Source organism: Pseudomonas sp. W2Oct36 (assembly GCF_041060465.1).
Classification (GTDB): Bacteria; Pseudomonadota; Gammaproteobacteria; order Pseudomonadales; family Pseudomonadaceae; genus Aquipseudomonas; species Aquipseudomonas graminis_B.
Genome location: NZ_JAUERW010000028.1, coordinates 1 through 45,212, shown reverse-complemented (window position 1 = coordinate 45,212; position 45,212 = coordinate 1). Strand labels below are relative to the sequence as shown.

Sequence of the window (45,212 nt, the reverse complement as noted above, 5' to 3'; positions counted from 1 at the left end):
TGTACGCCATAAGAAAATGCCCCGCATCTTTCGATGCGGGGCATTTTCTTAGATCTGAGGCAGGTTGGCTAGGTTTTCACACAGTCTGTACCGGATACGCGATCCCACTTAATGGGTCATGCCGTGATCATGGTTCATGTCCATCGCGGCGCGGGCCGGGGCGCTTACGTTCAGCACTTCTGTCTCGCCTTTGGCGTTCTTCACGGTCAGGGTCAGCGGGACCTGATCGCCCTCTTTGATCTGGCCGTTCAGGCCCATGAGCATCACGTGGTAGCCATCCGGGTCCAGCGCCACGGTCTTGCCTGCCGGCAGCGGCACGGCGTCGACCGGGCCCATGCGCATGACATCGTTGGTCATGCTCATCTCGTGAATCTGCACGTCTTTGGCCACTGGCGAGGTGACGCTGAGCAGCGTGCTGTCGGTGTCCGCGGTGATGCGCATGAAGGCACCGGATGAAGGCTGCCCGGCCACCGTCGCACGCACCCACGGATCCTCCACCCGCGTCTGGGCAACCGCACTCAGACTGACCCCGGCCAACAGGGCGACCACCAACGTGCGCGAAACCAACGAGCGCGAGACAGCAGCAAACACAGTATTCATCAGCAGACTTCCATGACAGTGAGCAGGTCTTCCGCGCATTGCTTGGCGGAAAGCGAGGGTGACAGCCCCAGGCGCAGGTTGCCCCGGGAGTCGAAAACGAAGCTGGTGGCGGTGTGGGACATGGTGTAGGTGTTGCCCGCCGGGACCTTTTCGTAGAACACGCCGAATTCTTTGGCGACGTGGGCGGTTTCTTCCAGCGTGCCGCGCAGGGCGACGAACGTCGGATCGAACTGTTTGACGTAGGCGTCGAGGACCTGCGGCGTGTCGCGCTCGGGGTCGACGGTGATGAAGATCACCTGCAGCGTCTTGCCGTCCTCGCCCATCATCTTTCTGATCTGCGCAGCACGGGCCAGCGCGGTCGGGCACACCGCCGGGCATTGGGTGAAACCGAAAAATACCATCGGCATCAACCCGCGATAACTCGACAGGGTTTTGACCTCACCGTCGGTGTCGGTCAGCTTGAACGTGCGGCCCATGATCTTGTTGCTCAGATCTTTGCCGTACTTGAAATCCAGCGCAGTGGTCGAACCGTCACAACCGGCCAGCAGGCCCAGCCCCAACAGGCCCATGCCGGTGACCACCTGACGGCGGGTCAGAAACTCATTCATCTGGCGAACTCTCGAAAGCAGCGGCTGGCGCCAACGCCAACCCTTTTTTCGTCCACCTCGCGGCACCGCAGGCGTTATTGGCAGCCGCACTGCAGCGGCGAGGGACGAAGCGAAAAAAACAGGTGCCCGACAGTGTCGCGCAAAACCGGGCCGAATGCGTTACAAGCGGATTTTACCGACACCCCTCGACGGCGCTGCATGCCTTGACGCCCATGGGTTGAGAAACGCTCGCTGCGACAAAACCGCGCACCCGTTCACAAAACAGGGATCAGCGCGCTGGCGAAGCCGCCCGGCCGAACGCACGTGGCCCGGCTGGCCGAAGAAATGTTTGAACCCCTCCCCGCCTGCGCTGCCGAATTTCATCAGCAGGCCGCGCAACGGGCCAGGCAAACAGCCCGCGCAACTCGCGTCGGCGTCAACGGGACGGAGACAGTCATGCGGGACGATGCACAAGGACTTGAATCACTGCTGGCGGATTTCGCCCACCGTGACAATCCCCACGTGCCGGACGCTCCCTTGCGTCACGCCATGCAGCGCTGCCTCGGCAGCGGACTCGATCAACTGCCGTTGCCCGGCAGCGGTCGCACACTCGAGCGCTGGCGCCAGTTGGCAACGGTGGCCGGCATTGATCTGGCGCTGCTCAAACTCTACGAAGGCCATACCGACGCCCTCGCCATTTTGTATGAACTAAGGCCGCAGGAGCTCGGTGCCTCGCCCTTCGAAACGCCAGGCATCTGGGGCGTATGGGCCGCTGAGCCGCCCGACGCCAGGGTCGGCGTCAGTCAACGCCACGGCGACAAGGTTCGCCTGAACGGCCGCAAGGCCTGGTGCTCCGGCGCACAGCAACTGGATTACGCCCTGCTCACCGCCTGGGCCAGCGATGACGCGCCGCAACTGGTCGCCGTGGATCTGAAGCAGCCGGGCGTACGTTTCAGCAGCGAGACCTGGCAGGCCGTGGGCATGGCGGGCACCGCCAGCGGCGACGTGCACTTCGATGGCGCTGTCGGCATTTGCGTGGGCAACAGCGGGGACTATTTAACCCGGCCTGGGTTCTGGCAAGGCGGCGCCGGCATCGCTGCCGCCTGGTACGGCGCGGCAGCGGCGCTGGCGAAAAGCTTGCGCGCGCACCGACATCACGGACGGCCGGAACCCCACGCCGACGCTCATCTGGGCAGCGCGGATGCCGCGCTGTGCGGCGCGGCGGCTGCCTTGCGCGAGTGCGCCTCATGGATCGACGCGCATCCCCGGGACGACGCGAGCCTGCCGGTCCAGCGCTTACGTGCACAGGTCGAAATGGCGGTTGAGCAGGTGTGCCGGCATGTCGGCCGGGCGCTGGGCGCGACGCCTTTCTGCCGTGATCCGCACTTTGCGCGGCTGGCTGCCGACCTGCAGGTGTTTATCCGACAAAGCCATGCTGAGCGCGACCTGGCGCATCTGGGCCAGCGAATCGCTACGGGCGAAACCGAGGATTGGTCACTATGAACGAAGCGCAGCCTTTCGGCGTCACCGGCACCCCGTTGAGCGCCTGGCAGAACAGCGTGGCGTTGCGCAGTGTGCGCCCGATCACCCTGGAAGAACTGATTCCACCTGGCGCGCGCCTGATCGTGCTCGCGCCGCATCCCGACGACGAAGTACTGACCTGCGGCGGCGTGCTCGCGGCGATGGCCCAACGGCAGCACGATGTGCAACTGGTGGCTGTCACCGACGGCGAAGGCAGTCATCCGCACTCTCCGCTGTGGCCGGTACAGCGCCTGCGAACCGAGCGGCGCCGGGAAAGCGAACAGGCCGTCGCGCACCTAGGCCTCGACGTGTCGAGGCTGTCCTGGCAACGGCTCGGCATGGGCGATGGTCAAGTTGCCGGGCATGCCGAGTCGTTGATTGCCCTGCTCAGCGAAGACCTGCGTCCCTCGGATGTGTTGTTGACCACCTGGCGCCACGACGGCCACTGCGACCACGAAGCCGTCGGCCATTGCGCGGCCCAGGCGGTGGCCAACAGTGGCGCGACGCTGGTGGAGATGCCGGTGTGGGCCTGGCATTGGGCTGAACCGAACGACCCGCGCATCCCTTGGGAACAGGCCCGTAAATTCTGGCTCAGCGAGGAGCAACTGCGGCGCAAGCGCGAGGCCATCGGGGCGCATTTGAGCCAGCTGGAAAACGACCCGAGCACCGGCGCTCCTCCGGTGTTGACCCCTCAGACGCTTGAGCGTCTGCTGCAACCCTTCGAACTGGTGTTTCTGTGAGCATGACAGGTGAGTATTTTGAGACATTGTTCGCCAACAGCGACGACCCCTGGGCCTTCCGTACGCGCTGGTACGAACACCGCAAACGCGACCTGACCCTCGCCGCTCTGCCGCGCCAGCGCTATGGGCGCATCTTCGAGCCGGGATGCGCCAATGGCGAACTGAGCCTGCGCCTGGCCGAACGCTGCGACGCGCTGCTGTGCATGGACCTCAGCCCCCGGGCCGTCACTCTGGCCCGAGACCGCTTGAGCGAACATGCCCATGTTCAGGTGCTGGAAGGCTGTTTGCCCCAGGACTGGCCGGCGGGAGAATTCGATCTGGTGGTGATCAGCGAATGGGCCTATTACCTGACGCCGGATGCCTTCGGCGAGATCATCGAGCGCATTCGCGAAAGCCTGACGCCGGAGGGTGCGGTGCTGGCATGCCACTGGCTGCACCCCATCGAAGGCTGCCCGATGGAGGGCCGCGAGGTGCACCAGGTCCTGGCGCGGCACCTGGCCATGGAACGCACGCTGCATCACGCCGAGCGGGATTTCCTGCTGGAAATGTGGAGCAAGGACTCAGGCGGGATCGACCTCAACGAGGCCGTTCGCTGATCGCTGATCGCTGGATTAGACGAGCCGCGGGCCGATGAAGGCTTGCGCGCCTGACTCGCCCAACAGTCCGTTGACGAATAGCCGGGCCTGGCGGGTCAACTGATCGATGTGGCGATCGCGCTGTTTCTCCGCATCGGTCATGGCGCGCTTGCCGTGCTGCTTCAACAGATAGCTGTGGATCTGCCGCACTTCCAGCGAGTTGTAGATCGGCGCAATGTCCAGCACGGCCAACAAGCCCTCGGTCTGCCGCTCACGGGTGTTCATCACCACCTGCGGCCCGCGCGCACCCAACACCTGAAAACCCAGCGCCTCGAACACCGCAACTTTGGAGACGAAGCACGCCAGCTCCGCATGGGGATAGCGTTCGGTCATCTTTGTCAGCATGGCCCGCGCCACGCCCTGACGACGGCGTGCCGTTTGCACCGCCATGTACGCCACGGCGCACGCCTGCGGGTCCTGTTGAACCGGCAAATAGAGCAAAAAGCCGATGACGATCGACGGATCCTCGGCGTCCAGCGCCACGATCAATTCCACCGCAATCCCCCGCGAGCCATCCATCGCCTGCACGTACTGATGCACTTCATGGCCGACGCCGTATTGGTACAGCGGGTACAACGGATTGCTCGGGGCGATCGCCACCATGCTGAGGTCGGTGACGTAGTCGATCACCATTTGCATGATCTGGCTTTTGATCGATTCCGGGGGCGTGGCATCGAGACGCATGGCGGTAAACGTGGGGCTGGGCATTGTGATCCTGAATACGGTCTGGGACGGTAGCGTGCTGAGTGGTGACGTTCAGAGCGCTGCATCATACCCGGCCCACCTCGCAAATCCCTCCTTTTCTGCCCTCCGACGCTTCGTTGTAAAGGCCCGCAACCAGAGCGCGACCACGACCCAAAAGCGGTTAAAGCGCACGCTTACAACTGCATCTCCGCCAAGGCCCGGCGAAGCGGCTCATCAGAAATCTGGATGGGGCCGTGAAAGGGAATGTCCATGTCCAGGACCAGGTAGACCGACGCGGCAATCAGCAGTGCTGATACGGTGAACATGCCAATGACCATCGGATTGCGCGGCGCCCGGTAGCCGAAGGTGGCGAAAATCAGCGTCATCCACGCGATCAGCATGCCGATCAGCGGGCCGGGTATCGCCCCTTCGGACTGCTCGACGATTCGCCAGCGCTGTTCGATCAGGCCGTGGTACTGCTGGCGAATGTCCAGCATCAAGGTTTCATGGAAGCGATCCGCCGGGCGCACCCCGGCGAGGGATTTGCCAATGTCGTCCAGGTACTGCGCGGCCTGGCTTTTGCGATGCTGCAGCGCTTCATCACCGCGATACGGATTGGCAATGGCCCGCTCAAGGTACGTCACCAGCAGCCCGCGTGTCTGTTGCGCGGACTCGCCGTAAGTGCGCAGCGTTCGGTCGAAGATGATCAGATCAGTGGCGTAGGCATGAAAGCTCGCGTCGATGGATTCATAGGTATTCTTGGCTGAATTGATCATCAGCCCGAACACGAGCGAGGTCATCACCACGAAGATGTTGGCCACCAGGCGGATGACCGTGTTGGTGTCCTCGTCTCGATGACGGCTCGAAAGCCTTGGATACCAGTGCATCATCAGCAACGATGCCGCCAGCAGGCAGGCGAAGGTAGCGGCTGCGATCCACACCGACTGCATTAACGCACCCCGCCGCTACTGCGCAGCCCAGTGGGAAAGTTTGCGCTGGACGTCATCGGCGCCTCCCTGGCACTCGCTGGCGGAGAGACTTGGCGCACCGCGTTCCAGCGTGGTCACCGGCCTTCCTGGAGGCGAATAAATAGTGATGCGCTGCGCACCCGCCGGCTGAAATTCAATACGGGTGCCGTCTTCCAGATACAACGCCTCGTCGGCATATTTTCCGTCCATCGCCCGGTAATAAGGCGGAGCGCTCAGGCAGGTGCGCAGGTCGCCGTCCTCGAAAATTTCCACGTAAAAAGTGCCGCCGGCGTGGGGACCGGCCCAAAGGCCGGTGAGTTTGTGTGGCGGTGAAGATGCGCTGACTGAGGTGTAATCGACCAATGACGCACCGGTCGTGGCCTGGGTCGTGCACCCGGATACACACACAAAAACCGCCGCTGTGATCAGCAGCGTCGTGGCTCGCGTCCTGCTTAACCGATTGTGCATAGAAAACTTACACTTCCAGCGCGTTATGAGAGCGCAGACCAGAGGGAATCGATGGACTCCGTCTCATGCGCCTGCCGTAAGTTGAATGGCCTGTTGACGACTCTAGTCTGCGCCCACACCCCCCCGCAACTTTGAGCGATGGGATGCACCACAGCGGGCATTACCTTGCCGCCCCTGTAGCGCCATCTCGCCGGTCCTTTCAGCCCCTCTTCAGGCCCCGAACTCGCGTAAGGCCGGGCCGATTGCCCTCTGAATGCTTTTCCCCCGGGATCAGTTCGTGAACACGGCCTATGCTTGGAAAGAGCGTGTGGTCAGTGATGCCGAAAAAATTCATCCAACCGGCTGATCGGGGAGTTGAACCCCCTATGAGGCGCACAGTCCATGCACTACATCCCAAGGGGGAACATCGATGAATGACTTATCTAAAGCTTCAGGGCTGAGGCGTTTCACTTCCATCATTGCAGGCATCTTTGCCTTGTTTCTGCTGGTAGGCGGTATCTGGCTGCTCACATTGGGCGGCTCTTTTTATTATCTGTTCCTGGGCGTCGCGCTGCTGGTGTTCGCCGTCCTGTTGTGGCGACGTTCCGCGGCATCGCTCTGGCTGTATGGCGCGCTGATGCTGATCACCGTGGTCTGGGGTCTGTGGGAAGCAGGCACGGACTTCTGGGCGCTGGTGCCGCGATTCGACATCCTCGGGGTGTTGGGTCTGTGGCTGCTCATTCCGGCGGTGACCCGGGATATTCCGGAGCGCATCAAGCCCGGCAAAACCTTTTTATCCGCGACATTGGCGCTGGCCATCGTGGTGATGGTGTATGCCATCTTCAACGACCCGCAGGAAATCAACGGCAGCATGGCCACCGCGCAACCCGCGCAGCATGAGCCTGTCGAGGGCATCGCCAATGGCGACTGGCCTGCTTATGGGCGCACCCAGTCGGGCACGCGCTATTCCCCGCTGACCCAGATCAACGAAGGCAACGTCAAAGACCTGCAGGTGGCGTGGACCTTCAACAGCGGCGAATCGAAAACCGCGAGTGACTCCGGCGAGACCACCAACGAGCTGACGCCGATCAAAGTCGGCGACAACATGTACATCTGCACCACCCACCAGATTCTGGTGGCGCTGGACCCGGCGACCGGCAAAGAGAAGTGGAGATTCGATCCCAAGCTCAAATCCGACCCGTCCTTCCAGCACTTGACCTGCCGTGGCGTCGCCTACTTCGATCAGGCTGACACCACGCAGTTTGCGAAAAGCCTGGAAGGCACGCAGCCGGTCGCCACCAGTTGCCCGCGCAAGGTATTCCTGCCGGTCAACGACGGTCGTCTGTTCGCCATCAACGCTGACACCGGCGCACCGTGTGCCGACTTCGCCAAAAACGGCGAGCTCGATCTGCTGCACTTGCAGCCCTACCCGTATCCGGGCGGCCTCGAACCCACCTCCCCGCCCGTGGTGACCGGCACCACCGTGATCATCGGCGGTTCGGTGACCGATAACCTGTCGGTGCACGAGCCTTCCGGCGCGATCCGTGGCTACGACGTCAACACCGGCGCGCTGAAGTGGATCTTCGACACCGGTGCCGAAGACCCGAACGCGATTCCGGGTGACGGCAAGACCCTGGTCAACAACTCGCCGAACGCCTGGGCACCGCTGGCGTACGACGCGAAAACCGACTTGGTCTACGTGCCAACCGGCAATCCGACGCCCGACATCTGGGGCGGCAACCGCACCCCGGTGATGGAGCGTTATGCCAGCTCGATCGTCGCCATGAACGGCTCCACCGGCAAACTGGTGTGGAGCTTTCAGACCACCCACCACGACCTGTGGGACATGGACGTACCAGCTCAGCCAACCCTGGCTGACGTGAAAACCGGCAGCGGCGAAGCTGTCCCTGCGGTGTACGTGCCGACCAAGGCAGGCAACCTGTTCGTGCTCGACCGTCGCGACGGCAAGCCAATCGTGCCGGTCCATGAAATGCCGGTGCCTGCGGGTGAAGCGGCGCCAGGCGATCGGGTCAGCCCGACCCAGCCGCGCTCGAACCTGAACCTGACGTCGATTCAAACCCTGTCCGACAAGGAGATGTGGGGCGCGACCATGTTCGACCAACTGGTCTGCCGTGTGATCTTCAAGCAGCTGTCGTACAACGGCCAATACACGCCGCCGTCCGAGCAAGGCACGCTGGTGTTCCCGGGCAACCTGGGCGTTTTCGAATGGGGTGGCATCTCGGTCAACGCCGACCGTCAGGTTGCGCTGATGAACCCGATGGCGCTGCCGTTCGTGTCCAAGCTGATCCCCCGAGGCCCGAACAACCCGTTGTGGCCTAAAGAAGGTGCCACCGGCAGCGGTACCGAAATGGGCATTCAGCCTCAGTACGGCGTGCCTTATGGCGTCGAAATCAACGCCTTCCTGTCGCCCTTGGGCCTGCCATGTAAAGAGCCGGCTTGGGGTTATGTGGCGGGTGTCGACATGAAGACCCACGACGTGGTGTGGCGCAAGCGTATCGGCACCATCCGCGACAGCCTGAAAGGCATTCAACTGCCACCGCTGAAAATCGGTGTGCCGATGCTCGGTGGTCCCATCTCCACGGCCGGCAACCTGATGTTCATCGCCGGCACCCAGGACAACTACCTGCGTGCCTTCAACGTCACCAACGGCGATCTGCTCTGGGAAGCGCGGTTGCCGGCTGGCGGTCAAGCCACACCAATGACCTACGAGAGCAATGGCAAGCAGTACATCGTGATCATGGCCGGCGGGCATGGCTCGTTCGGTACCAAAATGGGCGATTCCCTGATTGCCTACGCTCTGCCGTCGAAGTAATCGGCGGATGAGCGACAACAAAAAGCCCGAGTGATCGGGCTTTTTGTTGTGTGCGGTTTCAGTACAGCAACCGCCAGTGAAGGTCGGACGCCGACCGCTCACTCAGTCTCGATAACACCCGTCATCGCCGTAAAGCGACTCTGCGGGTTCTTGAGCTTGTCGAGCACCTCATCGGGTGTGGACTCACGGAACACCACCATGTGCCCCACCTCCTCGCCGCCTTCGGTGACCCGCTCGATGTCGTTGATCATCCAGGTTTTCAGCTCTTCCACGCTGATGCCCAACTGCTCGGCGACCTGACCGTGGAAGCGCTCTGCGTCATATTGATTGAATTCGTCGTTGTTCATGGCCTTGGCCTCCTTTAGCGGGTGTAAGTCTGAGGCCGCAGGAGGCCGGCACAGTTCAGTCGGTTATGACCCACGGCGTCCAGCGCCAGGATCAATCACTTTTTTATCGCGCCCGTGGCCCGGCCATCCAGGGGCTGTATTCGAACGCTACCGCGCCTCTGGACACGCCGGTTTCATCCACGGAGAAACCGGGCATCTGCGCGATGTCGAGATGTTTGCACTGCTCGGTGAGTCGGCTTTGCAAGACGTTGTCGTAGGTGAAGGCCTCCGGGCGTTCGCGGTGGCGTTCGAGGTTGACGACGCATTCCTTGACCTTGCCCTGCTTGTTCGCCAGATACTCGAAAGTGACCACGCCGATGCTGCCGTGCGGTGATTTCATCAGTGTCCGCTCGGCGAAATACCGCCCCTGCGCGTATTGCTGATAACGGGGCTCCATGGACAAGCGCTGGATATCGCTCATTGGCACGTAGATCAAGGGGGCGACGACTTCCACGTTGCCGTCCTTGTTGAACCGGTCCCCGGGTACGATCGGGAACACCGCGCTCCAGCACACCTTTTTTGAAAGATCGGCCACCGGTGCATTTGCCGTGGCAATGCCTGTGGCCTGGGTTTCACAGCTGAATACCTCATTGTTGCGATTGATCTTGATGCGCAAGCGGACCTCACCCGTCAGGCCTTCGCTGTTGGCCTCAAGCGCTCTGTTTCCGAGAATGGACTGGAAACGGCTGACGAAGGTCTTGAATTGCTGCTTTTTGATTTCTTCCGGGCTCGGGACGGCTGGAGCGGAGGCGATGGCAGGAGACGCCACCTGACGGGACTGACAGGCCATCAGGGCACAGGCGATGCCTGCGATCGCGGTCAATCGGAGCCATGGGGCAACCGGGCGCAGCGATGACAAGCGGGAATAGGGACGGAGGAGCAACATTGATCATCCTTGAACGACAGAAAATAAAGCGCGCGAAGATACCGCTGCCCGGCGGAGTACGTCTACGGCACTCGGCAAAACTGGCGGCGTTTGAACCGGCCCCTTCCCGGCTAAAGCCGGTCCCACTAAAAGCAACGCGCTTGGCCCGTAGGACCGGCTTCAGCCGGGAAAGCGTCGTGCGTCACGCTACAAAATGAAGGTGTTCATGCCGGCCTATTCCCGGCTAAAGCCAGTCCCACAAAAAGCAATGCGCTCGGCCCGTAGGACCGGCTTCAGCCGGCAAAGCGTCGTGCTTCACGCTACAGAAATGAGGGCGTTCACACTGGCCCCTTCCCGGCTAGAGCCGGTCCCACGAACAGCAGTGCAGTCCCACTGGCACACCGCGTACTCATAGTGGGACCGGCTTCAGCCGGGAAGGCGTCATGGGTCACGCCACACCAATCCGAACCTTCACACCGCAAATCGGCAACTGACAAACCGATCTCCGCCTTCAGCCACCGGCATGCGACAATCACGCACCGAACAGCGTCGGCCTTTTCACGGTCTGACGTTGAGACACTTGCGCGGATGAACCCGATGATCAATGCCCTCGTCTTTTTCGCAACCGTGATCGGCATGGAGGGCTTCGCCGTGTTTGCGCACAAGTACATCATGCACGGTTGGGGCTGGGGCTGGCATAAGTCGCACCACGAGCCGAGAACCGGCTGGTTCGAGAAGAACGATCTGTATGCCGTGGTGTTCGCCGGGTTCGCCATCGTGCTGATCGCGCTGGGCACTGCGGGGGCGCATCCGCTGGAGTGGATCGGCGCAGGGATGACCGCTTACGGCTTTCTGTATTTCGTCGCCCACGACGGCCTGGTGCACAAGCGCTGGCCGTTCAAGTACGTGCCGCGCAATGGCTACCTCAAACGCCTGTATCAGGCGCATCTGATGCACCACGCGGTGTCGGGCAAGGAGCGCTGCGTGTCGTTCGGCTTTCTCTACGCGCCGAGCGTTACTCGGTTACGCGCTCAGCTCCGACGCTTGCATGACGGCCCGTTGCACAAATCCGACCCGGACGTTGCCAAAGGTTCGCAGGCCGCGCCGGCCACTGCCGACCACGAGTCACGCTAGCCTTCCACGCCCCCACCAACACCAGTCGCAGCTTGTCCAGCTTGCTGGTCGAGACCCGCGCATCCCACGCCCGCGCGCCGCGCTCCCTGACCTTCACCCCGATCTCGCGGTAGACGCACCCCGCCGTCGCCACTGCCCAGGCCGATCGCCATGGCAGTGCGGTCAAGCCGGCATTGGCACTCTCGTAGTACGGCTCGGCCATGTCCACCAGCCGCTTTGCCAATACGGCTACCGCTGGACGGTATTCCGGAGATGCAAGGCGATCGTGGGGAATGCCCAACTCATCCAGCCATTCCCCCGGCAGGTAGCAACGTCCTACCGAGGCGTCTTCGACGATGTCCCGGGCGATGTTGGTCAGCTGAAACGCCAGCCCCAAATCACAGGCGCGGTCGAGGGTCGCCTCGTCGCTGACGCCCATGATCTGCGCCATCATCAGGCCGACAACGCCGGCCACGTGATAGCAGTACTCCAGCGTGTCGTCGACGCGCCGGTATTCGCGCTGGCTGACGTCCATCGCGAAGCCATCCAGATGCTGCAGGGCGTAGCGCTGCTCGATGCCATGGCGCAGCACAACTTCCCGGAACGCTTCGAACGCCGGACTGTGGGTCGGCGTGCCCGCGTACACAGCGTGGGTCTGTGCGATCAGCCGTTGCAGTCGCTCGGTGACTTCCTGCTGACTGACCACCGTCGCCGAGTGCCCCGCTTCCTGGCCGTCAATGACGTCGTCGCAGTGCCGACACCACGCATAGAGCATCACCGCGCTGCGACGGGTCACGGGATCGAAGAGTCGCGACGCGGCGGCGAAGCTTTTCGAGCCGACTTCAATGCTCTGGGTGGCGTGGTCGAGCAGCGCCTGATCGGCGACGCTCATGAGTGCAGGTCCTCCAGCATCAGCCCGGCCGTGGCCTTGGCGGAACCGATGACACCCGGCACACCGGCGCCCGGGTGCGTGCCGGCGCCGACCAGGTACAGATTGCTCAGGCTTGCGTCGCGGTTGTGGGGGCGGAACCAGGCGCTTTGTCGCAGGATCGGCTCAAGGGAAAACGCCGAACCGAGGTGCGCGTTGAGTTCGCCCTTGAAATCCTGGGGCGTGAAGATGCGGCTGGTGACCAGATCCTCGCGCAGGCCCGGCATGTAGTACTTCTCCAGGTACGCGAAGATGCGGTCGCGGTAGCGCGGCCCTTCCACTTCCCAGTCGATATCGGCGTTGCCCAGGTGCGGCACCGGTGACAGCACGTAATGGCTCGAACACCCCGGCGGCGCCAGGCTCGGGTCGGTGATGCACGGCGCGTGCAGGTACAGCGAGAAATCCTCGGCCAGCGCCGCGCCCTTGAAAATCTCCTGAATCAGCGCCTTGTAGCGCGGGCCGAAACACACGGTGTGGTGCTGCAACTGTGGCTGCGGACGCTTGAGCCCGAAATGGATGACAAACAGTGAGTTGCTGAAGCGCTTGCCCTTCAGCCGTGCGCCTTCCTTGACCCCGCGCGGGTGGCCGCCGAGCAGTTCGGCGTAGGTGTGCATCACGTCGGCGTTGGAGGCCACGCAATCGGCGCTGATCTGCCGGCCGTCCTTGAGGCGCACGCCGGTCACTCTCTGGCCACTGGTGTCAATGCTGGCGACATCGGCGTTGAGCTCGAAACGCCCGCCGATGTCTTCGAACAGCTTGACCATGCCCTGCACCAGCGCGCCGGTCCCGCCCTTGGGAAACCACACGCCCCACTGGCGTTCGAGGGCATGAATCAGCGTGTAAATGGAGGACGTTGCAAACGGATTGCCCCCCACCAGCAGCGAGTGAAACGAAAACGCCTGACGCAGTTTGTCGTCTTCGATGAACTCCGACACCATGGAATACACGCTGCGCCATGCCTGCAACTTCGCCAGCTGCGGCCCGGCCTGAACCATGTCGCGGAACGACAGGAACGGCACGGCGCCGAGCTTCAGATAGCCTTCCTGAAACACCGCTTTGGAATACGCCAGAAAGCGCTGATAACCGGCGACGTCCTTGGGGTTCAGTGCCGCGATCTGGGTGTCGAGGGACTGCTGATCGTTGGCGTAATCGAACTTCGTGCCGTCTTCCCAGCACAGGCGATAGAACGGCGACACCGGCAGCAACTCGACGTAATCCTTGATGGATTTGCCGGCGGCGGTGAACAGCTCTTCGATGGCCGTCGGGTCGGTGATCACCGTCGGCCCCGCGTCGAAGGTAAAACCCTGATCTTCGTAGACGTAGGCGCGGCCACCGGGCTTGTCGCGTTTTTCCAGCAGCGTCGTCTGCACGCCCGCTGCCTGAAGCCGGATGGCCAACGCCAGGCCGCCGAAACCGGCACCAATCACAATTGCGGTTTTTGCTTGGGTCATTTCAATTCTCGTTGTGCTGAGGCGGGTGATGCCTGGCCTGGTAGTGCTTGGGCAGGTAACGAACAGCGGCCTTGACCGCCTCGTCGATCGGTACGGGCGGTTTGCCGGTGAGCACGCGCAGCTTGTCGACCAGGCTACTGCGCCCTGCGTAGAAACGGCTGATCAGCCCTTCGGACAGTCCGTAAAACCGCTGCATCACCTGCCAGCGATTGGACGGACGTCCGGCCAGGAACAGCATGCGATTAAGCAGCCGATAGAAACCCTGGGAGTGCCACGCGTGCCGCGCGATAGCGCGAATGCCGGCGTCCAGCGACTCGGCATCCAGCCTGGACTGAACGGCGATCCACTCCGCCAGCCGCACGGCATGGGGCAGCGAATAGCCGGTGGTGCAATGAAACAGCCCGGCCCGCAAACCGGATCGTGGCTGGCCCGCCGCTTCGCGCCAGAACCCGGCGAAATCCCCGGCCAGGGTGATCGGCAACACGCCCTGCTCTTCGCGCAGGCACTCGGCAATCTCCCAGCCCTGGGCGGCGGCGTAGTCGGCGATGTGCTGACGAAGCTGGTCAGATGAAAACGAATGCTGGTCGACGTAATGGGTGTCCTCGATCAGCAACGTGTCGGCTGAAAAAGGCAGCACGTAAATGAAGCGGTAGCCCTCCCCCTGCGCGACGCGGGCATCCATGATGATCGGCGCGGTCAGGCCATGGGGCGCCTTCAAACGCAGCAACTGACCCAGAAACGCCTGCTGCCCCAGCACCATGTGCGCCGTGGCCTGCACGCCACGGCCATCGATCACCGCGCGGGCGTGAAGCCGCTCGCCGCCTTCCAGCACCACGGCGTTGGGAGTGAGGTCGGTGATGCGTCGGCCGGTCAGGAGCGCATCGCCCAAAGCGGGCTCGATGACCTCGGCAAAGCGTTCCGACGTGATGCTGGCATAGCCACTGTTCAACCGTCGCGAGCGTTGCGGGAAGTGCACGTCATAGGTGGCCCAGCGCTGCACCACCAAGGGCTGCAGCCATTGATGCTGCTCGGCCGTGAGGTCGCCTTCGTGGTAGGACCAGGTGTGATTGCCGCCCAGGTGCGTCTGCTCTTCGATGCACAGCACCCGCAGCTCCGGCCGCAGCTGTTTGAGGCGCCAGGCGATCAGCCCGTTGGCCAAGCCGCCGCCGGCAAGAATCAAATCGTACGTCATGGCATCAACCCCGCCAGCACTGGCTCACCCGTGCGCACCACGGCTTCGACAATGTCGGCGGCACGGGAGGTGCCGCCAGCGTTCGCCAGTTCGGTCGCCAGGCGCTCAAAAGGCTCTGCGGACAGCCCGCGCAGTTGCGTAAGGCGCTCGCGAATCTGCCCTGCCCCGGCGCCGCGACGCAGTTGCAGGCCAATCCCGGCGTGGGTAACGCGCGAAGCAACGCCCGGCTGATCAAACGCGATGGGCATCACCAGCATCGGCGTGCGCGCCACGATAGCGTCCATCACGGTGTTCAAGCCGCCGTGGGTCACCACCGCATCGGCGTGTTGCAGCGCCCATTGTTGCGGTGCGAAATCGGTCACCCAGGTCGCGCCGGTCTTGATCAGCCGCTGCTCTTGCCGGGCATCGAGCCCGCCACAATGGGCTACCAGCAACTGCGCATCCAATTGCCGGCTGGCCGTGGCGATGCGCTTGAACATGTCATAGCGACTGCCCTGCAGCGTGCCGAGGCTGGCGAAGATAAATGGCCGGGCGGGGTCAATCGGCCATTCGCCCGGCTGTTCGGTCTGAGGCGCCCGCAGTGGCCCGACCGCGTGAAAATTGGCCGGTGGATGCTGACGGGGGAAATCGAATCCGGGAAGCGTCTGGCTGATCTGCGCGTACGGCGAGAGGCATTCATGCAGCCCGTCGCGGGGCTCGATGGCCAGACGCCGTGACGCATCACGCAGCACCTTGCTCAACGGACTCATCAGCCAGTCGTACACCTTGCGGCTGCCTTCGAACACATGCTGACTGCGTTCATCGGTGGCGTAGGCAAAGGGCATCACCGGCAGCGGCAACTGCGGCTCGCGGTTGACCGGCAAGGCGCAGGCCACCGAGACATACGGCAAGCCCAGCCCTTCGGCGACCATGCCGCCCGCCGCTTCCATCTGATCGCACAGCAGGGCCTCGATCTGCCGCACCGCCAGTGCAGAGGGCAGCTCGGCACACAGCATGCGCGTGGTGTCGCACAGGTCGCGGATCACCCGGCGCAGGCGCAACGGATTGTTCGAGCAGGCCGCACGGCGCAGCGCTGCTTCAAGACTGCCCGGCGGATGACTGAGGGCACCGAGGGCGTGAAAGCCGATGCGCGGATCGGTCAGCCAGCGGCGGGCATCGGCCTGCTGGAAAAAGGTCACCTGATGACCCCGGTCGATCAGCGTCCCGGCCAAGGCCTGAAACGCCTGAAAGTGGCTGTAGAATGCCGGTGCCACCACCGCAAAATGGGTCATGACAGCAACGACTGCAGGGTGTTGGGCGCCACTAGGCGAGCACTGCGCAACGCGCGCAGGTCCTCTGAACCGGTGCAGAAACAGGCGATACGCAGCTGGCGGATAACGATGTCGAAGTGTTCGATGACGGCGGCGGTGGACAGGGTCGCGTTACGCAGCACGCCTGCGGCCTGGCCGACGACATCCGCGCCCAGACGAATCGCCTTGGCCACGTCGATGCCATTGTGGATGCCGCCGGAGGCAATCAGTGGCGTGTCCGGCAAGGCCTGGCGAACCATGGCCAGGCTGACGGCGGTCGGGATGCCCCACTGCGCGAATGCCATGGCGACCTCGCGATCGGCGGGGCTCTGGGCGCGCTCGGCTTCCACCGCAGCCCAACTGGTGCCACCGAGCCCGGCAATGTCCAGCACCTGCACGCCGGCATTCACCAGCGCCAGTGCAACATCGGCAGACAGGCCAGCGCCCACTTCCTTGACCACCACCGGCACGCCGACATCGAGCACCACGCGGTGGATGGCGTCGAGAATGCCCTGCCAGCGCCGGTCGCCACCGACCTGCACCGCTTCCTGCAAGGGGTTCAGATGAATAATCAACGCGTTGGCCTGAAGCATGTCGACCGCACGGCGGGCCATGTCCAGGCCGTCAGGCTCGATCAGCTGCGCGGCGCCGATGTTGCCCAGCAGCGCGATGTCCGGCGCCAGACGCCGCAGTTCGCGGGTCAGACCCTGATCTCCGCCGTTCTGCAAGGCCACCCGCTGCGAGCCGACGCCCATGGCGATGCCCAGTTCCTGAGCGGCTTCGGCCAGATGACGGTTGATCGCGGTGGCCCGCTCGGCCCCGCCGGTCATGGAGCTGATAAGCAACGGCGCGCGCAATGCGATGCCCAGCAGGGAGCCGCTCACGTCAATGTCGTCCAGATTCAATTCCGGCAGCGCACAGTGTTCGAAGCGGATGTCATCCAATCCGGAAAAGGAGGTACGCACGCTGGCGCGCCTGTCCAGCACGATATCGAGGTGATCGTCTTTGCGACGACCCATATCGCTGTGAGTCATACTCGCTCCATGCAGCTGAATTATTGAACGGGCCCTATGGTCTTCTGCAGATGCAATCTTGTACAAAACCGATTTTCCTGTACAACTTTGCCGTATCTTGAGGCATTTAGAAACAGCAGTCGTTCCGTGATGACCGGTCTCGCACGCCGAACCGCTCCGCGACGAACAGTTTTACCGCTAAAGCATAGGGAAAGACCGATGGCAGGTAACGTCGACACAACAATCAAATCGGGCTTTGCCGGGCGACTGGGAGACGTCCGGGCGGCAATCGAAACGCGCCTCTCCGAGCTGCTGCCCGAATCCGGCAACGAGCGCGATCTGGTGGCGCTGGCCATGCGTGAATCGACGTTGGCGCCGGGCAAGCGGATGCGCCCGGTGCTGTTGGTGCTGGCGGCCGAAGGGCTGGTCGAGGCCAGCCATGAGAACAGTCGCACGATCAGGCGACAGGCCGTGGACCTGGGCTGCGCCGTCGAGATGATTCACGCCGCATCCCTGGTGCTCGACGACATGCCGTGCATGGACAACGCGTCGCTGCGACGCGGCCAGCCCACGGTTCACCTGAAGTTCGGTGAAGACGTGGCCATTCTGACCGCCATCGCCCTGCTCAGCCGCGCCTTCGGCGTCGTCGCCAGCATCAGCGATCTGGCCGCCACCATCCGCACTGAACTGGTCGACGTGCTGGCCAATACGGTAGGCATGCAAGGCTTGGTGCGCGGGCAGTTTCAGGATTTGCGCGACGGTCAGCGCAGCCGTGACGCGGACGAGATCGCGTTGACCAACAACCTGAAAACCGGCGTGTTGTTCGGCGCGATCATGGACATGGTCTGGCTCATCAGCGGCGCGCGGGACGATCAGCGGCCGCTGTTGCAGAACTTCGCCATGGAGCTGGGCCAGGCGTTCCAGATGTACGACGATTTGCGCGACCGCTGCGCCGACAGCGACAAGGATCAAGGCAAGGACGACGGCAAATCGACCTTCGTTTCGCTGTACGGCGAGGACAAGGTCAAGCGGCAACTGGCGCTGCACTTGTCCAGCGCCGAGCAGGCGCTGCGCGAGGTTTACGGCGATGCGTCGACCATCGCCGGCTACCTGCGGCTGATCTTCGAGAAGGCTGGGCTCAACGGCTAGCCGACTGCGAACCCAGCTTGGCAATGGCTTGCTTGAGTTGTTCGCCGTCCGAGAACCGTTCCTGACGGACGACCGCGCCGTTTTTCAGGGTCAGCCACTGCACGGTGTCGCGGTCGCCGTCGTAGGCCGAAGCGACCCGGGCTTCGCGGTCCAGCAGAATGCGGTACTTGGCCGAACGCATGGCAGGCACAGCCACCATCTTTACCAGGGACGGCATCTTCTCGATGTCCGCCACGTACACAACGTGACGCTGCTCCAGGTAACCCTCGGGATTGTCTTCCAGTGCGGCGTTGACCATCTTCGCCGCCGCCATGCTGCGGGCGATCAACAGCACCTGGGCCTGATCGTCCAGGGTATAGGCCTTGTCGAACTGGTCGAGCAGCGTCCATTTGGCGATCGGCTGGGGCGCGTCCTGGGCGAATGCATTGAGACTGAGAAACAGAGCGAGGGCCGCAAATTGCCGCATGGTTTAAATCCCTTCAGCAGGAAAGATTGAATAAAGATAAGCGTCGAGGACAAGGGCTGACACACCAGCGCGAATCACCCTCTCTGAAACCAATAATGGCTCAACACATGACGCGTGCGCCAATTTACCAGCAAGCGGTCCGCCCGGTTCGCCTGTTATGGGTTTTGCAGGTGATTTCCCGGCTGAAGCCGGTTCCACTAATCGACCGCGTACCCCCAGTGGGATTGGCAAACCTTGACTGTGGGACTGGCTTTAGCCGGGAAGGCGTTGGCGGTCACGCTGCAATAGTAATGGTGCTCACACTGGCCCCTTCCCGGCTGAAGCCGGTCCCACTAAAAACCAGTCAGTCTCTGGGCCTAAGCGCCGCCACTGCTTCGATCTCGATCAGCATGCCGTCCAGCGCCAGGCGTGGGACGGGGATGAGTGTGCACACCGGCTTCATGTTGTCCGCCCATGCGAGATCCGCCTGCTCGACCCACAAGCGCAACCGGTCTTCGGAGTGATCAACCATCAGGAGCGTCAGTTTGAAGATATGCCGAAGGTCGGCCCCACGCGATTGCAGGGCGATGCGGACGTTAGCTATGGCGTGGGCCGCCTGATCGGCAAAATCCGGGGACAGCTGGCCTTGAGCGTCCTCCCCGCCCTGGCCGGCGACGAACAGCCACTCGGCGCCCGGGCCAACGACGGCAAGGTGGGAATAGGCGTTGGGGGCGGGATCGTACAAGCCTTCCGGGTTGTACAAGGTGAACGGAGCAGCAGCGGGGGTTGGCGTCATGGCAGTGATCCTGAACATAAGGGCCCCCAGTCTCGAACCTCCACCTAAGTAGAGGTCAAGTGGGCCTCAACGTCCGAATCGAATCCTGAGCCGGTATCAATTCTCCAGCGCATACCGCCGGCAATGCTCGAGATAGCCCTGCTCATGGCTCCCCACCAGATGCACGACGTTGCTCCACAGCCACGATGGCGCATCCAGGGTGTGCGAACGGTTGAGTTGCAGTTCTCGCATCCACGACGAGCGCGTGGAGAGGTCCATCTGCCGGGCGTGGGCCAGTCCGACGACGCGGGCCAGATAACCGGCGGCTTTCATGGCTTCGCGTTCGCTCAGCTGATCGAGTTCAAGCTTCATGTCCTGGGGCAGCAGCTCGCGGACGAAGAAGCCATGATCCAGCATGCGCGTCGCGATCATCCGGTTGCCGAGCCCCGGCGAAAGATGCCGGGCCCCTTCCACCACGCGCTTGCCGTTGTCCCGGGGCATGCCCGCGCGCGGAGTGCGCGGCGCGGCGGCAGCGACCGCTTCCTTGACGTCGAGCAGGCAATATTCCTGATCCTCATCGTCGCCCACGCTCAGCAGGACCGCATAACGCAGCAGGCCCAGGGAGCTGCAACCCTTGACCCAGTAGGCACAATCGAGCATCTCGACGCGGTCATCCTTGGATCGGCCTTTCAACGAGGTGACCAGCGCATGAATCTCCGGCGTCGAGCACAGGTCTTTCAGGCCATGACGCTCATCCCGGGACAACGACCAGAAATGCTTGCCCAGCGGAATGGTCGGCCGGGTGTCTTCGATGCGCTCTTGAGCCAGGTGCTTCCAGGTCCTCTGAACCGCGCTGCGCATCCCCGCCTTGACCTGTGCCGGACGTGCGGGCTCCTCGTCGGCGCCGTCTTCGAACGCCAGCTCATAACCCTGCATCATCTCTTCGAGCATTCTGGCGGTGGCGACGCCGGGCAGATCGGAACCCCGGGCAGCGGTGGCCAGTGAAAGCGCCAGCCGCACCAGATCGTGGGCCGGGTTGCCGATCACGGTCTGATCCAGGTCGCGGATGTGGATGTCGATGCGCCCTTTCGAATCGCCGGTCGGGCCGAGGTTACCCGCGTGGCAGTCGCCGCAGATCCACACCGGCGGGCCACTGGGCAAACGTCGGCCAGACTGGCTGTGCAGCCATTCGTAAAACTGCACCGTGCTGCCGCGCACATAGGCGTGGGCAGAACGGGCCATCTTCAGATTACGTAATTCGTTGAGCGGCTTGAGACGTGCGGAGGGTCGAGGCGTTTTCATGAACAATTCTTTGCAGGGAGATGTAGCGTTGACTCGCCCTGAAGAGAAATGTTGCGGAATGTTTCACGATATCGCGACGGCCGACCTGAGTCATCTCTCCAGACCGGCCGCCCTGTGTTACAGCAACGCGCTCAAATCCAGCTTGTCCTGGGGCACCGGCATCGAGAAGTAGTAACCCTGCGCCTGACCCGCGCCCATTTCCCGCAGCAGATCCAGGGTCGCGGCGTCTTCCACTCCCTCCGCCACCACCGTCAGCCCGAGGGATTCGGCCATCCGCACAATGGCGCGAACGATGGCCCGGCTGCGGGAGCTGGTGGTCAGTTCCAGGGTGAACGACTTGTCGATCTTGAGCCCGCTGAAGTGGTACTGATGCACGTAACTGAGGGAGGAGAACCCGGCGCCGAAGTCATCAAGGACCACCGACACGCCGTTGTCCGCCAGGTGTTTCATGGCCTGGCGTGCCAGCTCAGGCTCGGCCACCAGCGCGCCTTCGGTGAGTTCCAGGCAGATACGCGATGCCGCCACGCCATGCTGGTTGAGCAAACCCAGCACTTCGCTGGAAAATTCCGGCCGGGTGATGCTGTAGCTGGAGCAGTTGACGTGCACCGTCGGCCAGTGCGTATGGTCGGGATGGGCAAGGATCGCCACCACTTGCTGCAGCATGTACAGGTCCAGCCGGCCGATCAGGCGCAGGCCTTCCAGCGCCGGCAGAAACTGACCCGGTGCGACGATCCGGCCATCGGCCTGACGCCAGCGAATAAGGGCTTCGAGGGCCAGAATCCGGCCGCTGGCGACATCGATGATTGGCTGGAAGTACGGCACCAGTTCGTCGGTGCGCTTGAGGGCATTGCGCAGCGCGGTCTCCTGCTCCATCTGGTCGGACACCTCGCGGCGCACTTCCTGGTTGAACACGGCGTAGCTGTCGCGCCCGGCATTTTTCACCCGGTACATGGCCGTGTCGGCGTCGCGGAGCAAATCCGCCGGCTCGCTGTGAAACTGCAGGTCAGCGCCGACCACGCCGATGCTGCACGACGAAAACACCGCATGGCCGTCGATGTAGAACGGCACGTCGAACGCCAGCAGAATGCGCTCGGCAATCGCCACGGTGATGTCCGGCGGCGCGGCGTAGGCCAGTACGGCGAATTCATCACCGCCCAGCCGGGCGAGCAAATCACTGTCGCGCATGCACTGGCGCAGCCGGTCAGCTGCCTGGATCAGCAGCAAGTCACCTGAATGATGGCCGAGGCTGTCGTTGACCATTTTGAAGCGGTCGAGGTCGATAAACATCACCGCCAGTTCCTCGCCCTTCTCACAGAATTTCTCCCACGCGTCCCTCAGGCGCTGCTGCAAATGGCTGCGGTTGGGCAGGCCGGTCAGCGCGTCGTGGGCGTTTTCGTGTTGCAGCTTGGCGTTGGCGTAGTCCAGCTCCCGGGTGCGGTCCTGAACCCGCGCTTCCAGACGCAGATTGGCGGTATGAATGGCCTCGGCAGCGCTGCGTCGGGACAAGGCCGTGTCGATGTGGCGTGACACGAAGGTCAGCAGCTCCTGATCGCGCAACGAGTAGCTGACATGGGAGGTGTAGCTCTGCACTGCCAGCACGCCACGCACCACGTCGCCGTCGAACAACGGAATGCCCAGCCACGAGCTCGACCGGTTGACCTCGTTCTGCAGGGTGATCTCGCCGATGCTTTCCAGCCATCGCGCCTCGGCACCGTCGATCAGGCACGGCCGGCGCTGGCGGATGACGTATTCGGTAAAGCCCCGCTCGCCACGGCGCGGATCGGGGCGGCGGGTCAGGCGTTCGTCCACGTAGTAGGGAAACGTCACCTCGCCGGTGGCGTCGTCGAACAGCGCGATATAGAAGTTAAGGGCAAACAGCAGTTCGCCAACGATGCCGTGCAGGCTTTTGAACAGGTCGGTCATGTCGCCGGGTTGGCTGGACAGCTCTGTGATCTGGAACAGCGCGCTCTGCAAGTGCTCGGCGCGTTCGCGGTCGGCCACTTCGTTGCGCAGGGCGTCGTTCAGGCGCGACAGCTCGAGGGTCCGGCGGGCGACGGTTTCTTCCAGTTGCGCGCGGTGCAGGATGCGGTCCAAGGCCATCGCGACGTGGCGCGCCACCACCAGAAACAGCTCCTGATCCTCGACGCTGTAGACCCGGGCCACATCGTAGACCTGCATCGCCAGCATGCCGAACACGTCGTCGGAAGCGTTTTTCAGCGGCGCGCCCATCCAGAATTCGGGGCGATGGCCCACGCAGTGAAACCGATCCAGCACGCGTGCCCGCTCGATGGCGGCGGCGTCAACGAACAGCGCCTGCTCGGTGGTCAGCACATAACCGGTCATGGACAGCCGCTCGGGATCGAGAAACTCGTAGGTTTCCGCTTCGAGGGCGTCGAGGTCAGTGATGTCGATGTAATAAGGGTAGGTGATCTTGCCGCTGTGGCTTTCGTAGAGCGCGAGGTAAAAGTTTTCTGCGTCGATCAGGGTCGAGAGCTGCTGGTGCACGCCCTGCAAAAACGCCGAGCGGTCACGGGTGGAGCTGGCCAGGTAAGTGATTTCATAGAGCACCCGCTGGGTGGCCTGGGCCCGGGCCAGCGCATCGGTTTGCAGGCGCAGGCCGAGGCGGCCGGCCAGCTCGGCGAAGTACGGATCGTCGGAGTGCGCCTCCGGCATCAGCAGCCAGCCCAACGCGGACTCGCCATGGCCGGTCACCCAACGCTGCAGATGGTGCTGGCGGCAGTAGCCGTCGAATTCCTCCCGGGGGATCAACGTTGGCCAGTCCGTGGCGGAACAGCCCTGCCCCAGCAGGTGCATTTGCTGGCCGGCACGATAAGCGGCCCAGGTCAAGGTGGGTGCAGTCTGCCGGGCGGCGCGCAGCAAGGCGTCCAACGAACTTTCCCCGGACAACCCGACCGCGGTCAGGGCGTCGTTATCGACGGGCGCAGGCATACAATCGTCGGCAATGGACGTGTACCCGCAGGGGGTCGAAAGTGGGAAATTCATAGGCGCTCCATTGCCAGCGTCGGACTGCGCTATCTTCATGGGGTGTGACAGAAGGTTGCAAGCGGCATATTCGGATTTGCAGTCTATTCGCGACGAAAAAACCGGTTTCCACGACATTTATTGCAATTACCCGCCGCACGGCACGGTAGCGCCCTGCAAATTGAAAGATTTGACCCGGCACCCTGTTGACTCAGTGCGCTTCATACAGCTCGCCAAACAGCCCGGCGGCGACGGTTTCATGTTTCGGCATTGACCTTTGAGCGCCCTCGCCTGTCACTGATTGCTGTTACCTGTCTTTTTGCCTCACTGGAGATGATCACCCAATGATCAAGACTTACAGCTACGCCGCGCAAAAACCCACTGACAAACTGGCCCCGCTGCAGATCGAGCGCCGCGAGCCGGGCGCCGATGACGTGCAGATCGACATCCTGTTCTGCGGCGTCTGCCACTCGGACCTCCACACCGCACGCAACGAATGGAACAACACCCTGTATCCGTCGGTGCCGGGCCACGAGATTGTCGGCAAGGTCACGGCCGTCGGCGCCAACGTCACCCACTTCAAGGTCGGCGACCTCGCCGGCGTCGGCTGCATGGTCGACAGCTGCCAGCACTGCGCGTCCTGCGCGGAAGGCGAAGAGCAATACTGCGAGAACGGCTTCACCGGCACATACAACGGCCCGGTGTTTGGCGGCGAGAACACCTTTGGCGGTTACTCCGACAAGATCGTGGTGAAAGAGAAGTTCGTCCTGAAGATTTCCCACAGCGACAATCTGGCCGCCGTCGCCCCGCTGCTCTGCGCCGGGATCACCACTTACTCGCCGCTGCACCACTGGAAAGTCGGCCCGGGCAAGAAGGTCGGCGTCGTCGGGCTGGGCGGTCTCGGTCACATGGCGGTGAAGATCGCCCATGCCATGGGCGCTCACGTGGTGCTGTTCACCACGTCGCCGAACAAGCGCGAAGACGGCCTGCGCCTGGGCGCCGATGAAGTCATCGTGTCGAAAAACGCCGATGAAATGGCGACCCAGGCCAATCAGCTCGACTTCATCCTCAACACCGTGGCGGCGCCACACAACCTTGATCCGTTCCTGAACCTGCTCAAGCGTGACGGCACCATGACCCTGGTGGGCGCGCCGGATCAGCCGCACCCGTCGCCAGGGGTGTTCAACCTGATCTTCAAACGCCGCAGCATCGCCGGCTCGCTCATCGGCGGGATTCAGGAAACCCAGGACATGCTGGACTTCTGTGCGAAACACGGCATCGTCTCCGACATCGAGATGATCCACATGAAGGACATCAACGAAGCCTACGAACGCATGATCAAGGGTGACGTGAAGTACCGCTTTGTCATCGACATGGCGACATTGAAAGAAGAAGCGTCGGCCGCCTGACGCTGAACGTCCCCGGGCCGGATTCCGCGGCCCGGGCACTTGTAACATCCTGTGATTTTTCCGCTCGAGAAATATCCGCAACCATCCCCCGGTGCCTCGGTCACAACCCTTGAGCCATGGCCAGCACTGCCTGCTTTAACTGAGTCCGACAAGGCGCCAGCCCTCGTTGCTGACACAAACGCCACGGATTAGAAAGCACAGCTCACAAGTGCATGCACGGATTCAACGAAATGCCATGCCTGCGCATTGGTTATCGTTAACGCCTGCCGTCACTTTGAAAACTGCCGTTGCCCCAGCCCTACTGCATGCCGCTCCACCTGCCGTCCCTGCCCGCGCGTCCGCCCACCGTCGGCCGCCAGGTCTGACCCAACGCTGACGAGGAACCCTTTCATGACCGATCAGCCTGATCGCCCCAATAAAGAAGAACTGGCTTGTGACCTCAAGGCCTTCACTGTCCCTTCTCGCCGCAATTTCCTGAAATCCATCGGCGTGTCCAGCCTTGCTGCCGCGACGGCGCCGATCTGGACCCAGGCACTGGAAGCCCAGGCCGCCGTCGCCGATGACCTCGACCCGCCCGCGGCCGACGAGCGGCGCATGACTTTGAAGGTCAACGGCCAGGCCCACACCCTGAACCTGCCAGCCAACGCCGCGCTGCTGGATGTACTGCGCGATCGCCTGCAACTCACCGGCACCAAGAAGGGCTGCGACCACGGCCAGTGCGGCGCCTGCACGGTTCACGTGAATGGCGTGGCGATCAATTCGTGCCTGTCCCTCGCAGCCATGCACGAAGGCGACGACATCACCACCATCGAAGGCCTGGCGAAAAACGGCACGCTGCACCCGGTGCAGGAAGCTTTCTGGGAACACGATGCCTACCAGTGCGGCTATTGCACTTCCGGGCAGATCATGAGCGCCGCGGCCTTGCTCAAAGACAAGAACATCGGCACCGACGACCACAGCGTGCGCGAAGCCATGAGCGGCAACATTTGCCGCTGCGGCGCGTACAAGAACATCCTCGCGGCGATCCAGTCGGCGCGCATCAAAGTCCAGGAGGTGAGCTGATGAGAGCCTTTGATTACGTACGCGCCAGCAGCGTCGAACAGGCCGTGACGACCCACGCAAAAAGCCCGACGACCTTCTTCCTCGCCGGTGGCACGACGCTCCTTGACCTGGTCAAGCTCGACATCATGCCGGCCGATCAGGTGATCGACGTCAACCACCTGTCCCTCAAGCAGATCGAGGTGCAGAAGGACGGCAGCGTGCGCATCGGTGCGCTGGTCAGCAATACCGAACTGGCCCATCACTCGCACATCGTCGAGCACTACGCCGTGCTGTCCCAGGCGCTGCTCTCCGGCGCCACGACTCAGTTGCGCAACAAGGCCACCACGGCTGGCAACGTGATGCAGCGGGTGCGCTGCAACTATTTCCGCGACGGCTATTCGCCCTGCAACAAGCGCGAACCGGGCTCGGGTTGCGCCGCTATCGACGGGCATAATCGCAGCGTGCACGCGGTGCTCGGCACCAGCGACCAGTGCATTGCCTCCCATCCTTCAGACATGTGCGTGGCGATGGTCGCCATTGGTGCGACGGTCGAGGTGCAGGGTCCGAAAGGCAAGCGCAGCGTTGACTTCGCTGACTTCCACCTGCTGCCCGGCTCGACGCCGTGGAAAGAACACGCGCTGCTGGACGATGAGTTGATCACCCACGTGGTCCTGGCCGCGCCGCTGGCCGGTAATAAGTCCGCTTACCTGAAACTGCGCGATCGCGCCTCCTACCAGTTCGCCCTGGCGTCCAGCGCGGTGATTGTCGTCATGGACGGCCAGACCGTGCGCGAAGCGCGGGTGGCACTGGGCGGCGTCGGCACCAAACCCTGGCGTTCGATCGAAGCCGAGCAGGCGTTGAAGGGCCAGACCCTGACGCCGCAGACCCTCGAGAAAGTCGCCGCCATCGCCCTCAAGGGCGCCAAAGCCTATCGCCATAACGCCTACAAGATCGCGTTGGGGCAACAGGCCATCGTGCGCAATCTCGGCACCTTGAACGCCTGACCGGAGGATTCACCATGACTGATGCAATGATTGGCTCGGCACCCCGCCGCATCGATGGCCAGCGTAAGGTCACCGGCAGCGCGATGTACGCGTCCGACCATCACCTGAACAATATGGCTTACGGCTACGGTGTATTCAGCACCGTCGCCAGCGGCAAGATCACCGGCCTGGAACTGGACGCGGCGCGTAAATCGCCGGGCGTGCTGGAGATTCTGCATCACGGCAACTTCCCGCCGCTCTATCACAACTCGACGCTGCCGATGTCCTTCGCGCAGATCCTCAAGGCAGCCAAGTCCGACGAAAGCCGCCTGCCGTTCGAGGACGACACCGTGCACTACGCCGGGCAGTTCGTCGCCCTGGTGGTGGCCGATACCTTCGAGCACGCGCGGGCCGCGGCCTACAAGATCAAAGTCAGCTACAGCAAGACCGACGCGGTCGCCAACCTCGAACAAGGCTTGAAAGCCGGCGCCTTGCAGGACGGCAGCCCGAACCACACCCGGGGTGACGCCGCCGCTGCGTTCGACAGCGCGGCCCACAGCATCGACGCCACCTACTCGACCCCCGTCGAAACCCACAACCCGATGGAAATGCACGCCACGGTCGCCAGTTGGGAAGACGGGCGCCTGATCGTCTACGAAGCCACCCAGGGCGTGGTCGCCCACCGCAATTCCCTGGCGAAGATCTTCGGCCTGATCCCGGAGAAGGTCGAGGTGCGTGCGCCGTTCATTGGCTCGGGTTTCGGCAGCAAGCTGTGGATCTGGCCGCACTCGGTCGCCGCCTGCGCCGCCGCCAAGGTGCTCAAGCGCCCCGTGCAGCTGGTCGTGCCGCGTCAGCAGATGTTCACCACCACCGGGCATCGCCCGGAAACCCGTCAGCGCATGCGGCTGGCCACCGACGACAAAGGCAAGCTGGTATCGGTGAACCACGAGTCCATCAACACCACGTCGTTTACCGACCCGTACAAGGAAAACTGCGGCACCTCGACCAAGAGCCTCTACAGCTGCGCGAACGTGCTGGTCACCCACAAGATCATCGAGGTCAATCGCGGCACGCCGACCTCCATGCGTGCGCCAGGTGCTGCGCCGGGGCTGTTCGCCCTGGAGTCGGCCATGGACGAGATGGCGGAAAAGATCGGCATGGATCCGCTGGCATTCCGCAAGCTCAACGTCTCCGAGCGCGATGAAAGCCAGAACCTGCCGTGGTCGAGCAATCATTTGCAGGAGTGCATCGACAAGGCCGCCGAGCGCTTCGGCTGGAACAAACGCAACCCGGCGCCGGGTTCGATGAAGGACGGCACCGAGATCATCGGGTATGGCATGGCCGCCTGTAACTGGGACGCCTACCGCACGCCGGCAGAGGCGCAGGTTGCGCTGCGCGCCGACGGCACGGCCTGGGCCATTTGCGGGGTGCAGGACATCGGCACCGGCACATACACCATCGTGGCTCAAGTGGTCAGCAGCATCACCGGCATCCCGCTGGACAAGATCGAGGTCGAGCTGGGTAATTCGTCGTTCCCGCCGGCGCCGGTGTCGGGCGGATCATGGGCAACCGCCAGCGTGCTGCCGGCCATTGCTGAGGCCACCCGCCAGGCCGTTGACCAGTTGAAGGCGTTCGCGACTGCGCCCAAGGGCGTGTTTGCCGGGGTCAAGGCTGATCAGGTGAGTTTCGAGCAGGGTCAGTTGAAAAGCGGCGACAAGACCTTTGCCATCGCCGACGTGCTCAAGGCGCAGAAGCAGTCCAGCGCGTTCGGTGAAGCCAAGACCGGCATGAACGACACCAGCAAGCATTCGTTCCGCTCGTTCGGCGTGCATTTCGTCGAAGTGCGCTGGGACCCGGGCATCTCGCGGCTGCGGGTTTCGCGGGTGGTGAGTGCGATTGATGTGGGCAAGGTGATCAATCAGAAAACCGCGCTTAACCAGGTCGAGGGCGCCATCGTCATGGGCGTCGGCATGGCGCTCTTTGAAGCGACGGACTTCGACGAGCGCAACGGCATGCCGGTGAACAATAACTACGCCGAATACGTGGTGCCGGTGCACGCCGACCAGCCGGAGATCGATGTGATCCTGCTGGACTACCCGGACTTCGAGCTCAACGAGTTCGGCGCTCGCGGTATTGGTGAAATCGGCATCACCGGCCTGGCTGCGGCGGTGGCGAATGCGGTTTCACACGCCACCGGCAAACGCATTAGGGATTTGCCGATTACGCTGGACAAGCTGATGGAGTTGCCGCCGACGATGAAGGTCTGAGCCAGAAATTCCAGCGCCCTGACCGTCCTCTTCCCAGCTGTAGGACCGGCTTTAGCCGGGAAGCCTTTTGATCGTTCCCACGCTCCGCGTGGGAATGCAGGACTGGACGCTCCGCGTCCCAAAGCTGACGCGGAGCGTCATGGTATGAATTCCCACGCGGAGCGTGGGAACGATCATTACTCACTGCATGCAGTCAGTGGGACCGGCTTTAGCCGGGAAGCTTTTGATTTGATGATCATCGATCATCATGTTGTCAGGCACGTAATCCCTGCGCAGCACCGAGCAAGCCTTTGAATTTCGCATAGCGGGCCTTCAACGCCCCCTGCACCGCCGGCATCGGCTGATACCGCGCCTTCACCGCCATCCCCCGCTTCAGCCACTCGGCCCCCTCCCCGATCGACAGAAACCCCAGCTTCGCCGCGCCAATGCAGGCGCTGAGTTCGCTGCCGTGCAACGTGTACACCTCGCGATCAAGGATGTTGGCGAGTAACTGCGCCCAGTATTCGCTGCGTGCACCGCCGCCCACCAGGGCGCAGGCGTTGACCGTCGCGCCGGCGGACAGCGTGGCGTTCATCGCGTCCAGCAGCCCGAAACCGACGCCCTCCAGTACCGCATAACCCAGCATCGCTGGCGTGCAGTCATGGGCCAGGTTCATGAATCCACCGCGCAACAGCGGGTCGTTGTGGGGCGTGCGCTCGCCCGCGAGGTAGGGCAGAAACAGTGGACTGGAAACCGCCACCGGCCGATCGACCGGCAACTCAGCATGAACCTGATTGAGCAACGCCTGCTCACCGGGCTGACCCAGCAACCGAGTGACCCAGCGCAGGCAACTCGCCCCGGCCAGCATCGCGCCCATTGTGTACCAGCGCTGCGGCAGCGCGTGGCAGAAGCTGTGCACGGCGCTGCCCGGATTGCCCGCCGGATGGTCGGTGATCGCGACGATGGCCGCACTGGTGCCGAGGGTAACGAACGCATCACCGGCGTTGATAGCTCCGATGCCCATCGCCGAAACCGGGTTGTCACCCCCGCCTGCGGCCACCGGCAGACCCAGCGGCAGCCCCAGGGCATCCGCCGCCTCGGCGCTCAGCCCGGCCGACGGTTGATCGGCCTCCAGCAACCGGGGCATCTGCTCGATGGTCAGCCCGGTGGCGTGGAGCATCGGCGCGTACCATTCGCGCTTGGCCACATCCAGCCACAACGTGCCAGCGGCGTCGGACATGTCACTCACCTGCTCGCCGGTCAGCAGCAAGCGCAGGTAATCCTTCGGCGACAACACGCTGGCGATGCGCGCGAACACCTGGGGTTCGTGCTGCTGCATCCACAGAAGCTTCGGCGCGGTGAGCCCGGCCATGGCCAGGCTGCCAGTGACGTTGGCGTAATCCGGGAAGTCTTCGTTCAACTGCGACGCCTGAAGCACAGCGCGGGAGTCGTCCCAGAGAATCGCCGGGTACAGCACCTGCTCCGCCGCACCCAACAGAACCGCACCGTGCATCTGCCCCGACAAGCCGATGCAGCCGACCCGCGCCCATGCCTGGGGATCGCTTGCCCGCAACTGCCCGAGCGCTGACAGGCAGGCCTGCCACCAATCGGCGGGGTTCTGCTCCGACCAGCCCGACTGCCGGCGGCTGACTTCCACCCGCGCACCGGCCTGGGCCAGCACCACGCCTTCGCCGTCCAGCAGCACGGCCTTGAGCTCGGACGTGCCAAGGTCGATGCCCAGGGAAACAAGGTGATTCATGAAAATTCGGTTCCTGAAAGTTCGGTGCTTAAGAGTTCAGTGCTTGAGAGTTCAGTGCCTGAAAACCCGGTGACTGGCAGCGGACGCTCAAGGGCAACCGCACGAGTTGCGAATCCGTAAGGTCGGCGCCAGTCGCTCCGACACTCGTTTGCCCTCGGGCTTATCGATGCGCTGCAACAGCAACTGCACCGCCCGCGCGCCCAGGGCCTGCACCGGCTGAGCAATCACGCTCAAGCGCGGCAGGAAAAAATCCGCCCAGTCGAAATCATCAAAACCCACCAGCGCCATTTGCTCGGGCACGTCGATGTGGGCGTCACGCAAGGCGTGCATCGCGCCAATGGTCATCAGGTTATTCGCCGCCAGAATCGCCGTGGGCGGCGGGTTCAGGCGCAACAACTGAGCAGTGGCGACCCGTGCGGATTCGCTGTTCGACTCGCCGTCGATCAGCAACTGCGGATCCCACGGTACGTCAGCGTCCAACAGCGCCTGCCGGTAGCCCTCGATCCGCTCCTCCGTCGTGCTCAGGCCGCGATGCCCGGCAATCATGCCGATGCGCCGGTGACCGTGGCCGATCAGATGAGCGACCAACTCGCGGGTGGCCTGGCGATTCTCGACGCCGACCTGATCGAAACCCTCGACCGCCATCCGGTCCACCAGCACGCTGGGAATGGCGTTGCTGCGCAGGTAGGCCAACGCAGCCTGCTGCGGGTCGCTGGACGGCGCGAGCAGAATCCCGTCGACGCGACGATGGTGCAGCGCCTGAACCACGCGCAGTTCCTGGGCGGGATCGTCGTGGGTGTCGACGAACAACATCATGATGCCGTGGCGCGCGCATTCGGTTTCGATGGCGTGCACGGTCTCGCTGAAATAGTGGTTCGACAGCGCCGAGATCGCCACGCCGATGGTGTTGGTGCGCGAACGGGCCAGCGAGCGCGCCAGGGTGTTGGGGACGTAGCCCAACTCCTGAACCGCCCGCTGCACCGCTTCCACCGTCTTGGCGCTGACCTTGCGCGTGCCGTTGAGCACGTGTGAAACGGTCGACGTCGACACCCGCGCCCGCTTCGCCACGTCTTCCATTTTGATCACGGCGCTGACTCCTTCAGGCCTGCGTCTCAGTGCTTGCTGGACCAGCCGCTGTAGGAACCGACGTTGTCGCGAGTGATCAGTTTCGGCGTGAGTTGGGTGACCGCTTCAGCCGGCTTTTTGTCGTTGAGCAGATCGTTACCAATGACCACTGCTTGCTGCGCCATGGCCCAAGGGTCCTGGCTGGCAGAGGCCTGAATCGAGGTGTCGGCCTTGAGGGCCTGCTCGATGTCTGGCGCGCCGTCCACCGATGTGATGACGATGCCGCTGCGTTTCAGTTGCTTGGCGGCCAGGTCACTGCCGATCGCCTGGGGGTCGTTGATCGCGAACAGGCCGTCGATTTTCGGGAAGCGCGTCAGGTAACCCTGCATCGCGTTCAGGCCACCTTCGCGGGAGCCTTTGGCGTCCTGATCGTCGGAGAGAATCTTGATGTCCGGCGCGGCGGCGAAGGCCGATTTGCAACCGGTGACGCGATCGGTGACGGCGGTCACCTGCGGGCCGTTCTGGATGATCACGTTACCCTTGCCCGACAGCTTGTCGACGATGAACTGGCAGGCCAGCTTGCCCGCTTCGACGTTGTCGGTCTGCACGGTGGCATCGACGCCGGCAGCGCTGACGTCGACGGCCACGACCTTGATGCCGGCGGCCTGTGCCTTTTTGACGGCCGAAGCAATGGCCTTCGGGTCCACCGCGTTGATCAGGATCAGGTCGACGCCCGAGGCAATAAAGTTGTCGATCTGCGAGAACTGCTTGCTCAGGTCGTAATCGGCGGAGACGGAGGTCACTTTGACAGCGGGGTTGAGCTCCATGGCCTTGGCCTTGGCGCCGTCGGCCAGGGTGACGAAATACGGGTTGCCCAGGGAACCGAGGGTGATGCCGACGGATTTCAGCTCGCGGGCTTCAACGCCCTGGGACAGCAACGCGGCCAGGCACAGGGACACGACAGCGGGGAATTTGCGTTTGACGTTCATGGGTTCTCTCTTGTGATTATTGTCGGAGTCTTCGTTGAAACGCGTGCAGCCATACAAGGTTGGATCAGGTCCGCGCACCGGATTGGCGATAGCGGTCCAGGGCCACCGCGCCGATGATGACGATGCCTTTGATGATGTATTGCCAGATATCGGAAACGCCCAGCAGCACCAGACCGTTGGTCAACACGGCGATGATCAGCGCGCCAATCAGGGTGCCGCCGATGGTGCCGACGCCGCCGGTGAAACTGGTGCCGCCGAGGATCACCGCCGCGATGGCGTCCAGCTCGTAGGACTGGCCCAGCTGCAGGCCGTTGGCAGCGAACAGGCGGGAAGCGCTCATCACCGCGCCGAGCCCGGCCAGCGCGCCGGAGACCGCGTAGACGAACAGCAACACCTTCCACACCTTGATCCCGGACAGGCGCGCCGCTTCGGGATTGCCGCCCACCGAGTAGATCTGCACGCCCATCACCGTGCGGCGCAGGATGAACCACGACGCCGCGATGACCGCCACGGCGATGATCACCAGCCACGGCACGCCGAGCACCGAGTCGTTGCCGATGAAGGCGAACGGCAGGTCGGGGTTGAACACGGTTTTGTCGTCGGCCAGCAGACGCGCCAGGCCGCGCATGGCGGTGAGTGCGCCGAGGGTGACGATGAACGGCGGCAGGCGCATGAACGCGATCAGGCCACCGTTGACCAGCCCCAGCAGCAGGCCGAAACCGACACCGGCGGCGATGCCGAGCATGCCGAACTGCGGTGACATCGACGCTTGCAGGGCGACCACTGCAGAGGCCGCGAGAATCGCCCCCACGGACAGGTCGATGCCGGCGGTCAGAATGACGAAGGTCATGCCCGCCGCCAACACCACGTTGACCGAGGCCTGCTGGGTGATGATCGACAGGTTCTGCCAGCTCATGAAGGTGTCGGTCATCAGCGAAAAGCCGATCAGCAACAGGATCAGCACCGGCAGCATGCCGACGGTGCGCATCAGTTCGCGGACCCGTTCACGCTTGCTGATGGCGGCAACGGTGGGTGAGTTTTCCAGGGGCAGACTCATGGCCTGGGTTCCTTTTTATTGTTGTTGAATGGGGTGGTCGAAAGTATCGCGGGCGCCGTGGGCCGCGGCGGCTGCGGCGTTCTCGCTCCCCGTTGCCAGATCGATGATCCGTTCCTGGGAAATCTCTTGCCCCGACGCCCCGCCGACTTCGGCCACCAGCTCGCCTTCGCGCATGATCAACACACGGTCGCAGGTGCCGATGATTTCCGGCAGCTCGCTGGAGATCACCACAATGCCGACGCCGGCCTTGGCCAGCTCGTTGATGATCCGGTAGATCTCGGACTTCGAGCCGATGTCCACGCCGCGGGTGGGCTCATCGAGAATCAGCACGTGGGGCTTGACCTCCAGCAGCCGCGCCAGCAGCACTTTCTGCTGATTGCCGCCGGACAGCGCGCCGACATTGACCTTGCCCGACGCCACGCGGATCGACAGCGAACGGATCGCCTCGATTGCCCGCTGTGCGCCACGGCCGCGATCCAGCACGCCACCGGCATGGGCGTCGGGCACGCAGGCGCAGACGTTGATGTTGTCGCGCACGCTCATGTCCAGAAACAGGCCCTGGGCCTTGCGATCTTCAGTCAGGTAAACCACCCCCGCACGGATGGCGTCGGTGGGGTTGCGCAGATCGGTGATCGCCTTGCCGGCCACTTCAAGGCTGCCGGAGGTGCGCGGATCGGCCGCGAAAATCAGTCGCGCCAGTTCCGTGCGCCCTGCCCCGACCAGCCCGGCGATGCCCAGCACTTCGCCCGCATGGAGATCGAAGCTGCACGGTTTGACGCGCTTGCCGTCGGCCATGTCGCGCACGCGCATCACCACCGCGCCGGGGTCGTAGGCGGCATGTTCTTTCTTGTAGAAACCGGAGAGGTCGCGGCCGACCATCATCTTCACCAGCGCCTCGGCCGACAGCGCGTCGCGCTCCAGCATGCCGACGTACTCGCCGTCGCGCAGCACTGAGACCCGGTCGGACAGCTCGTAGATTTCGGCCATGCGATGGCTGATGTAAATGATCGCCAGGCCCTGGTCACGCAGCTGCTTGATCAGCGCAAACAGGCGGTCGGTCTCCCGGGACGACAGCGGCGTGGTCGGCTCGTCCATCACCAGGATTTTCGCGTTGGCGTGCAGCGCCCGGGCAATCTCCACCAGTTGCCGCTCGGCAATGGACAGCACGCTGACCTTGGTGGAGGGTTTGAAATCGGCGCCCAGTCGCACCAGGACGTCGACGCAACCGGCCTCCATCGCTTTGCGATCGATGCTCCAGCCACGGCGCAATTCGCGGCCAAGGTAAATGTTCTCGGCGACGCTGAGGTTGGGGCAGAGACTCAGCTCCTGATAGATCACCGCGATGCCACGCGCTTTGGCAGACAAGGGGTCGAATGCGCTCAGGGCCTGGCCGTCGATGCGGATCTCGCCACCGGCGTCGGCCTGGTAAGCGCCGGACAGGATCTTCATCAGCGTCGACTTGCCCGCGCCGTTCTCGCCCATCAGGGCATGAACTTCACCGGCGTACACCTTGAGGGCGACATTTTTCAGCACACGCAGGCCGTTGAAGGTCTTGGAAATGGCGGTCATTTCCAGCACGGGCTGGGGAGACATAGCGGGGACGGCGCTCATGGCCGGGCGGCCGATGAAGCAGCAATGACGAGCGCGGACAGCACACGCGGCAATCGAGCAGACGAGCTGATCATGTGAATCTCCGAGGTTTCTTGTTTTTATGCCTGGGCCACCTCTTTGCGGGTGACACTCGGGAATTGCTTTGAAATATTTCGGAACAGCTGAATCCTAGAACAGCTGAATCGATTCACGCAAGCGCTTGCTTTGTTATTTGGAGTTGAGGTCGTGTGGTGTGAGGTCTGGCGCCTTCCCGGCTGAAGCCAGTCCTACTGCGCGGTGTTTCAGTAGGACCGGCTTCAGCCGGGAAGATGCCGGGGTGATCACCCTCGATTCTGCGGTATGAGGTCTGGCGCCTTCCCGGCTGAAGCCGGTCCTACTGGGCGCGGTGGAGGTCAGTCCCGTCGGGGTGCAATGGCAATTCAATGCACGTCGCTCATCGAGGTGAGACGTTTCAGCCTGAATTTGGGGTAGCATTGCTGGCATTTCGATGACGGCCTGAATCAGGAAGCCTTATGTCCAGAATTTCCCACTCCGCTTTGCGTCGCAAATTCCGTGAGCAGCTGGCTTCGCAGCACTGCGTCGAGACGGCTTCAGTGTTCGATCCCATGTCGGCGCGCATTGCGGCGGATCTGGGGTTTGAGGTCGGTATTCTGGGCGGATCGGTGGCGTCGCTGCAGGTGTTGGCAGCGCCGGATTTTGCACTGATTACCCTGAGCGAGTTCGTCGAGCAGGCCACCCGGATCGGTCGTGTCGCGCAACTGCCGTTCATTGCCGACGCCGACCACGGCTACGGCAACGCCCTGAACGTCATGCGCACCGTGGAAGAACTGGAGCGCGCCGGTGTGGCGGCGCTGACCATCGAAGACACCTTGCTGCCCGCGCAATTCGGCCGTAAATCCACGGACCTGGTCTCGATCGAAGAAGGCATCGGCAAGGTCAAGGCCGCCCTTGAAGCCCGGGTCGACCCGGAACTGACGATCGTCGCCCGGACCAACGCCGGGGTCTTGCCGGTCCAGGACATCATCGAACGCACCCTGGCCTACGAAAAGGCCGGTGCCGACGGCATCTGTATTGTTGGCATCAAGGACTTCGAGCACCTGGAGCAGATTTCGGAAAAGCTCACCGTCCCGCTGATGCTGGTGACCTACGGCAATCCCGAGCTGAATGACCGGCAGCGCCTGGCTGATCTGGGGGTGCGGGTGGTGGTCGCCGGTCACGCGGCGTACTTTGCCGCGATCAAGGCCACCTACGACAGCCTCCGTGCCCAGCGTCAGGTCACCCACAGCACCTCGAACCACAGCGCCACCGAACTGACCCACACCTACACCTTCCCGGAAAATTACGTGGCCTGGGCCAAGGATTTCATGGATGTGAAGGAATGAGGCTGTGGCGTGACGCCAATGTGCGTCACGCCACGTAAACCCCTGATCTACCCCTTCGATCCGTCGACACCCCGCCGGATCAAGCGGCTTGAAACAGCCTGGGGGTTACTTCAGGTGGGTCTGAAAGAACGCCGTCAGCCTGTCGAAAGGGATCAGATTCACCCGGTCATACAGGTCCACGTGCCCGGCACCCGGAATGATCACCAGCTCTTTGGGCTGACCGGCCAGGCGATACGCCTCCTCGCTGAACTCACGGGAATGGGCATTCTCGCCAGCGATGAACAGCATCGGCCGCGGTGAAATCGTCTCAATGTCAGCGAACGGATAGAAGTTCATGAACTTCACGTTGCTGCTCAGCGTGGGATGCGTGGTCAATTCAGGCGACTGGCCCTTGGGGGTGAACTCGCCCCGTGGGGTCCGGTAGAAGTCGTAAAACTCACGTTCGATCGGGTTGGACTGCTCGGTGAGTGTGTCCACGGTGCCGCTGGTGTACCGGTTTTTGCCGCCGGCGAATTCGACGTCGCGTTGTGCAGCGGCGGCCGCGATGGCTTCTTTGCGTTGCTCGACACTGACCGAATGATGCAGGCCGTTGCGATTGACGCCGCCCATGTCATACATGCTCACCGTGGCGACGGCCTTCATGCGCGGATCGATCTTCGCGGCGCTGATGGCGAAACTGCCGCTGCCACAGATGCCCAGCACGCCGATGCGGTCGCGGTCGACGAAACCCTGGCTGCCGAGGTAATCAACGGCGGCACTGAAGTCTTCGGCGTAGATCTCAGGGGACACCAGATTACGCGGCCGGCCTTCACTTTCGCCCCAGAAGGACAGATCGATCGCCAGCGTAATGAACCCCTGCTCAGCGAGTTTCTGCGCGTACAGGTTCGAGCTCTGTTCTTTCACGGCGCCCATGGGGTGACCGACGATGATCGCCGGGTACTTGCGGCCGCTGATCATGTCCTTGGGCACGAACAGGTTGCCCACTGTTTTCATCTGGTACTGATTGTTGAACGTCACCTTCTGCCGGGGGACCTGTTCACTGGTGTAGAAATTGTCAGCTCCGCTGGACATATCGGCTCCCATTGTGGCGAATGAGCTGGCCAGCAAGGCCAGCCCCATCATCAGCTGTTTCATGAATGTCTCCGGCGCCGGGGCGCGGCGCGAATGAAGTGTGCGATGCACATATTCATGGGGCAGCCCGGGCAGGCAGTAGAGCGATCCGGTGGCTTTCTTGCCCGATCCGATCAATCCGCAGGGGTGAGGCTGGACGGCTGTTTTACCGGGCCCGTACAGTTCCGGCTCGGCACGACAGCAAAACCACGGCAACGCCGCGGCAAAACCAGGGGGGGGAACATGGGCGACACCGCGATTTCAATGCAGGCAACAGGCAGCGACACCCGAGCCCAGTTGCAATCGCTGACGCGCATCATCGGCAGCCTGACGCCGGCCTCCGGTGATTTCCCCACCGTCATCACCGGCCTCGGCCTGTTTCGCCGCGAAGCGCCCTCGCCGCCGGTCACCTGCATCCTGGCCCCGAGCATCGTGCTGGTGGTTCAGGGCGCCAAGGAAATGGTCATCGGCAGCGATGTCTATCCCTACGACACGACGCGCTTTCTGATCACCTCGCTGGACGTACCGGCCAACTCCGCCGTGACCCTCGCCAGCGCGGACGTGCCCTGTCTGGGACTGGTCTTCAAGCTGGACCTGCGCACCTTGACCGAGCTGATCGCCCAAGGGGACATCCCGGCACCGAAGGAGCGCACCGTGCGCAAAAGCGCGGGCATTGCCAGCCTGACCGCAGCGCTGCTCGATCCCCTCGCCCGACTGGTCAATCTGTTGCAGGAGCCCGACGCCATTCCGGTGCTCTGGCCCCTTTTGCAGCGCGAGATTCACTTCCGGCTGCTCCAGGGCGATCGGGCGCCGCTGCTGAGGCATATTGCTTCGGTCGACAGTCAGGGTTACCGGATTGCCAAAGCCATCGACTGGCTGAAGCTCAATTACGCGAGTGCCTTGCGCGTCGAAGAGCTGGCCGCGCGGGTGCAGATGAGCGCGCCGAACTTCCACCTGCACTTTCGCAACCTCACGTCCATGAGCCCGCTGCAGTACCAGAAATGGCTGCGCCTGAACGAGGCGCGACGGCTGATGCTCAACGAACACCAGGACGCCGCCAGCGCCGCGTTCAAGGTCGGTTACGAAAGCCCGTCGCAGTTCAGTCGCGAGTACGGTCGGCTGTTTGGCGCACCGCCGAAAAAGGACATCGCGCGGATGCGCAGCCAGGCTGCGGCGGGGTGAAGACCAACCCTCGCCAGCCCCTTAGTCTTTTTTTACCGGCCCGGCCAGGTAGGTCTGCTCGGTCACCGGCTCCAGCCAGTCAACCGGCTTGCCGTCCAGCGCTTCGTTGACCGCGACGTGTTGCATGGCGGTGGTGTCGGTCGCGCCGTGCCAGTGACGACGGCCGCAATTGCACCAGATCAGGTCGCCCGGACGGATTTCGGTTTTCGGCCCGCCTTCGCATTGGGTCCAGCCGACGCCATCGGTGACCAGCAGTATCTGCCCCAGCGGGTGGGTGTGCCAGTTAGTGCGCGCGCCGGGCTGGAAATTGACGACAGCCAGGCCGACCCGCGCCGGTGCCGGGGCGTTGAAAATCCGGTCGATTCTTACGTCGCCGGTGAACCAGTCTGCCGGCCCCTTGATGGCCTTGGCCGAGCCGGCGCGGTGGATCTGCATGTCTTCATTAGCGGTATCAGTGGCGCTCACGGTGGCATTCATAATGATCTCCAGAAAATGTGCAGGCAGCGTAACAAGGGCTTATTCCCGACAGTATCCGTAGAATGCTTTGATCAAAATGAAGGAATGCTTCGCAATGGCGGATTACAAACTCGATGACCTGGCGGTGTTCCTTGCGGTCGGCCGCGAAGGGAATTTCACCCGTGCCGCTGCCGCGCTGGGCATCTCACCCTCCGCCGTCGGCCAGACCATACGCCTGCTTGAGGAGCGTCTAGGCGTTCGCCTGCTCACCCGCACCACACGGAGTGTGACCCGCACCGAGGCCGGCGAGCAGTTGTTCAAGGGCCTGGCGCCACTGCTTGACGGCATCGCGGAACAGGTCAACGCCGCCATCGAGCATAGCGCCCGGCCTTCCGGCACTGTGCGCATCACGGCGGACGAGTTCGCCGCGCGTTACGTGCTCTGGCCGCGACTCAGACCGTTGCTCGATCAATACCCTGACATGACCATCGAGCTGGTCACCGACTACGGCCTGACCGACATCGTCGCCCAGCGCATCGACGCCGGCGTGCGCCTGGGTGACACCCTCGCAGCGGACATGATCGCCGCGCCGATTGCCCCGCCGTTGCGGCTGATGACCGTGGCGTCACCCGATTACCTGGCGCGGCATTCCACGCCCCGGGTGCCGGAAGACCTGCCCGGCCATCGCTGCATCAACCTGCGATTGCCGACCCATGGCGCGCTGTATCAATGGGAGTACGCCAAAAACGGCCGCGAGACCCGCGTGCGCGTCGACGGCCCGCTGATCATGAACAGTGTGTTTCAGATTCTGCAGGGGTGCCTGGATGGCGTCGGTCTGGCGCAGCTCCCCGAGGGGCTGGTGGCCGGGCATATCGAGCAGGGCGAACTGGTGGAAGTGCTGGCCGATTGGTGCGAGCCGTTCGAGGGCTATCACCTGTACTACCCCAGCCGGCGCCAGCACACGGCAGCGTTTCGCGTGGTGCTGGAGGCGCTGCGGATCAATCCGCTGGTTTGAGAAGACGGGTCAGAAAAAAAGGGTTCAGAAGTCGAAGCTGAACTGATCCTGGGAGCTGAGATCGATCGTCCGCGAGATCACGAACGGCAGGATCGCGTCGGCGATCGGCTGCAGCTGTTTGCTGATGTAGTGGTCGTAATCGATGGCGGCCGTCCGCGCTTCCAGCGGCTCGGGGCCGGCCACCGTGATCACGTAGCTGATCCAGCCGCCATTCTGGTACTGCAACGGCCGACCCTGCTGGCGGTTGTACTCATCGGCCAGCCGCGCGGCGCGCACATGGGGCGGCACGTTGCGTTCGTAATCGTCGAGGGCCCGGCGCAGGCGCTTGCGGTAGATCAACTGGCCGTCGAGTTCCCCGGCCAGCGTTCGGCCCACGTACTCCCGAATGTATTCCTGAAATGGCTGACGCTGGAAAATCCGCAGATACAGTTCCTGCTGAAAGGTCCGGGCCAGCGGCGACCAGTCGGTGCGCACCACCTCCAGGCCCTTGTAGATCATTTCGTCTTCGCCATTGGCGCGGGTCACCAAACCCGCATAACGCTTCTTGCTGCCCTCCTCCGCACCGCGAATCGTCGGCATGAGGAAGCGCTTGAAGTGGGTTTCGAATTGCAGCTCGAGCGCACTCTCCAGCCCGTATCCCTCTTTCACATGAGCACGCCACCAGTCGTTGACCTGCTGGACCAGCGCGGTGCCGATCTGCGCGGCATCGTCCTGCGCGTGGGCTTTTTTCAGCCAGACAAACGTCGAGTCGGTGTCGCCGTAAATCACTTCATAACCCTGGGCTTCGATCAGCAGCCGGGTCTGGTGCATGATCTCGTGCCCGCGCAGGGTGATCGACGAAGCCAGCCGCGTGTCGAAAAAGCGGCAGCCGCTGGAACCCAGCACGCCATAGAAGGCGTTCATGATGATTTTCAGCGCCTGGGACAGCGGCGCATTACGCTCGCGTTTGGCGACTTCGCGCCCTTCGGCCACCCGCGAGACGATGGCTGGCAGACAGTGCCGCGTCCGGGAAAAACGCGCGCCACGAAAGCCTTCCACCGACGCACTGTCATCGGGGTGCTTGAGGCCCTCGATCAAGCCCACGGGGTCAATCAGAAAGGTGCGGATGATCGACGGATACAGGCTTTTGTAATCAAGGACCAACACCGATTCGTACAGCCCGGGGCGGGAGTCCATGACAAAACCGCCGGGGCTGGCTTCCGGCATGCGCTCGCCGAGGTTCGGCGCGACGAAGCCCTGGCGGTGCATCAGCGGGATGTACAAATGCTCGAACGCGGCCACCGAACCGCCGCTTCGATCCACCGGCAGGCCGGTCACTGTGGCGCGTTCGAGGAGGAACGTCAGCAGTTCGGTCTTGGCGAAAATCTGCGTGACCAGCTCGCAGTCCTTGAGGTTGTAACGCGCCAGCGCCGGCTTGTCCTCGGCGAACATGCGGTTGATCTCGTCCATGCGCTGATACGGATTGTCGATGGCCTTGCCTTCGCCGAGCAGCGTTTGCGACACGTTTTCCAGACTGAACGACGGGAAGCTCCAGGTCGCCGAGCGCAGCGCCTCGATGCCATCGATGATCAAACGCCCGGCCGCCGCCGCGAAAAAGTGATTGTTGCGCGCGCCGTGTTCGCGCCAGGTCATCACCTCCCCGCCGCGACCCAGGCGCAGCGGCACGTTCAAGCGTCGCGAGTGCTCGTGCAACACGCGCAGATCGAACTGCACGACGTTCCAGCCGATGATCCCGTCCGGGTCATGGCGGGCCATCCATTCGTTGAGTTTCTCCAGCAACGCGACGCGGGTATCGCAGTATTCGAGCTTGAAATTCACCTGGGCGTCATCGCCGTTGGCCGGGCCGAGCATGTACACCTGACGCTCGCCGCAGCCATGCAGGCCGATGCAATACAGCTCGCCGCGCTCGGTGGTCTCGATGTCCAGGGACACCAGTTTCAGGGTCGGTCGGTAACCGGGATCAGGCCTGAGCTGCGCGTCCAGCAACAGGCCATTGACGTCGGCCCGACCGCTGAATTGCACCGGCGCGGTGATGAAACGCTCCATCAGGTAACGCTCGGGCGGGCGGATATCGGCTTCGTAGACGTCGACGCTGGCTTTGCGCAGGTCACCTTCCAGGTTCATCAACTGGCGATGCTGCCGGGTATACAGCCCGAGCACCGGGCGGTGGCGGAAATCACATAGCGCCAGCGGCTTGAGCTCGACATGCCGCTCGTTGCGCAACACGGCTTCAGCGCGCTCGCGGTGCTGCTCCGGAATGAACGCGACGGAGGTCTGGTACGGCAGGCGCACCTGGCGCGGGCCCTCATCGGTGGCCAGCCAGAATTCCACCTCGGTGCCGGCGTCCGTGTCGCGCCAATGCCGGGTCAGGACAAAGCCCTGCTGTAAATCCACCGCTGTAACCTCGTCACTGTTTATTTCAGAGGAGGATTCTACGGTGAATGATGCAGGAAAGCGCGGCGGCTGCCGGAACGATGTGGTTCCATGGACATCACAACAACTCGACCATCATCTGAGGGATCCAGCATGCACGTTCGACGCCCCGCCCTGAGCGCTTCCATCCTCGCCGCCCTTTTTGCCTGCGGCGCCCATGCCGCCGACGTCACCCCCGAGCCATTGTTAAAGAAGGCCGAGGCCGAGCAAAAACCCTACCTGGCCACGGTCAAGCAACTGGTCAACATCGACACCGGGACGGGTCAGGCGGCGGGCCTGAAAATGGTCAGCGCGGTGCTGGTCGAACGACTAAAGGCTTTAGGCGCGACAGTCGAAACCACGCCGGCGACACCCTCGGCAGGCGATAACATCGTCGGCGCCCTCAAGGGCACGGGCAGCAAGTCCTTTCTGCTGATGATCCATTACGACACCGTGTTCGGCCCGGGCACTGCCGCCAAGCGACCTTTCCGCGTCGACGGTGAGCATGCGTACGGCCCCGGCGTCGCCGATGCCAAAGGGGGCGTGGCCATGGTGCTGCATACCTTGAAGCTGCTGGAAGACGAGAAATTCAAGGACTTCGGCACGATCACCGTGCTGTTCAACCCTGACGAAGAAACGGGCTCGGCCGGCTCGAAAACCCTCATCGCCGAACTCGCCCGCAAGCACGACTACGTGTTCTCGTTCGAGCCACCGGACAAGGACGCCGTGACGGTCGCGACCAACGGCATCAACGGCGTGTTCGTCGACGTCAAAGGCAAATCCTCCCACGCCGGTTCGGCCCCGGAAGCCGGCCGCAACGCCGCCATGGAACTGGCCCACCAACTGGTGCAGCTCAAGGACCTGGGCGACCCCGCCAAGGGCACCACGGTCAACTGGACGCTGATCAAAGGCGGCGAGAAGCGCAACATCATCCCCTCCAGCGCCGAGGCCGAAGGCGACATGCGCTACTCCGACCTGAGCGAATCCGACCGCGTACTCGCCGACGGACAACGCATCGTCCAAGGCAAAATGATCGACGGCACCGACGTCACCTTCCGCCTCGACAAAGGCCGCCCGCCGCTGGCGAAAAACCCCGCCACTGACGACCTCGCCAAAACCGCGCAAGCGATCTACGCCAAAACCGGCCGCACCCTCGAACCCATCGCCATGCGCTTCGGCACCGACGCCGGTTACGCCTACGTCCCAAACAGCCAGAAACCCGCCGTCCTCGAAACCATGGGCGTCGTCGGCGCCGGCCTCCACGCCGACGACGAATACATCGACCTCACCAGCATCGCCCCGAGGCTCTACCTCACCGCAGCGATGATCATGGAATTGGCCGGGAAATAGAGCGGGGCTGACGCTCCTCAGGGCTTACTGAAAGTGCCAGTTCCGGTGGGACGCGGAGCGTCAGAGGCGGCATTACCACGCGGAGCGTGGGAACGATCAGGCATAGAACCGCAAGATTGACGGTGCCCAAACCGGCCCCTTCCCGGCTAAAGCCGGTCCCACTAACAGCAGCGCGTGCAGCCTGTGGGATTGGCTCGGACTGTAGGACCGGCTTCAGCCGGGAAGCTTTTGATCTTGATC

Annotated in this window: 38 protein-coding genes; 14 read left to right on the top strand and 24 right to left on the bottom strand. The window is 63.1% G+C overall.

Annotated features, from left to right (window positions below; all coding sequences use genetic code 11):
- Window positions 1-108: 108 nt before the first annotated feature.
- Together QWI18_RS24135 and QWI18_RS24130 are read right to left on the bottom strand one after the other, a co-directional pair.
- A complete protein-coding gene (locus QWI18_RS24135) occupies window positions 109-600 on the bottom strand; it encodes a copper chaperone PCu(A)C (protein ID WP_369320047.1) in 492 nt (163 codons plus the stop codon).
- On the bottom strand, window positions 600-1,208 hold the full coding sequence (locus tag QWI18_RS24130) for an SCO family protein (protein ID WP_065987131.1): 609 nt from the start codon (window positions 1,206-1,208) through the stop codon (window positions 600-602). The genes QWI18_RS24135 and QWI18_RS24130 overlap by 1 nt, the downstream gene beginning before the upstream one ends.
- Window positions 1,209-1,643: 435 nt before the next feature.
- On the opposite strand from QWI18_RS24130, the gene QWI18_RS24125 reads away from it, so the two are divergent.
- Genes QWI18_RS24125 through QWI18_RS24115 form a run of 3 tightly spaced genes read left to right on the top strand, consistent with a single transcriptional unit; the run spans window position 1,644 to window position 4,044 of the window.
- Window positions 1,644-2,690: an acyl-CoA dehydrogenase family protein gene (locus tag QWI18_RS24125; RefSeq protein ID WP_369320046.1), complete on the top strand. Its 1,047-nt coding sequence runs from the start codon at window positions 1,644-1,646 to the stop codon at window positions 2,688-2,690.
- A complete protein-coding gene (locus QWI18_RS24120; protein ID WP_065987128.1) occupies window positions 2,687-3,448 on the top strand; it encodes a PIG-L deacetylase family protein in 762 nt (253 codons plus the stop codon). Before QWI18_RS24125 ends, QWI18_RS24120 begins: the two co-directional genes overlap by 4 nt.
- Entirely contained in the window at window positions 3,445-4,044 is a 600-nt protein-coding gene (locus QWI18_RS24115) for a class I SAM-dependent methyltransferase (protein ID WP_192135900.1), read from the top strand. Before QWI18_RS24120 ends, QWI18_RS24115 begins: the two co-directional genes overlap by 4 nt.
- Before the next feature lie 15 nt (window positions 4,045-4,059).
- Here the strand turns inward: QWI18_RS24115 and QWI18_RS24110 are convergent, their stop codons facing one another.
- From QWI18_RS24110 to QWI18_RS24100, 3 genes are all read right to left on the bottom strand, one after another.
- The gene (locus QWI18_RS24110; protein ID WP_369320045.1) at window positions 4,060-4,791 is read right to left on the bottom strand and encodes a GNAT family N-acetyltransferase; all 732 of its coding nucleotides are present in this window, start codon (window positions 4,789-4,791) and stop codon (window positions 4,060-4,062) included.
- A gap of 170 nt (window positions 4,792-4,961) precedes the next feature.
- Window positions 4,962-5,717, bottom strand: coding sequence for a DUF4239 domain-containing protein (locus QWI18_RS24105; RefSeq protein WP_065987123.1), 756 nt, complete (start codon window positions 5,715-5,717; stop codon window positions 4,962-4,964).
- Window positions 5,718-5,732: 15 nt separating this feature from the next.
- Entirely contained in the window at window positions 5,733-6,098 is a 366-nt protein-coding gene (locus QWI18_RS24100; protein ID WP_065987122.1) for a hypothetical protein, read from the bottom strand.
- A gap of 514 nt (window positions 6,099-6,612) precedes the next feature.
- Between QWI18_RS24100 and QWI18_RS24095 the strand changes: the two genes are divergently transcribed.
- Window positions 6,613-9,015, top strand: coding sequence for a glucose/quinate/shikimate family membrane-bound PQQ-dependent dehydrogenase (locus QWI18_RS24095; RefSeq protein WP_192135896.1), 2,403 nt, complete (start codon window positions 6,613-6,615; stop codon window positions 9,013-9,015).
- A 98-nt stretch (window positions 9,016-9,113) separates the two neighbouring features.
- Here the strand turns inward: QWI18_RS24095 and QWI18_RS24090 are convergent, their stop codons facing one another.
- Both QWI18_RS24090 and QWI18_RS24085 read right to left on the bottom strand, forming a co-directional pair.
- Window positions 9,114-9,362, bottom strand: coding sequence for a hypothetical protein (locus QWI18_RS24090; protein ID WP_296313978.1), 249 nt, complete (start codon window positions 9,360-9,362; stop codon window positions 9,114-9,116).
- Window positions 9,363-9,465: 103 nt separating this feature from the next.
- Complete coding sequence (locus QWI18_RS24085) at window positions 9,466-10,287, bottom strand: hypothetical protein (protein ID WP_369320044.1); 822 nt, start codon at window positions 10,285-10,287, stop codon at window positions 9,466-9,468.
- Between the two features lie 567 nt (window positions 10,288-10,854).
- On the opposite strand from QWI18_RS24085, the gene QWI18_RS24080 reads away from it, so the two are divergent.
- The gene (locus tag QWI18_RS24080; RefSeq protein WP_369320043.1) at window positions 10,855-11,400 is read left to right on the top strand and encodes a sterol desaturase family protein; all 546 of its coding nucleotides are present in this window, start codon (window positions 10,855-10,857) and stop codon (window positions 11,398-11,400) included.
- Here the strand turns inward: QWI18_RS24080 and crtB are convergent.
- Genes crtB through fni form a run of 5 tightly spaced genes read right to left on the bottom strand, consistent with a single transcriptional unit; the run spans window position 11,282 to window position 17,273 of the window.
- On the bottom strand, window positions 11,282-12,271 hold the full coding sequence (gene crtB / locus QWI18_RS24075) for a 15-cis-phytoene synthase CrtB (RefSeq protein ID WP_369320042.1): 990 nt from the start codon (window positions 12,269-12,271) through the stop codon (window positions 11,282-11,284). The two genes, QWI18_RS24080 and crtB, sit on opposite strands and share 119 nt — an antisense overlap.
- On the bottom strand, window positions 12,268-13,758 hold the full coding sequence (locus tag QWI18_RS24070) for a phytoene desaturase (protein WP_065987106.1): 1,491 nt from the start codon (window positions 13,756-13,758) through the stop codon (window positions 12,268-12,270). The genes crtB and QWI18_RS24070 overlap by 4 nt, the downstream gene beginning before the upstream one ends.
- A 1-nt stretch (window position 13,759) precedes the next feature.
- The gene (gene crtY, locus QWI18_RS24065; RefSeq protein ID WP_369320041.1) at window positions 13,760-14,950 is read right to left on the bottom strand and encodes a lycopene beta-cyclase CrtY; all 1,191 of its coding nucleotides are present in this window, start codon (window positions 14,948-14,950) and stop codon (window positions 13,760-13,762) included.
- Window positions 14,947-16,221, bottom strand: a complete 1,275-nt coding sequence (locus tag QWI18_RS24060) for a glycosyltransferase (protein ID WP_369320040.1) — start codon at window positions 16,219-16,221, stop codon at window positions 14,947-14,949. The genes crtY and QWI18_RS24060 overlap by 4 nt, the downstream gene beginning before the upstream one ends.
- Window positions 16,218-17,273 carry a type 2 isopentenyl-diphosphate Delta-isomerase gene (fni, locus tag QWI18_RS24055; protein WP_065987099.1) on the bottom strand — a complete coding sequence of 352 codons (1,056 nt, stop codon included), beginning with the start codon at window positions 17,271-17,273 and terminating at the stop codon, window positions 16,218-16,220. Before fni ends, QWI18_RS24060 begins: the two co-directional genes overlap by 4 nt.
- Window positions 17,274-17,471: 198 nt before the next feature.
- Between fni and QWI18_RS24050 the strand changes: the two genes are divergently transcribed.
- Window positions 17,472-18,401, top strand: a complete 930-nt coding sequence (locus QWI18_RS24050) for a polyprenyl synthetase family protein (protein ID WP_369320039.1) — start codon at window positions 17,472-17,474, stop codon at window positions 18,399-18,401.
- Here the strand turns inward: QWI18_RS24050 and QWI18_RS24045 are convergent.
- The 4 genes from QWI18_RS24045 to QWI18_RS24030 form a co-directional block, all read right to left on the bottom strand.
- On the bottom strand, window positions 18,391-18,867 hold the full coding sequence (locus tag QWI18_RS24045) for a hypothetical protein (protein WP_065987095.1): 477 nt from the start codon (window positions 18,865-18,867) through the stop codon (window positions 18,391-18,393). The genes QWI18_RS24050 and QWI18_RS24045 overlap by 11 nt on opposite strands.
- Before the next feature lie 343 nt (window positions 18,868-19,210).
- Window positions 19,211-19,642 carry a RidA family protein gene (locus QWI18_RS24040; protein ID WP_192131941.1) on the bottom strand — a complete coding sequence of 144 codons (432 nt, stop codon included), beginning with the start codon at window positions 19,640-19,642 and terminating at the stop codon, window positions 19,211-19,213.
- 96 nt (window positions 19,643-19,738) lie between these two features.
- Entirely contained in the window at window positions 19,739-20,923 is a 1,185-nt protein-coding gene (locus tag QWI18_RS24035) for a DUF2252 domain-containing protein (RefSeq protein WP_065987092.1), read from the bottom strand.
- Window positions 20,924-21,040: 117 nt separating this feature from the next.
- Entirely contained in the window at window positions 21,041-23,872 is a 2,832-nt protein-coding gene (locus QWI18_RS24030; protein WP_296310481.1) for an EAL domain-containing protein, read from the bottom strand.
- Window positions 23,873-24,249: 377 nt separating this feature from the next.
- Here QWI18_RS24030 and QWI18_RS24025 point away from each other — a divergent pair, with 377 nt between their 5' ends.
- The 4 genes from QWI18_RS24025 to QWI18_RS24010 all read left to right on the top strand — a co-directional run bounded on the left by QWI18_RS24025 (window position 24,250) and on the right by QWI18_RS24010 (window position 29,605).
- Window positions 24,250-25,314, top strand: a complete 1,065-nt coding sequence (locus tag QWI18_RS24025; protein WP_065987090.1) for an NAD(P)-dependent alcohol dehydrogenase — start codon at window positions 24,250-24,252, stop codon at window positions 25,312-25,314.
- Window positions 25,315-25,704: 390 nt separating this feature from the next.
- Window positions 25,705-26,376, top strand: coding sequence for a 2Fe-2S iron-sulfur cluster-binding protein (locus tag QWI18_RS24020; protein WP_369320038.1), 672 nt, complete (start codon window positions 25,705-25,707; stop codon window positions 26,374-26,376).
- Window positions 26,376-27,359, top strand: a complete 984-nt coding sequence (locus QWI18_RS24015) for a xanthine dehydrogenase family protein subunit M (RefSeq protein ID WP_192131935.1) — start codon at window positions 26,376-26,378, stop codon at window positions 27,357-27,359. Before QWI18_RS24020 ends, QWI18_RS24015 begins: the two co-directional genes overlap by 1 nt.
- Window positions 27,360-27,373: 14 nt before the next feature.
- On the top strand, window positions 27,374-29,605 hold the full coding sequence (locus QWI18_RS24010; protein ID WP_369320037.1) for a xanthine dehydrogenase family protein molybdopterin-binding subunit: 2,232 nt from the start codon (window positions 27,374-27,376) through the stop codon (window positions 29,603-29,605).
- Window positions 29,606-29,858: 253 nt separating this feature from the next.
- Here the strand turns inward: QWI18_RS24010 and xylB are convergent, their stop codons facing one another.
- From xylB to QWI18_RS23985, 5 genes are all read right to left on the bottom strand, one after another.
- Window positions 29,859-31,343, bottom strand: a complete 1,485-nt coding sequence (gene xylB / locus QWI18_RS24005) for a xylulokinase (RefSeq protein WP_369320036.1) — start codon at window positions 31,341-31,343, stop codon at window positions 29,859-29,861.
- Between the two features lie 87 nt (window positions 31,344-31,430).
- Window positions 31,431-32,429, bottom strand: a complete 999-nt coding sequence (locus QWI18_RS24000; RefSeq protein WP_065987080.1) for a LacI family DNA-binding transcriptional regulator — start codon at window positions 32,427-32,429, stop codon at window positions 31,431-31,433.
- A gap of 26 nt (window positions 32,430-32,455) precedes the next feature.
- The gene (locus QWI18_RS23995; protein WP_065987079.1) at window positions 32,456-33,397 is read right to left on the bottom strand and encodes an ABC transporter substrate-binding protein; all 942 of its coding nucleotides are present in this window, start codon (window positions 33,395-33,397) and stop codon (window positions 32,456-32,458) included.
- 64 nt (window positions 33,398-33,461) lie between these two features.
- Window positions 33,462-34,454 (bottom strand): ribose ABC transporter permease, encoded by a 993-nt coding sequence (locus tag QWI18_RS23990; protein ID WP_065987077.1) that lies wholly within the window; start codon window positions 34,452-34,454, stop codon window positions 33,462-33,464.
- Window positions 34,455-34,469: 15 nt separating this feature from the next.
- Window positions 34,470-36,047 (bottom strand): sugar ABC transporter ATP-binding protein, encoded by a 1,578-nt coding sequence (locus QWI18_RS23985; RefSeq protein WP_192131925.1) that lies wholly within the window; start codon window positions 36,045-36,047, stop codon window positions 34,470-34,472.
- 530 nt (window positions 36,048-36,577) lie between these two features.
- On the opposite strand from QWI18_RS23985, the gene QWI18_RS23980 reads away from it, so the two are divergent.
- A complete protein-coding gene (locus QWI18_RS23980) occupies window positions 36,578-37,447 on the top strand; it encodes an oxaloacetate decarboxylase (RefSeq protein WP_065986037.1) in 870 nt (289 codons plus the stop codon).
- 105 nt (window positions 37,448-37,552) lie between these two features.
- Here the strand turns inward: QWI18_RS23980 and QWI18_RS23975 are convergent, their stop codons facing one another.
- On the bottom strand, window positions 37,553-38,581 hold the full coding sequence (locus tag QWI18_RS23975) for an alpha/beta hydrolase (RefSeq protein WP_369320035.1): 1,029 nt from the start codon (window positions 38,579-38,581) through the stop codon (window positions 37,553-37,555).
- A gap of 219 nt (window positions 38,582-38,800) precedes the next feature.
- Here QWI18_RS23975 and QWI18_RS23970 point away from each other — a divergent pair, with 219 nt between their 5' ends.
- Entirely contained in the window at window positions 38,801-39,739 is a 939-nt protein-coding gene (locus QWI18_RS23970) for an AraC family transcriptional regulator N-terminal domain-containing protein (protein ID WP_369320034.1), read from the top strand.
- A 21-nt stretch (window positions 39,740-39,760) separates the two neighbouring features.
- On the opposite strand, the gene QWI18_RS23965 is transcribed toward QWI18_RS23970, so the two are convergent.
- Window positions 39,761-40,216: a cupin domain-containing protein gene (locus tag QWI18_RS23965; protein ID WP_244656938.1), complete on the bottom strand. Its 456-nt coding sequence runs from the start codon at window positions 40,214-40,216 to the stop codon at window positions 39,761-39,763.
- A 94-nt stretch (window positions 40,217-40,310) separates the two neighbouring features.
- On the opposite strand from QWI18_RS23965, the gene QWI18_RS23960 reads away from it, so the two are divergent.
- Entirely contained in the window at window positions 40,311-41,210 is a 900-nt protein-coding gene (locus QWI18_RS23960; protein ID WP_192131921.1) for a LysR family transcriptional regulator, read from the top strand.
- A 24-nt stretch (window positions 41,211-41,234) separates the two neighbouring features.
- On the opposite strand, the gene QWI18_RS23955 is transcribed toward QWI18_RS23960, so the two are convergent.
- A complete protein-coding gene (locus QWI18_RS23955) occupies window positions 41,235-43,604 on the bottom strand; it encodes a DNA polymerase II (RefSeq protein ID WP_369320033.1) in 2,370 nt (789 codons plus the stop codon).
- A 132-nt stretch (window positions 43,605-43,736) separates the two neighbouring features.
- On the opposite strand from QWI18_RS23955, the gene QWI18_RS23950 reads away from it, so the two are divergent.
- Window positions 43,737-44,972 (top strand): M20/M25/M40 family metallo-hydrolase, encoded by a 1,236-nt coding sequence (locus tag QWI18_RS23950; protein WP_369320032.1) that lies wholly within the window; start codon window positions 43,737-43,739, stop codon window positions 44,970-44,972.
- Window positions 44,973-45,212: the final 240 nt, after the last annotated feature.

What these genes read in the sequence shown, in the direction of transcription:
- crtY (WP_369320041.1), bottom strand. Translation starts at nt 14,950, where the DNA reads ATGACGTACGATTTGATTCTTGCCGGCGGCGGCTTGGCCAACGGGCTG.
- QWI18_RS24010 (WP_369320037.1), top strand. Translation starts at nt 27,374, where the DNA reads ATGACTGATGCAATGATTGGCTCGGCACCCCGCCGCATCGATGGCCAG.
- QWI18_RS23960 (WP_192131921.1), top strand. Translation starts at nt 40,311, where the DNA reads ATGGCGGATTACAAACTCGATGACCTGGCGGTGTTCCTTGCGGTCGGC.
- QWI18_RS24025 (WP_065987090.1), top strand. Translation starts at nt 24,250, where the DNA reads ATGATCAAGACTTACAGCTACGCCGCGCAAAAACCCACTGACAAACTG.
- QWI18_RS24035 (WP_065987092.1), bottom strand. Translation starts at nt 20,923, where the DNA reads ATGAAAACGCCTCGACCCTCCGCACGTCTCAAGCCGCTCAACGAATTA.
- QWI18_RS24020 (WP_369320038.1), top strand. Translation starts at nt 25,705, where the DNA reads ATGACCGATCAGCCTGATCGCCCCAATAAAGAAGAACTGGCTTGTGAC.
- QWI18_RS23975 (WP_369320035.1), bottom strand. Translation starts at nt 38,581, where the DNA reads ATGAAACAGCTGATGATGGGGCTGGCCTTGCTGGCCAGCTCATTCGCC.
- QWI18_RS24030 (WP_296310481.1), bottom strand. Translation starts at nt 23,872, where the DNA reads ATGCCTGCGCCCGTCGATAACGACGCCCTGACCGCGGTCGGGTTGTCC.
- QWI18_RS23995 (WP_065987079.1), bottom strand. Translation starts at nt 33,397, where the DNA reads ATGAACGTCAAACGCAAATTCCCCGCTGTCGTGTCCCTGTGCCTGGCC.
- QWI18_RS23990 (WP_065987077.1), bottom strand. Translation starts at nt 34,454, where the DNA reads ATGAGTCTGCCCCTGGAAAACTCACCCACCGTTGCCGCCATCAGCAAG.
- QWI18_RS24095 (WP_192135896.1), top strand. Translation starts at nt 6,613, where the DNA reads ATGAATGACTTATCTAAAGCTTCAGGGCTGAGGCGTTTCACTTCCATC.
- QWI18_RS24090 (WP_296313978.1), bottom strand. Translation starts at nt 9,362, where the DNA reads ATGAACAACGACGAATTCAATCAATATGACGCAGAGCGCTTCCACGGT.
- QWI18_RS24070 (WP_065987106.1), bottom strand. Translation starts at nt 13,758, where the DNA reads ATGACCCAAGCAAAAACCGCAATTGTGATTGGTGCCGGTTTCGGCGGC.
- crtB (WP_369320042.1), bottom strand. Translation starts at nt 12,271, where the DNA reads ATGAGCGTCGCCGATCAGGCGCTGCTCGACCACGCCACCCAGAGCATT.
- QWI18_RS23985 (WP_192131925.1), bottom strand. Translation starts at nt 36,047, where the DNA reads ATGTCTCCCCAGCCCGTGCTGGAAATGACCGCCATTTCCAAGACCTTC.
- fni (WP_065987099.1), bottom strand. Translation starts at nt 17,273, where the DNA reads ATGACTCACAGCGATATGGGTCGTCGCAAAGACGATCACCTCGATATC.
- QWI18_RS24040 (WP_192131941.1), bottom strand. Translation starts at nt 19,642, where the DNA reads ATGACGCCAACCCCCGCTGCTGCTCCGTTCACCTTGTACAACCCGGAA.
- QWI18_RS23980 (WP_065986037.1), top strand. Translation starts at nt 36,578, where the DNA reads ATGTCCAGAATTTCCCACTCCGCTTTGCGTCGCAAATTCCGTGAGCAG.
- QWI18_RS23970 (WP_369320034.1), top strand. Translation starts at nt 38,801, where the DNA reads ATGGGCGACACCGCGATTTCAATGCAGGCAACAGGCAGCGACACCCGA.
- QWI18_RS23965 (WP_244656938.1), bottom strand. Translation starts at nt 40,216, where the DNA reads ATGAATGCCACCGTGAGCGCCACTGATACCGCTAATGAAGACATGCAG.
- QWI18_RS24080 (WP_369320043.1), top strand. Translation starts at nt 10,855, where the DNA reads ATGAACCCGATGATCAATGCCCTCGTCTTTTTCGCAACCGTGATCGGC.
- QWI18_RS23950 (WP_369320032.1), top strand. Translation starts at nt 43,737, where the DNA reads ATGCACGTTCGACGCCCCGCCCTGAGCGCTTCCATCCTCGCCGCCCTT.
- QWI18_RS24050 (WP_369320039.1), top strand. Translation starts at nt 17,472, where the DNA reads ATGGCAGGTAACGTCGACACAACAATCAAATCGGGCTTTGCCGGGCGA.
- QWI18_RS24125 (WP_369320046.1), top strand. Translation starts at nt 1,644, where the DNA reads ATGCGGGACGATGCACAAGGACTTGAATCACTGCTGGCGGATTTCGCC.
- QWI18_RS24105 (WP_065987123.1), bottom strand. Translation starts at nt 5,717, where the DNA reads ATGCAGTCGGTGTGGATCGCAGCCGCTACCTTCGCCTGCCTGCTGGCG.
- QWI18_RS24110 (WP_369320045.1), bottom strand. Translation starts at nt 4,791, where the DNA reads ATGCCCAGCCCCACGTTTACCGCCATGCGTCTCGATGCCACGCCCCCG.
- QWI18_RS24015 (WP_192131935.1), top strand. Translation starts at nt 26,376, where the DNA reads ATGAGAGCCTTTGATTACGTACGCGCCAGCAGCGTCGAACAGGCCGTG.
- QWI18_RS24120 (WP_065987128.1), top strand. Translation starts at nt 2,687, where the DNA reads ATGAACGAAGCGCAGCCTTTCGGCGTCACCGGCACCCCGTTGAGCGCC.
- QWI18_RS24135 (WP_369320047.1), bottom strand. Translation starts at nt 600, where the DNA reads ATGAATACTGTGTTTGCTGCTGTCTCGCGCTCGTTGGTTTCGCGCACG.
- xylB (WP_369320036.1), bottom strand. Translation starts at nt 31,343, where the DNA reads ATGAATCACCTTGTTTCCCTGGGCATCGACCTTGGCACGTCCGAGCTC.
- QWI18_RS24085 (WP_369320044.1), bottom strand. Translation starts at nt 10,287, where the DNA reads ATGTTGCTCCTCCGTCCCTATTCCCGCTTGTCATCGCTGCGCCCGGTT.
- QWI18_RS24060 (WP_369320040.1), bottom strand. Translation starts at nt 16,221, where the DNA reads ATGACCCATTTTGCGGTGGTGGCACCGGCATTCTACAGCCACTTTCAG.
- QWI18_RS24045 (WP_065987095.1), bottom strand. Translation starts at nt 18,867, where the DNA reads ATGCGGCAATTTGCGGCCCTCGCTCTGTTTCTCAGTCTCAATGCATTC.
- QWI18_RS24130 (WP_065987131.1), bottom strand. Translation starts at nt 1,208, where the DNA reads ATGAATGAGTTTCTGACCCGCCGTCAGGTGGTCACCGGCATGGGCCTG.